This is a genomic window from Nocardia pseudovaccinii NBRC 100343 (genome assembly GCF_001613225.1).
Classification (GTDB): domain Bacteria; phylum Actinomycetota; class Actinomycetes; order Mycobacteriales; family Mycobacteriaceae; genus Nocardia; species Nocardia pseudovaccinii.
Map to the genome: position 1 here is coordinate 1 of NZ_BDBY01000169.1, position 56,101 is coordinate 56,101.

58 protein-coding genes and 2 pseudogenes (1 of these 60 cut by a window edge) are annotated in these 56,101 nt (G+C 65.2%); 23 read left to right on the plus strand and 37 right to left on the minus strand.

All coding sequences use genetic code 11. The annotated features are described in order from the left end of the window. Positions 1-73 precede the first annotated feature (73 nt). From NP3_RS19905 to NP3_RS19920, 4 genes are read right to left on the minus strand one after another with little or no spacing between them, the layout of a single operon-like run. Positions 74-1,165 carry an ABC transporter ATP-binding protein gene (locus NP3_RS19905; RefSeq protein ID WP_063043102.1) on the minus strand — a complete coding sequence of 364 codons (1,092 nt, stop codon included), beginning with the start codon at positions 1,163-1,165 and terminating at the stop codon, positions 74-76. Positions 1,166-1,181: 16 nt separating this feature from the next. Further along, positions 1,182-2,036 carry a carbohydrate ABC transporter permease gene (locus NP3_RS19910; RefSeq protein ID WP_063043103.1) on the minus strand — a complete coding sequence of 285 codons (855 nt, stop codon included), beginning with the start codon at positions 2,034-2,036 and terminating at the stop codon, positions 1,182-1,184. Then, positions 2,033-2,878, minus strand: a complete 846-nt coding sequence (locus NP3_RS19915) for a carbohydrate ABC transporter permease (RefSeq protein ID WP_157124409.1) — start codon at positions 2,876-2,878, stop codon at positions 2,033-2,035. The genes NP3_RS19910 and NP3_RS19915 overlap by 4 nt, the downstream gene beginning before the upstream one ends. 2 nt (positions 2,879-2,880) lie before the next feature. Then, on the minus strand, positions 2,881-4,188 hold the full coding sequence (locus NP3_RS19920; RefSeq protein ID WP_063043104.1) for an ABC transporter substrate-binding protein: 1,308 nt from the start codon (positions 4,186-4,188) through the stop codon (positions 2,881-2,883). A 289-nt stretch (positions 4,189-4,477) separates the two neighbouring features. On the opposite strand from NP3_RS19920, the gene NP3_RS19925 reads away from it, so the two are divergent. From NP3_RS19925 to NP3_RS50485, 4 genes are all read left to right on the plus strand, one after another. After that, a complete protein-coding gene (locus tag NP3_RS19925) occupies positions 4,478-4,699 on the plus strand; it encodes a hypothetical protein (protein ID WP_063043105.1) in 222 nt (73 codons plus the stop codon). Then, a complete protein-coding gene (locus NP3_RS19930; RefSeq protein WP_063043106.1) occupies positions 4,699-5,985 on the plus strand; it encodes a hypothetical protein in 1,287 nt (428 codons plus the stop codon). The genes NP3_RS19925 and NP3_RS19930 overlap by 1 nt, the downstream gene beginning before the upstream one ends. A gap of 278 nt (positions 5,986-6,263) precedes the next feature. After that, entirely contained in the window at positions 6,264-6,899 is a 636-nt protein-coding gene (locus tag NP3_RS19935; protein WP_245721036.1) for an RNA-guided endonuclease InsQ/TnpB family protein, read from the plus strand. Beyond that, positions 6,847-7,119 carry a zinc ribbon domain-containing protein gene (locus NP3_RS50485; protein ID WP_245721032.1) on the plus strand — a complete coding sequence of 91 codons (273 nt, stop codon included), beginning with the start codon at positions 6,847-6,849 and terminating at the stop codon, positions 7,117-7,119. The genes NP3_RS19935 and NP3_RS50485 overlap by 53 nt, the downstream gene beginning before the upstream one ends. A 33-nt stretch (positions 7,120-7,152) precedes the next feature. Here the strand turns inward: NP3_RS50485 and NP3_RS19940 are convergent, their stop codons facing one another. After that, positions 7,153-8,400 (minus strand): lipase family protein, encoded by a 1,248-nt coding sequence (locus tag NP3_RS19940; protein ID WP_063043151.1) that lies wholly within the window; start codon positions 8,398-8,400, stop codon positions 7,153-7,155. 335 nt (positions 8,401-8,735) lie between these two features. Between NP3_RS19940 and NP3_RS19945 the strand changes: the two genes are divergently transcribed. The 3 genes from NP3_RS19945 (at position 8,736) to NP3_RS19955 (ending at position 13,239) form a co-directional block, all read left to right on the plus strand. Beyond that, positions 8,736-10,292, plus strand: a complete 1,557-nt coding sequence (locus tag NP3_RS19945; RefSeq protein WP_245721033.1) for an amino acid permease — start codon at positions 8,736-8,738, stop codon at positions 10,290-10,292. 644 nt (positions 10,293-10,936) lie between these two features. Beyond that, a complete protein-coding gene (locus tag NP3_RS19950; protein ID WP_157124410.1) occupies positions 10,937-11,206 on the plus strand; it encodes a hypothetical protein in 270 nt (89 codons plus the stop codon). Then, positions 11,203-13,239: a hypothetical protein gene (locus NP3_RS19955; RefSeq protein WP_063043109.1), complete on the plus strand. Its 2,037-nt coding sequence runs from the start codon at positions 11,203-11,205 to the stop codon at positions 13,237-13,239. Before NP3_RS19950 ends, NP3_RS19955 begins: the two co-directional genes overlap by 4 nt. A gap of 9 nt (positions 13,240-13,248) precedes the next feature. Here NP3_RS19955 and NP3_RS49665 read toward each other — a convergent pair. After that, positions 13,249-13,425 (minus strand): annotated as a pseudogene (locus NP3_RS49665) (esterase family protein); the annotation flags it as partial. 909 nt (positions 13,426-14,334) lie between these two features. Between NP3_RS49665 and NP3_RS19960 the strand changes: the two are divergent. The 4 genes from NP3_RS19960 (at position 14,335) to NP3_RS48075 (ending at position 16,538) form a co-directional block, all read left to right on the plus strand. Next, positions 14,335-14,589, plus strand: a complete 255-nt coding sequence (locus NP3_RS19960; RefSeq protein ID WP_157124411.1) for a hypothetical protein — start codon at positions 14,335-14,337, stop codon at positions 14,587-14,589. Between the two features lie 352 nt (positions 14,590-14,941). Then, entirely contained in the window at positions 14,942-15,415 is a 474-nt protein-coding gene (locus NP3_RS19965) for a hypothetical protein (protein WP_063043111.1), read from the plus strand. A gap of 35 nt (positions 15,416-15,450) precedes the next feature. Further along, the gene (locus tag NP3_RS48070) at positions 15,451-16,182 is read left to right on the plus strand and encodes a hypothetical protein (RefSeq protein WP_157124412.1); all 732 of its coding nucleotides are present in this window, start codon (positions 15,451-15,453) and stop codon (positions 16,180-16,182) included. A gap of 20 nt (positions 16,183-16,202) precedes the next feature. Continuing rightward, positions 16,203-16,538 carry a hypothetical protein gene (locus NP3_RS48075; protein WP_157124413.1) on the plus strand — a complete coding sequence of 112 codons (336 nt, stop codon included), beginning with the start codon at positions 16,203-16,205 and terminating at the stop codon, positions 16,536-16,538. A gap of 104 nt (positions 16,539-16,642) precedes the next feature. Here NP3_RS48075 and NP3_RS19980 read toward each other — a convergent pair whose 3' ends face one another. From NP3_RS19980 to NP3_RS19995, 4 genes are read right to left on the minus strand one after another with little or no spacing between them, the layout of a single operon-like run. Then, the gene (locus NP3_RS19980) at positions 16,643-17,077 is read right to left on the minus strand and encodes a helix-turn-helix domain-containing protein (protein ID WP_063043114.1); all 435 of its coding nucleotides are present in this window, start codon (positions 17,075-17,077) and stop codon (positions 16,643-16,645) included. Between the two features lie 46 nt (positions 17,078-17,123). Continuing rightward, positions 17,124-19,463: an FtsX-like permease family protein gene (locus NP3_RS19985; RefSeq protein WP_063043115.1), complete on the minus strand. Its 2,340-nt coding sequence runs from the start codon at positions 19,461-19,463 to the stop codon at positions 17,124-17,126. A 5-nt stretch (positions 19,464-19,468) separates the two neighbouring features. After that, on the minus strand, positions 19,469-20,218 hold the full coding sequence (locus tag NP3_RS19990; RefSeq protein ID WP_245721034.1) for an ABC transporter ATP-binding protein: 750 nt from the start codon (positions 20,216-20,218) through the stop codon (positions 19,469-19,471). Then, positions 20,181-20,807 carry a TetR/AcrR family transcriptional regulator gene (locus NP3_RS19995; RefSeq protein WP_063043116.1) on the minus strand — a complete coding sequence of 209 codons (627 nt, stop codon included), beginning with the start codon at positions 20,805-20,807 and terminating at the stop codon, positions 20,181-20,183. Before NP3_RS19995 ends, NP3_RS19990 begins: the two co-directional genes overlap by 38 nt. Before the next feature lie 142 nt (positions 20,808-20,949). Here NP3_RS19995 and NP3_RS20000 point away from each other — a divergent pair, with 142 nt between their 5' ends. Next, complete coding sequence (locus NP3_RS20000; protein WP_373864771.1) at positions 20,950-21,444, plus strand: MarR family winged helix-turn-helix transcriptional regulator; 495 nt, start codon at positions 20,950-20,952, stop codon at positions 21,442-21,444. Here the strand turns inward: NP3_RS20000 and NP3_RS20005 are convergent, their stop codons facing one another. Together NP3_RS20005 and NP3_RS20010 are read right to left on the minus strand one after the other, a co-directional pair. Beyond that, positions 21,445-23,643, minus strand: a complete 2,199-nt coding sequence (locus NP3_RS20005; protein WP_063043117.1) for a hypothetical protein — start codon at positions 23,641-23,643, stop codon at positions 21,445-21,447. A 107-nt stretch (positions 23,644-23,750) separates the two neighbouring features. Next, complete coding sequence (locus NP3_RS20010; protein WP_063043118.1) at positions 23,751-24,026, minus strand: response regulator transcription factor; 276 nt, start codon at positions 24,024-24,026, stop codon at positions 23,751-23,753. Positions 24,027-24,754: 728 nt separating this feature from the next. Between NP3_RS20010 and NP3_RS20020 the strand changes: the two genes are divergently transcribed. Then, positions 24,755-25,084: a cupin domain-containing protein gene (locus NP3_RS20020; protein WP_063043120.1), complete on the plus strand. Its 330-nt coding sequence runs from the start codon at positions 24,755-24,757 to the stop codon at positions 25,082-25,084. Positions 25,085-25,094: 10 nt separating this feature from the next. Here the strand turns inward: NP3_RS20020 and NP3_RS20025 are convergent, their stop codons facing one another. The 5 genes from NP3_RS20025 to NP3_RS51890 all read right to left on the minus strand — a co-directional run bounded on the left by NP3_RS20025 (position 25,095) and on the right by NP3_RS51890 (position 27,165). Then, positions 25,095-25,424 carry an SH3-like domain-containing protein gene (locus NP3_RS20025; protein ID WP_063043121.1) on the minus strand — a complete coding sequence of 110 codons (330 nt, stop codon included), beginning with the start codon at positions 25,422-25,424 and terminating at the stop codon, positions 25,095-25,097. Continuing rightward, the gene (scnC, locus tag NP3_RS20030; protein ID WP_063043122.1) at positions 25,421-26,128 is read right to left on the minus strand and encodes a thiocyanate hydrolase subunit gamma; all 708 of its coding nucleotides are present in this window, start codon (positions 26,126-26,128) and stop codon (positions 25,421-25,423) included. Before scnC ends, NP3_RS20025 begins: the two co-directional genes overlap by 4 nt. Then, positions 26,125-26,424, minus strand: coding sequence for an SH3-like domain-containing protein (locus NP3_RS51520; protein WP_063043123.1), 300 nt, complete (start codon positions 26,422-26,424; stop codon positions 26,125-26,127). The genes scnC and NP3_RS51520 overlap by 4 nt, the downstream gene beginning before the upstream one ends. After that, on the minus strand, positions 26,421-26,846 hold the full coding sequence (locus tag NP3_RS51525; protein WP_040699665.1) for an SH3-like domain-containing protein: 426 nt from the start codon (positions 26,844-26,846) through the stop codon (positions 26,421-26,423). The genes NP3_RS51520 and NP3_RS51525 overlap by 4 nt, the downstream gene beginning before the upstream one ends. 160 nt (positions 26,847-27,006) lie before the next feature. Further along, positions 27,007-27,165 carry a DUF8730 family Cys-rich protein gene (locus NP3_RS51890; RefSeq protein WP_507762166.1) on the minus strand — a complete coding sequence of 53 codons (159 nt, stop codon included), beginning with the start codon at positions 27,163-27,165 and terminating at the stop codon, positions 27,007-27,009. Between the two features lie 141 nt (positions 27,166-27,306). On the opposite strand from NP3_RS51890, the gene NP3_RS20045 reads away from it, so the two are divergent. The 4 genes and pseudogenes from NP3_RS20045 (at position 27,307) to NP3_RS20060 (ending at position 32,675) form a co-directional block, all read left to right on the plus strand. Continuing rightward, the gene (locus tag NP3_RS20045) at positions 27,307-29,445 is read left to right on the plus strand and encodes an MMPL family transporter (RefSeq protein ID WP_084508716.1); all 2,139 of its coding nucleotides are present in this window, start codon (positions 27,307-27,309) and stop codon (positions 29,443-29,445) included. Between the two features lie 63 nt (positions 29,446-29,508). Beyond that, positions 29,509-29,778: a metal-sensitive transcriptional regulator gene (locus NP3_RS20050; protein ID WP_063043125.1), complete on the plus strand. Its 270-nt coding sequence runs from the start codon at positions 29,509-29,511 to the stop codon at positions 29,776-29,778. Positions 29,779-29,982: 204 nt separating this feature from the next. Next, positions 29,983-30,159: pseudogene (locus NP3_RS50495) on the plus strand (hypothetical protein); the annotation flags it as partial. A gap of 296 nt (positions 30,160-30,455) precedes the next feature. Next, positions 30,456-32,675, plus strand: a complete 2,220-nt coding sequence (locus NP3_RS20060; RefSeq protein WP_063043127.1) for an MMPL family transporter — start codon at positions 30,456-30,458, stop codon at positions 32,673-32,675. Here the strand turns inward: NP3_RS20060 and pgfA are convergent. Then, entirely contained in the window at positions 32,659-33,711 is a 1,053-nt protein-coding gene (gene pgfA / locus NP3_RS20065) for a cell envelope lipid trafficking protein PgfA (protein ID WP_063043128.1), read from the minus strand. The genes NP3_RS20060 and pgfA overlap by 17 nt on opposite strands. 214 nt (positions 33,712-33,925) lie before the next feature. Here pgfA and NP3_RS20070 point away from each other — a divergent pair, with 214 nt between their 5' ends. Genes NP3_RS20070 through NP3_RS20080 form a run of 3 tightly spaced genes read left to right on the plus strand, consistent with a single transcriptional unit; the run spans position 33,926 to position 35,690 of the window. Next, positions 33,926-34,282: a DoxX family protein gene (locus NP3_RS20070; RefSeq protein WP_063043129.1), complete on the plus strand. Its 357-nt coding sequence runs from the start codon at positions 33,926-33,928 to the stop codon at positions 34,280-34,282. A 50-nt stretch (positions 34,283-34,332) separates the two neighbouring features. Further along, positions 34,333-35,478, plus strand: coding sequence for a cytochrome P450 (locus NP3_RS20075; protein ID WP_245721035.1), 1,146 nt, complete (start codon positions 34,333-34,335; stop codon positions 35,476-35,478). A gap of 14 nt (positions 35,479-35,492) precedes the next feature. Further along, positions 35,493-35,690, plus strand: a complete 198-nt coding sequence (locus tag NP3_RS20080; RefSeq protein ID WP_063043131.1) for a ferredoxin — start codon at positions 35,493-35,495, stop codon at positions 35,688-35,690. 208 nt (positions 35,691-35,898) lie between these two features. Here NP3_RS20080 and NP3_RS20085 read toward each other — a convergent pair whose 3' ends face one another. Further along, positions 35,899-36,468 carry a hypothetical protein gene (locus tag NP3_RS20085; RefSeq protein ID WP_157124414.1) on the minus strand — a complete coding sequence of 190 codons (570 nt, stop codon included), beginning with the start codon at positions 36,466-36,468 and terminating at the stop codon, positions 35,899-35,901. Between the two features lie 314 nt (positions 36,469-36,782). Between NP3_RS20085 and NP3_RS20090 the strand changes: the two genes are divergently transcribed. Then, entirely contained in the window at positions 36,783-37,466 is a 684-nt protein-coding gene (locus tag NP3_RS20090; protein ID WP_063043155.1) for a TetR/AcrR family transcriptional regulator, read from the plus strand. A gap of 44 nt (positions 37,467-37,510) precedes the next feature. Here the strand turns inward: NP3_RS20090 and NP3_RS20095 are convergent, their stop codons facing one another. From NP3_RS20095 to NP3_RS20175, 18 genes are all read right to left on the minus strand, one after another. After that, on the minus strand, positions 37,511-38,245 hold the full coding sequence (locus NP3_RS20095; protein ID WP_157124415.1) for a DUF6390 family protein: 735 nt from the start codon (positions 38,243-38,245) through the stop codon (positions 37,511-37,513). After that, positions 38,245-39,351 (minus strand): Nickel transporter NicT, encoded by a 1,107-nt coding sequence (nicT, locus tag NP3_RS20100; protein ID WP_218024883.1) that lies wholly within the window; start codon positions 39,349-39,351, stop codon positions 38,245-38,247. Before nicT ends, NP3_RS20095 begins: the two co-directional genes overlap by 1 nt. A gap of 48 nt (positions 39,352-39,399) precedes the next feature. Further along, complete coding sequence (hypE, locus tag NP3_RS20105; protein WP_063043133.1) at positions 39,400-40,488, minus strand: hydrogenase expression/formation protein HypE; 1,089 nt, start codon at positions 40,486-40,488, stop codon at positions 39,400-39,402. Beyond that, positions 40,481-41,593 (minus strand): hydrogenase formation protein HypD, encoded by a 1,113-nt coding sequence (hypD, locus tag NP3_RS20110; protein ID WP_063043134.1) that lies wholly within the window; start codon positions 41,591-41,593, stop codon positions 40,481-40,483. Before hypD ends, hypE begins: the two co-directional genes overlap by 8 nt. Beyond that, positions 41,590-41,955: a HypC/HybG/HupF family hydrogenase formation chaperone gene (locus NP3_RS20115; protein ID WP_084508717.1), complete on the minus strand. Its 366-nt coding sequence runs from the start codon at positions 41,953-41,955 to the stop codon at positions 41,590-41,592. Before NP3_RS20115 ends, hypD begins: the two co-directional genes overlap by 4 nt. 16 nt (positions 41,956-41,971) lie before the next feature. After that, positions 41,972-44,245, minus strand: a complete 2,274-nt coding sequence (gene hypF, locus NP3_RS20120; protein ID WP_063043135.1) for a carbamoyltransferase HypF — start codon at positions 44,243-44,245, stop codon at positions 41,972-41,974. Then, positions 44,242-44,487, minus strand: a complete 246-nt coding sequence (locus NP3_RS20125; protein ID WP_063043136.1) for a HypC/HybG/HupF family hydrogenase formation chaperone — start codon at positions 44,485-44,487, stop codon at positions 44,242-44,244. The genes hypF and NP3_RS20125 overlap by 4 nt, the downstream gene beginning before the upstream one ends. A gap of 2 nt (positions 44,488-44,489) precedes the next feature. Continuing rightward, positions 44,490-44,963, minus strand: coding sequence for a hydrogenase maturation protease (locus NP3_RS20130; protein ID WP_063043137.1), 474 nt, complete (start codon positions 44,961-44,963; stop codon positions 44,490-44,492). Between the two features lies 1 nt (position 44,964). After that, the gene (locus NP3_RS51530; RefSeq protein WP_373864772.1) at positions 44,965-45,084 is read right to left on the minus strand and encodes a DUF6893 family small protein; all 120 of its coding nucleotides are present in this window, start codon (positions 45,082-45,084) and stop codon (positions 44,965-44,967) included. 13 nt (positions 45,085-45,097) lie between these two features. Further along, the gene (locus NP3_RS20135; protein WP_084508718.1) at positions 45,098-46,399 is read right to left on the minus strand and encodes a hypothetical protein; all 1,302 of its coding nucleotides are present in this window, start codon (positions 46,397-46,399) and stop codon (positions 45,098-45,100) included. Then, complete coding sequence (locus NP3_RS20140) at positions 46,396-47,040, minus strand: DUF6084 family protein (protein ID WP_063043138.1); 645 nt, start codon at positions 47,038-47,040, stop codon at positions 46,396-46,398. Before NP3_RS20140 ends, NP3_RS20135 begins: the two co-directional genes overlap by 4 nt. Then, positions 47,040-47,669, minus strand: coding sequence for a DUF5947 family protein (locus NP3_RS20145; protein ID WP_063043139.1), 630 nt, complete (start codon positions 47,667-47,669; stop codon positions 47,040-47,042). Before NP3_RS20145 ends, NP3_RS20140 begins: the two co-directional genes overlap by 1 nt. Continuing rightward, positions 47,666-48,580, minus strand: a complete 915-nt coding sequence (locus NP3_RS20150) for a NifU family protein (RefSeq protein ID WP_063043140.1) — start codon at positions 48,578-48,580, stop codon at positions 47,666-47,668. The genes NP3_RS20145 and NP3_RS20150 overlap by 4 nt, the downstream gene beginning before the upstream one ends. Positions 48,581-48,609: 29 nt before the next feature. Further along, a complete protein-coding gene (locus NP3_RS20155; RefSeq protein WP_063043141.1) occupies positions 48,610-50,406 on the minus strand; it encodes a nickel-dependent hydrogenase large subunit in 1,797 nt (598 codons plus the stop codon). A gap of 12 nt (positions 50,407-50,418) precedes the next feature. After that, a complete protein-coding gene (locus NP3_RS20160) occupies positions 50,419-51,474 on the minus strand; it encodes an NADH-quinone oxidoreductase subunit B family protein (protein WP_063043142.1) in 1,056 nt (351 codons plus the stop codon). Positions 51,475-51,586: 112 nt separating this feature from the next. Continuing rightward, complete coding sequence (gene hypB / locus NP3_RS20165; protein WP_063043143.1) at positions 51,587-52,387, minus strand: hydrogenase nickel incorporation protein HypB; 801 nt, start codon at positions 52,385-52,387, stop codon at positions 51,587-51,589. Beyond that, complete coding sequence (locus NP3_RS20170; RefSeq protein WP_063043144.1) at positions 52,345-52,719, minus strand: hydrogenase maturation nickel metallochaperone HypA/HybF; 375 nt, start codon at positions 52,717-52,719, stop codon at positions 52,345-52,347. Before NP3_RS20170 ends, hypB begins: the two co-directional genes overlap by 43 nt. Positions 52,720-52,845: 126 nt before the next feature. Then, positions 52,846-55,077, minus strand: coding sequence for a serine/threonine-protein kinase (locus NP3_RS20175; RefSeq protein WP_063043145.1), 2,232 nt, complete (start codon positions 55,075-55,077; stop codon positions 52,846-52,848). Positions 55,078-55,310: 233 nt separating this feature from the next. Between NP3_RS20175 and NP3_RS20180 the strand changes: the two genes are divergently transcribed. Both NP3_RS20180 and NP3_RS20185 read left to right on the plus strand, forming a co-directional pair. Next, positions 55,311-55,580, plus strand: coding sequence for a DUF1876 domain-containing protein (locus NP3_RS20180; RefSeq protein WP_063043146.1), 270 nt, complete (start codon positions 55,311-55,313; stop codon positions 55,578-55,580). A 157-nt stretch (positions 55,581-55,737) separates the two neighbouring features. Beyond that, a protein-coding gene (locus tag NP3_RS20185) for a class I adenylate-forming enzyme family protein (protein ID WP_063043147.1) crosses the window boundary here: on the plus strand, positions 55,738-56,101 show its 5' end (the start). Its footprint extends 575 nt past the window's final position; 364 of the gene's 939 nt are visible here — the first part of the coding sequence; its start codon is at positions 55,738-55,740; the stop codon falls past the right edge of the window.

Consider the following 56,101-nt stretch of genomic DNA (forward strand, 5'->3'; position numbering starts at 1 on the left):
GGAGGGTTTCGGCGAGGCTTCAGAATATTCGGCCGTCGAATTGATCGGATACGACGAACTCTCCACCGGATATCTACACTGAGTCCTCCAGCAATAATCCGGTTTCCGGGTCGTACCAGCGGCAGGCCCGCGGTGGCACATGCAGGTTCAGCGCATCGCCCTGGTCGGCCCGGAAGCCGGGCTGCGTCTGAATCTTGACGGTCTGTCCGCTGACATCGGTGGTCAACAGGGTGGACGAGCCGAGCGGCTCCAGCACCTGGAGTTGGGCGCGCACCGAATCGGTGCCCGCCTCGTCGCCGACGGCGATGGCCTCGGGCCGGATGCCGAGGTTGAGCTTCTTGCCGTTGAACGACGCGAGCGCGGTGGGAATCGGCAGCGACTGTCCGCCGAGATCGATATGCGGTCCGGCCTCGCCTATGTCGACGATCCCGGTGAGGAAGTTCATCGGTGGGCTGCCGAGGAAGCCGCCGACGAATTCGGTCGCCGGACCGTCGTATACCGCTGTCGGCGAACCGCATTGAACGATCACCCCGTCGCGCATGACCGCGACGCGATCGCCGAGCGACAGCGCCTCGACCTGGTCATGGGTGACATAGATCGTGGTCGTGCCGAGCTCGCCGACCAGCTTCTTCAACTCGGCGCGGAACGAAAGTCGCAGCAGCGCATCCAGATTGGACAGCGGCTCGTCCATGAGCAGCACATCGGCGTCCATGACGATCGCGCGCGCCACCGCGACACGCTGTCGTTGGCCGCCGGACAACTTCGCCGGATACCGATCCAGGTACGGCGTGAGTTGGAGCAGATCCGCGGCCCACGCGACCTTGCGCCGGATCTCCGCGGCGGGCACACCGTGCACCCGCAGGCCGAAGCCGATATTGTCGGCGACCTTCTTATTGGGGAAGACGGCATAGGACTGGAACACCATCGACAGATTGCGCCGCCGCGGTTCGAGGTAGGTCACATCCTTGCCGCCGATCACGATCTGCCCCGCGTCGGGCAGTTCCAGCCCGGCGATCATGCGCAGCAGCGTCGTCTTACCGCAGCCGGAGGGCCCGAGCAGCACCATGAATTCACCGTCGGCGACCTCGAGCGAGACCTGGTCGGTGGCGCGCGTCGTGCTGCCGGGGTAGGTCTTCGCCAGGTCCCGCAGAATCACTTCGGCCATATGCCCTGCACCTCTGTCATCTCAGCGTCGTCCCCCACATATTCACCAGATAGCGCCGCATCACGAAGATGAAGACCAGCGCCGGAATGATCAGCGCGAACCCGCCCGCGAACCGGTACGGCGTCGACGCCTCACCGAGCGTGGTGAGCACCTGCGCGGGCAACGTGCGATGTCCGAGCGTCACGATGGTCGCGCCGAGGATCTCGTTCCACGACAGCACGAACGTGAAGATCGACGATGCGGCCAGACCGGGAAGTGCCAGCGGCACAACGACTGTGCGAGCCGCCTGCCAGCGCGTGCAGCCGAAGACGCGCGCCGCCTCCTCGAGATCGGCGGGCACCGCGACGAAAATGCTCGCCGTGATGAGCACGGTGGTGGGCAGCGCGAGCGTGGTGTGCACGAGCGTCACGGCGAAGACGGTGTCGTAGACGTCGAGCCGCAGGAACATCGTGGCCAGCGGCACCGAGAGCACCACGATCGGCAGCGCCCGCACGAACAGGATGAATACCTGGTAGCTGTCCTTACCGCGGAAGGCATTGCGAGCCAGGGCATATCCGGCGGGCGCGCCGATGAGCAGCGACCAGAACACCGTGTATAGCCCAACCAGCACCGAGTTGCCCAGTGCCGGAACGGTTCCGGTCGCGTGGAAGAACGACCGCAGCGTCTCGGTGGAGAATTCGCTGGACAGCAATGGCTTCGGGAACTCGTTCAGCGCCTCGCGCGAGGACACCGCCGCGAGTCCGATCAGCACGATCGGGAGCGCCATGAACAGCGTCACCGCGATACAGGCCACCTGCACTCCGACGGCCCGCCACCGACGTCGGCGCAGCGGTGCGCGATCGATCGGTGGCAGCGCCGTGGCCTCACTCATCGCGACTCCTCCGGCGCCCGGACCGTCCGCAGATAGAACACCGCGGTACCGAGCGAGATGGTCAGCACCACAAGCGAAACCGCGCTCGCAACCGCCGGATTCTGCAGATTCGAGTACCACTCGTAGGTCTCGCCGACCAGCAGCGGAAAGTCGCGACCGGTCAGTGCCTGTGCCACGGCGAAGGTCTGCAGCGCGAGGATGGTGCGCAGGATCAGCGCGACCTGCAGGCTCGGCCCGAGTTGCGGCAGCGTCACGTGCCGGAGCCGCTGCCAGAAGTTCGCCCCGAACACCTGCGCGGCCTCGTCGTAATCCCGTGGAATCAGCTGTACGCCCGCCACCACGATGACGAAGACCAGTGAGGTCGCCCGCCAGATCTCGGCGATCACCACCGCGAGCAGCATGGTTCCGGTGTGCTGATAGTTCAACCACTGCACACCGTCCTCGGACAGGCCGAGCCAGACCAGCAGTGAGTTCAGGTAGCCGCGATTGCCGAAGATCGACAACCACACCAGTCCGGCGGCCAGTTCGGAGATCGCCAATGGCACGCACCACAGGTAGAAGTGGCCACTGGCGAACCGCGGCCGCGCCTGCATCAGCAGCGCCATGCCGATCGCGAGCACCAGTTGGATCGGGACCACGATGACGATCAACAACAGGGTATTGCGCAGCGAGGTAAGGAAATACGGGTCGTCGAACAAGCGCCGCCAGTGCGCGAGCGTGAAGCCGTGATCGTCGCTGAACGCATCGAAGATCGCCCGCACCAATGGCCAGCCGAACAGCGCGGCCAGCAGCACGATCGAGGGCAGCAGCAGAATCCACGGTGAACCGAGTCGCGCGCGCACGGCTACCCCACCCCGCAGATGTCGGCGACCGGATCGGGCGCCCAGCACGGCACCTTCAGCTCGTCGAGAATGCCTTGCAGCACCCGCGCCTGTTGATCGAGTGTGGTCCGAATATCGGCTCCGTCCAACACGATCGAGCGGAAGCTGTCCTTGAACACCTTGCTCACCTCACCCTCGCGCTGGCCGAGACCGACCGGTGGCAGCGACAGGATCGCGCCCGGTGCCTGCTGCTGCCGTTCCACGGCATCGGCCTCGAGTCCGACCGCGGGCGGCAGATCGTCGGGGATGGCGGTGTGGACCGACGGGAAGAAGCCATTGGAGCGCAGCAGTTCGATCTGGGCTTCCGGCTTGGTCAGTGCGCCGATCGTGCGCTGGGCGAGCTCGGCATCGGTGCTGCCCTTGGGAATTGCGAGCCCGGCGACCACGGCCATGTAGCCCAGTCCGTGCTTGCCGCGCGGCGCGGGCAGCATGCGCCAGTCCTGCGAGTCGTGCTCGGACGCGTGCACCAGGCGGACGACGTGATCCCAGGCCATGCGCACCTCGCCGCTGGCAAGGGGCTCCTGCATGAAGTCGAAATTCGTACTCGACTGTGCGCAGTTGGCCCACAGTTCGCGGAAGTACTGCCAGGCCGTCACGGCCTCGGCTGAGCGGAAGGTGGTGATCTGACCGCCCGTGAACGACGGCAGCAGATAACCCTGGGTGAATCTATGCAGCAGGCCCTTCGGGCCTGCGGGCAGCCCGAGCATCGGTCGGTTGCCGTTGGCGCGGCGCGCCGCGATCGCCCAGTCGAGGAACTGGTCGTAGGTCAGTGCCGTGGCGTCCACGCCGGACGGCAGATGCTGGAGCGCGTCGGCATGTGCGGCGAGTACGTAACTGGCTGTGGCCCAGGGGATATACCACGTCCGGTCGGTACCGGCCCGCGCCAGTCGCAGATAGACGGCGGGCCAGCCGCGGTTGCCGAGATCGGCGAGCAGCCCGGTGAGATCCTCGAGATAGCCGTCGGCCAGCGGTGCGATATCGCCGTGCAGGCCGCCGAGCAGACCGACCTGCGTCGAGCCCGCCCCGACCTGGCTGCGCACCTGACTCGCGAACGGACTCTCCTCGATGGTCACATAGCTGACGCCCGGCGCTGTCTTCCCGAGCAGGCCGCGGAAACGCTCGGCCTCGTCGGCGGGGCGGAATTGCGTGGACAGAAAGAGCATGCCGCCGCTTCCCGTGGTGGCGAAGCCGGTACACGCGGCGGTGAGCGCGAGGGTTCCGAGGCCCGCCGCGCCGAGGAACGTCCGGCGCGTCAGGCCGGATGGCCGCATGCGTGGCTCCTGAGGCAGGAATGGACCCGGGTGCGCCGACACCAATCCATCATGCCCAGATACAAACAGATGTGCGTGCACCGCCGAACACGCAACTTCCCGTGACTGAGAATAAAATCCGAGTTGCCTTGCGGCACAAATAAAAAGGAAGTCAACCCTCTCAAAAAAGTTATGAAGATCTTTGGATAACGAATTCTTTACGCACTGCCCCGCCGGGTCGCCGAGACACCTATGCTCGGGGCTTTCACGAGTGATCGACGTTGCGATAGATGAAGAAACAGGTAGCCGTATGACCGCCAGGACCGACCTAGAACACGAGCTACGCGGGCCGCTGGCGGCAACCGGGCTGATCACCGAACAGGAGGCCGCCGAACTGCTCGAGATGTTCCGCGCGGCCAAACAACTCGAGACGGCCGCGCTCATCGAGGCCATCGACGAGATGGTCGGCGCGCTGCCCAGGCCATTCCGGGCGGTGACGAAGAAGATCATGTTCGGGAGTCGGCTCGGCTGATGAGTGATCTGGTAACCGGCGCCCAGATCGTGCTGCTGTCACGGACTTTGCACGCTCCCGTGGAGCGGCTGGCGCATCTGGAGCGGTTGGGCAGTGAGAATCTGCACGAACTCCAGGATCGGCTGGCGGGCCTGATCTTCGACCAGCACAACGAGACATTCGAGCGGATCAGCAAGCTGGTGCCGATCATTCCGCTGCGCATCTCGATGCCGCTGGTGCAGCGCCTGGTGCCGCCGATGATGACGGGCCGGGCCGCGGGTGCGGTCGGTGTCGATCACCCGAAGAAGGCGGCCGAGACGGTTGCCATGCTCGCGCCCGCGTATGTGGCCGACTGTGCGCCGTACATGGATCCGCGCACCGTCGGACAACTCGCCGAGGTGGCGCCGCCGGAACCCATCGTGCGCATCCTCAACGAAATGCTGGCCCGCAAGGACTACATCACCGCCGGGCCGTTCCTCGACGCCTTCGCCACACCCACACTGGTCGCGGCCTTCGAACAGGGCGTGCTCGATGACGAGGGTCTGATCTTCTCCGCCGCCTATGCGTATTCCGTCGCGGGCGTGAGCGCCATTTTTCGTCAACTGCTGGCCGGACCGCGGCAGCGGTTCCCGCGCATGCTGCATACCGTGCTCATCGGGTCTACGGGGCTGCAGTTGGCAGCGCTGTCGACATTCGCGCGCTGTGAAGCCGAGCTGACCGCGTCGATCGGTGATGTCCTGTTCAGCATCGGCTCCACCGAAATGATCGGCAATCTCATCGCCGGTTATCTCCGGGCCGGTGCGGCACCGGAGCTGTTGACCTTTATCGGACGGCTGAGCAAGTGGGCACTGGGGGCGTTGGCCGCGAATCCGATCATCGCGAACGACGCGGCGCTGGCCGGACTCGTCGGCAGCCTGGAGGGCCGCATCGAATCCGACCTGTGGCGTGGACTTTTCAGCCTGATGGCACATGCCGAAGCCGGGATTCAGCGCCGGATAATAACCCTGCTCGCGCAGATGAACGATGCGATGGTGTCCGCATTGCCCGGCATCGCCACCGATGCCCATGACTGGCCGCTGCTGCTGGACCTGATCGCCGGCGCCGACGCCCCGGTCCGCGGCCGCTTCGAAACGATGTGGTCCAACCTGCCGCCGGAGCGCCGCATCGATCTGGAGCACCGCATCAGGGAACTCGGTCTGAACATCCGCCTGGCGCCCGTGACCACCACGACGCTGTCGGTGGACGAGGTGTTCTACCGGCGCCGCCAGATGCGCCGCCGCTACGACGCGGTGCAGAGTTGGGACTGATTGCTCTAGCTGCAAGATAGCCCGCGCGGAGGCGGCTGGGAGCCGGTTGGGTCAGGCACTGACGAAACCTGCTGTCTATCTGACCGATCCGGTCGGGGCTACCGACAACCGCGCAATTCCGGCGTTCAATTCGAGCACATCGCGCGCCACTCCGCGCTTTGAAAACACCTGCAAGGTAAGGTGAATGACCGCGTTGGCGGGGCTACCTCGCCGACGGGCAGCTGTCCAAGCGGCCGACAGCTGTGCAGAAGACCCCGGAACGAGCCTGGTTGGGCGAGGTGTCGGCGGTGGTACTGCAACAGGCCCTCGCGGACCTGAACACCGCCTACCGCAACTTCTTCGCCAGCGTTACCGGGAAGCGTAAGGGTGCCCGGGTCGCCCCGCCGCGGTACCGGTCGCGCAAGGACAACCGGCAGGCAATTCGGTTCACCCGCAACGCACGCTTCGCCCTCACGCCCGGCGGAAAGCTACGGTTGCCGAAGATCGGTGACGTGGCGGTGCGCTGGTCACGTGAGTTGCCAGCAGATCCATCGAGCGTGACCATAATCCGCGATGCCGTCGGACGATATTTCGCGTCGTTCGTGGTAGCGATCACCGATCAGCCGCTGCCGCAGGTGGGCGGCGAAGTCGGGATCGATCTGGGGCTAACCACGTTCGCCGTGCTCAGTGACGGCACGATGATCGACAGCCCGCGGTTCTTGCGGCGGGCCGAACGGCGGCTACGTAAAGCTCAGAAAGCGTTGCATCGCAAGCAGAAAGGCGGCAACGACCGGGCGAAGGCCCGCAGGAGAGTCGCAAACGCGCACGCGAAAGTGGCCGACGCAGGAGAAAGCCAGCCGGTACGGGAGGCACTTCTCTCGGGTGAACCGCTGGTTCCCGTCGTCGCAGTTGTGTTCGATATGCGGCGTGATTGACGGGCGGAAGCCGTTGTCGGTGCGACTTTGGGCGTGCCGGTGCGGTGCCGTTCACGATCGGGATCGCAACGCCGCCAACAACATTCTCGCCGCAGGGCGTGCGGAGAGACTAAACGCCTGTGGAGACGGGGTGAGTCCAGGACTCGTTCTGGCACCGGGCAGTGAAGCAGGAACCCACCGAGAGGACCGTGAGGTCCTGGTAGGAATCCTCGACCCTTAGGCCGAGGAGGACGTCAACGGGAAAGCCGGGCGGTTAGAAATCCGCCTTGAACTTCGGCCCCGGCGGCAGACCACGCAGCACCGCGCTGGTCCAGGCCACCGCGGGCGGCCACCCGGTGACGGCATTGACGATGTGCTCGGGGACCGGAACGGTGTAGAAGCGCAGGTCAGCGCCACGCTCCCAATAGCTTTGGACGGTAGGCAGCACCACCGACGGCGGAATCAGTTCGTCCCACAGTCCATGCCACCACAGGATCGGCGTATCCGGAAGGTATTTGCCCAAGCTGTTGTCCTGCAGGACCCGAAGGATCTCCGGGGACGATGCGAGCGACTTTCCGGGCTGGTAGTAGGCGCTGATGGGCCGGTAGACGCCGGTGAGCGCAATGGTCGCGTAGCAACGACTTCGGATGTCCCTGATGATCTGCTGCCCCTCGGCGGTCAGCAGATCGGCCGGATCGAAGACGTCCGGATATTCCCGGGCCAGACTCGCGAAGCCGAGCCACATGGTGAAGTTGCTGGTGCCGGTGAGTCCGGGTTCCGTGTGGGTCGCATACCTGGCCTCTGCCACCAGGTCTCCGGGCGTCCCGCCGATGGTGGTGCCGAGCAGCCGCACATCGGGTGCGTAGCTCGCGCGCAGCTCCGCCGCGCGAATGGAACCCGAACCGCCGCCGGAATATCCGTAGAGCGCGATGCCGGAATCGGTGAGGCCGAGGGTGGGATCGTTCTTCATCGCGCGCAGGCTGTCGAGGACCATCTTGCCCTCGGCATAGGTGTTGAAGGTATTGAACTTTCCGTCGAAGTCGGGCACGTTGATCGCGAAACCCTGTGCCAGCCAATAGATCACCAGCGCCGACTCCTTCATCGTGCCGGTCTGCAGGGTGTGCGAGGGATTGCACGCCGAATCGGTGGAGTCGATCGCCTCCTGGAACGACAGCACCGGCCGGGGGCTGCCCTGCCACGGAATGCCCGGCACCACAACGGTTGTCGCGGTGACGATCGGATTGTCGTGCACATCGTTCGAGCGGAACAGCAGCTGCTCGGTATACACCGGGAAGGGAATTCCGAGCACCCGCGTCTGCACTTCGCGGCTGCGCACGATCTGCCCCGGCTGATACGACGCGAGATCCGCGGGATCGTCGTACCACGGGTCCTGATCCGGCGACGGGATCGGCAGCAGATCGTAGATCTGCGGCTCGGTCGGCAACTGCGGCAGCTGATTCTGATCCGGTGGGAAATTCGGCGGGAAGGCCGGATCGGCGATCGCCACCCCGGCACTGCCCATCGCCAGACCTGCCGCCACCACCAGCACCGCGAGCCGCCGCCGAGATCGCTTCACCGCATCCTCCGAATCTCCATTGATCCGCCAGCCGATCATGGGTTCGGCTAACCGGATTCAGCTCACCGCAATTGACGGCGCCGGGCTATCGGCATGATGCAGAGCCTGGACCTCGGGTTTTGTGCATATGAACGAACCCGCTCGGCCGGGCGTCCGGCTCGGACATCGCCCGTGGGGCCGCCAGAATACCCGTTGAACCTTCAAACAAAACACATTGAATGTACCGCTAAATAACGGTACATTCTTCCGCGACATGACTTCCCTTACTGGAAGGCCTGGTCGTGATCGCAGTTCGGGGACCAGTTGAGTTATCGGCGCTCGCAGATGCGCTGCATGCCGAGGACGTCGGCTATCGCAGATCGCTGCGCGCACGCCAAGTGCAGATGATCGCGATCGGCGGGGTGATCGGCACCGGGCTATTTCTCGGTGCCGGTGGGCGGCTCGCCAGCGCCGGACCGGGACTGTTCCTGGTCTATGCGGTGTGCGGCGTATTCGTCTTCTTCATCCTGCGCGCGCTCGGCGAACTGGTGCTGCATCGTCCCTCCGCCGGATCGTTCGTGTCCTATGCGCGCGAGTTCTACGGTGAGAAGCTGGCTTTCGCGGTCGGGTGGACCTACTTCTTCCACTGGTGCCTGACCGGGATCGTCGATATCACCGCAATCGCCACCTATGTGCACTACTGGGGCGCGTTCGAGGTTGTCCCGCACTGGGTGATCGCGCTCATCGCCCTGATCGCGGTGGTGAGTACCAATCTGATCTCGGTGCGCTGGTTCGGCGAACTGGAGTTCTGGGTCGCACTGGTCAAAGTCGTTGCGCTGGTGGGCTTTCTGATCGTCGGCACGATTTTCCTGGCCGGTCGCTTCACGATTCAGGGTGCGCAGACCGGTGTCGGGGTGATCAGTCAGCACGGCGGGTTGTTCCCGACCGGTTTGCTGCCGCTGGTCACGGTGACGACCGGTGTCGTATTCGCCTACGCCGCAGTCGAACTGGTCGGCATCGCGGCCGGTGAGGCGGAGCATCCGGAGACGATCATGCCGCGGTCGATCAACTCCGTCATCGCCCGCATCGGACTGTTCTACGTCGGTTCGCTGGTGCTGCTCGGACTGCTGTTGCCCTATACGGTCTTTCGGGCCGGTGAGAGCCCGTTCGTCACGTTCTTCGCGAAAATCGGTGTACCGGCCGCCGGTTCGGTCATGAACCTGATCGTGCTCACTGCCGCGTTTTCGAGCCTCAATGCCGGGCTGTACTCGACCGGCCGGATTCTGCGTTCGATGTCGATGAACGGCAGCGCGCCCGGTGTAGCGGCGCGCATGTCGCGGACAGGCGTACCCTACGTCGGTATTCTCGCCACCGGTGCGATCGCCCTGGTCGGCGTCGGGCTCGATGCGGTGGTGCCGGACAAGGCATTCGAGATCGTGCTGAACGCGTCGGCACTCGGCACCATTGTGTCGTGGACTGCGGTTGTGCTGTGTCACCTCCGGCTCTGGCGCGAGTGGCGCCGCGGTTTGGCCTGGCGCCCGGCCTCGCGCCTACCCGGCGCCCCGTACACCGATGTGGCGACCCTGCTCTTCCTGGCCACCGTGGTAATCCTGATGGTCACCAGCGGCGATATGGTCCAGCGCGCAGCCGTACTCGCCATGCTCGTCATCCTGGGGCCCGCCTTGGTCGGCGGCTGGTTCCTCGCGCGCCGAAAAGTACTGCGAATAGCCAATATCCGCCAACATCACACCGGCCAATTCGAGGTAGTTGCCGAGCGTCCGCCGCTGGGGCCCTCGGCCGAACCGGAAGTGATCATCGAGGCTCCGAAGTCCCGCTACGCCAACCCGGATCCGCGCTAAGGGTCTGTATACATCGGGAGATCCGATGATTCTCGCGATGGCGCGTACTCGCTCTAGCAGCGATGGGCGGGCAATCGTCGCGCTTCCTCGATCGGGCTAGCGGTCAGCGTTGGGACAGACCGGTATGTCTGGTCGAAAATTCTGGAAAAGGCTGGGCTCCAGCCATTTTCGTGATCACTTGGCACTCGATCGAGCATGGCCATAGGCAAGGTTGCGGCGGCATCCGCGCCCGATGATGCGTCGGGCAGCGCGAATGTCCGGCGACCGCGCAGGGCGAACAAACGGTGAACAGCCGCGGTCGTGCTGGAGACGAAAAGCCAACGGGCTCCGAAGGTTTCGCAGTACTCCGTTCACTGATCGGAGGGGGGTCGTTCACGGCGCGTGGTTAGCGTTTGAAGCTGTCGTTTCCGGAGACTGTTGAGCAGCTCCGAGGGTTTGTCCGCTTCGATGCCCGTCTTGCCATGCCGTGCCTGCGTTCGGGGTGCGCGGAAACGAATCAGGTAGTGGTAGTGAACAACTGGAGATCGGACTGCTGGGATCCGGATCGATGGCAGTTGCCCGCGGTGCTGCGGCGGTGTCGTGCTTGGATACGCGCGACGCGAAGGCGGCGCTGGACGGTCGGTCTCCTGCTCACAGTCTTCGTTTTGGTCGTTTTCCCAGGTCTACTGGGCGCCACCGCCTCGGCCACCGCCGAAAGCGGCACCCACACCGCCGGTTCGTCGGTGGGCAGTGCCGTCGGCTGGACCCATGTCGCCGATTCGTCGGGGGTCGAGGCCGCCAGCTATGTGTTCGCCACCGACCACGGCAGTGTATTGAAACCGTGGGATACCGGGATCGCCATGGTGATCGGTCTGGAGTTCGCGGGCTGGAAAATCATTGTGATCACGGCGATCTGGCTGATCGGCTCGCCTTGAGTTTCGAGTGGCTGAACATATTCTCCAAGGCACTGCTCGGTGTTGCGCACAACCTGACCGGCCAGATCGCGACCCCGATCATGTTGGTGACCGCGGCGACGCTCGGCGCGCTCTTCGTCGCCTGGTTCGTCGTGCGCGGCCTGTACTCCAAGGCCACGCTGCAAATGGGGACCATGCTCATGGTCGCGGTGCTGGGGCCGATATTCCTCGCCGAGCCACTGGCCGATGTGCTGTCCTCGGACGGTCTGTTGGCGCAGGGGCGGGATCTCGGCATTTCGGTGGCGGCCGGGTTGAACGGCGATAGCAATGTCGATCCGTCCCGGATGGTGGCGACCATGCAGGGCACGCTGACCGACAACTTCGCCCGTCGTCCGCTGCAGGTTTGGAACTTCGGACACGTAGTAGACGATCAACCGGCCTGCCGTGCCGCGTGGTCTGCCGGTGTCACGGCGCAAAGCGAAGACCGGGTGAAGCGTGGCATCGGTGGTTGTGGCGACAGCGCGGCCAAGGAATCAATGGACAATCCGAATTTCGAGCAGATCGGTACCGGCCTCTTGCTGTTGGTGGCCGGGGCTATCCTGCTCGCTTTCGGTGCCGTGCTCGCGATCAAGGTGATCCGAGCGGCACTCGACACGATCTACCACGGCTTGATGTCGATCTTCGGTTTCGCCGCGGGCGGATTCGTATACGGGCCCACGCAGACGTTCCTGATTCGCAATGTCGTCGACGGCTTCGTCGCCGCAGCGCGCATGACGGCCTACACCATCTTTCTCGGCGTCTACGTACTGATCCTGCGAGACCTGTTCACGCTGGCCCGCGATCAGGTCATGGTGGTGTTCATCATCGGCGCGATCGTCGAAGTCGTCGCGATCCTCCAGCTCAAGAGGCTCAGCGCCGGTCTGGACCGCGGCAACGAATGGATCGCCAATCGGTTCGCGCTCGCCGCGCAGGGCAGCGGCTCCCGCGGTTCGGGCGGCAGCGCGACTGCTCTCGGTATGGGCGCGGTCGGGGCGGGACATTCCATGCGTGCGGGGATGCTGCCCGTGCTTGCCGCTTTCAGCACGGTCAGCAATTCGCCTGCGACCGAATGGCTCTGGGGCCGGACCCGTTCACCGCTGCGGCCGTTCTCCCGTATGGAGCGTGAGGCGCAATTGGGCCAATGGGGATTCTGGGGCGCGCCAGGTGTGGGTGGCCCCGACGGCTCCTATGCCCAGGCATACGTGCACCGGCCCGTATTCGCGCGGGCTGCCCGGGAGGCCGCCCTTGCCGCGCCCAATGGCGGCATCAATACCGTTCGCGGCGCGGCCGCGGCGATACAGGGTCTGGTGGATATCGGCGGGAAGATCACCGATGCACCGGCGGCATTGATGGCCGCCGGATTCACCGACGAGGACATCATGTTCAATGCCATTCGCTCGTCGTCGATCGTCGATGACAACGCCAAGGGCTGGACGCTCGGCAATAACCATCTCGGCCGCGTGGTGGCCGCGGTCCAACGTGTCCAGGACTCGTCGCTTCGACTCCTCGAGGGCGGCAGTTCTACCGGCGAAGTCGCGGCGGATCTCGCCACCTTGCAGGCCGCCGCATTCCGGTATCGGCGCTCGGCGCCCGCAGGCGTCACCCTTACCGCGGACGAGGACCGATTCGTCGCCTCATACCTGCGCACACCTACGGAGGACGTGGCCCGGGATCTCCAAACAGTCGCTGGTGGCGGCACCCTCGGGTCGGGACGCCCATTGCATGGTGGTCCATTCGCAAACGACGCCCTCGCCGCCCAGCGCATACTGGGGGAGATCGGAAGCAGACAGGCGGACCGTATCTTGGGCAGCGTCAACGATGTACTGCGTAATCCGGCGGACCAAGAGTTGCTCCGCGTGGCTCGTGGCCACATCTCCGAAACGGTGCTCACCGACCAAGCGTTGAGCGGGGCCAAACGAACAGCGACGAACACGCCGACACCGCCGAGGCAGGGCAGTCCGCAGCGACCCGGCTGGGCTCCGCCGATGGCCAGGGTCGGCGCTCGGCTGAATTGAGATGGTGCGCTACCCGTTCAGCGCGTCGCGGATCATCGGCCACGACTTGTGCAGGTCTTCCTGCCAATAGCCCCACGAGTGGGTGCCGGTCGGGCGCAGGTCGAAGGTGGCGGGGATGTTCAGTTGCTGGAGGCGGTCGCGCAGAGCGTGCGCGCACTGGTCGGTGATGGACTCCAGCACGGCGCCGCTGCCGTTGAAGGCCGAGTCGATGATCGGCGGTAGTTCCTGGGTGAGGAAGGTGGTCCAGCGTTGGCGGCCGAGGATCGGATCGTCGTCGCGCCAAAGGCACTCAGGGCGACGACTGGGCGATCACACCGCGCGGCCGAGCCCACCGCACAGGAAAGGAAGTGTAACCGTGGCGGAGGTAACCGAATCCGGGCCGGACGGCAGTGCCAGCCCCGAATGCTCCACCGACCCTGGCGTATTGACCGCTGACAACGCCATTTCGCCATGAGCACTCATCGTAACTGCCCACCGCAGTGTCTGACTCTCGGCCGAGCGATGGACACCCTGAGCACGGAGTTCGTGGAGGTCGACATCGAGCGAGATCCCCACCTCGAAGCCGACCTTACCGAGAACCTTCGAAGGCTCATCTCATGAGCCCCGTGGCCTGCGCCGACGTCCTGGCCCGATGGCAGGCCCGCGCCCTGGACTGCACCGCCACCCCTGCCAATCGAGGGCGTTGAACACGCCCGCTGTCTGCTGTCGTGTCATGCCGGGCACGGAGGATGCGAGCAGTACTTGACTGCCCTCGCGTATGGGGCGGTGGTGTGCACATGAATTCTCGGCCCCCAAAACCTGAGCGCCACAACGAGTTTTGAGAGGAGGTGACAACCAATGGAGCCTGGACCCAACGGCAACAACTGGAACACGGACCCTCGCGAGGATCGCGCGGACGACGTGATCCGCCTTTGGGGGCGGTAAACCCCAGGACCGAGCACGTCAGCTAGCCCCTCCTTATCGGAACACAAAACTCATCGAACCTCCATAGGCCCACATCGAGGAGCCCTTGTGATGAAACAACTTCCCGCGTGGATGGTTATCCCGCTCTCGTTCCACTTCGGATGCCCTGCTGGGCGTTCGGGAGGTGCGGGCATGGCCGAGGTAGTTCCCTCACGACCGAACGCGATAGCGCCATCGGTGCGGAAGTTGCTCGCGGAATTCCACGAAGAAACCCTCTTCAAGCTCGACCTTGCCCCCGCCGATAGCGCTCCCGTGTACCAGGGTGCAGACGGTTCACTCTCGCTCATGGACGAAGACGGGTGGGTGTCGGACTCGGACGCCGAGCTGGACAAGGCCGATGCAATCCCTATTACGCCGAGAAACGTTGTGGACCACGAGATGCCATGAGCGCGAACGTATCTGGCTTCAATCCCTGCCCAACGAGCGGCTGTATCTCGAACCTTGATCAGGAAGGCGAATCTGTTGCACTCAGCGGTACGGGTTCCGCGACAACCGACCATTGAAGCGGTACTCGCGGGGATGCTCGGGAACCGGGCGAAAGCCATGGCCAGAGGTGCTAAAGACTCCATAGTCCAGTTCTGGGGAATCGCGTCGGTAGACGAGCACACTGCCGCCGATCTCGCCTTTTTTCCGCGCTGAGGAGCCGACGGAAGTGCCCCATGAGATGAGACACTGACCTGCGGGTTGCGGATCGCAAGAGCGCCAACGGATTCTTGGACGAACCGAAAGGGAGAACGGCATGGGCAGTGGCGACCAGATCGGAATGGATTTCGGCGAGTTCGACCTGACACAGGTCAAAACACAGACGCCACCCGGTCCGCCGGAATGGGTTCGATGGTTCCGGCAGATGGACGCACAGCTGGAGAAATTCGCCACCGAGACGGTTCCCGGTCTGCCGGAGCCGATATGGTCGGACGCTGCGATAGATCGGGTTGCAGCGGTTTTCGGCGAGTTCTTCCCTTATGAGGATTCGGTGACCGATCCTGAAAAAGCTGATATCGCAGATCAATTCGTCCGTTGGATCGGTGAATGCTACGTACATCGTCGCGGTATGCAGTGGTATAACCACCCCCACGCCTCTGGGGGGCGGTATCAGGGATTCGGTCCGGCAGTGCGGGAACCCGGTAACGACGCTGAGACAACATTCGTGGTCGAAATATTGGAGTGGGCCGCTCATGATGACCTCACGTATGTGAGGCACGTGCTCGGCTGACCCCTGGGTCTCGGCATGTGGGGGTGGGTTGATTCGTGTCCGACTACGACGAGCAACGCCGGGAAAACGCCAGACTTTTCCATCATGGGATGGCGCATCAACGGGGCGAGACACCGGAACGGGGTTGGCGGCACGAGCGGGAAGTGCGGACGCCGGACGGCTATCGGCGTATGGATTCGTCGCGGGTAGTCGACAAGGATGATAGACGTTTCACCGAATACAAGTCTGGTCAGGTATCAGGCAAAACCAGTCGTGAACAGGTAGATAAAGACATCTACCTCGTTCGGGATGAAGGCTGGTCGGGACAATGGGTGACGGTCGCTGGAGAACGGTTCGATCGAGAAATCCGGGACCCGCTGGAAAAGTTGGCAAGGGAATTTCCGGAACGGTTCCAAATTGTCGAGGTCACGAAGACTCAGCGTTTGCAGGCGATAGAACTAGGCAGGCAGCTCGAACGGGACGCACCACAGCTGGAATTGTTCGATGTGACTCAGTTGCGGGAACAGCATAAGGTACGCGAACGGACGGCACGGAACGAGCGGATATGCGTGCAACGTGAGCGTGATCAGCGGGCACGCGATAAGGGTTTGGCGCGGAGTGTCGACTCGCGAGAGTTGAACGAGAAACGTGAACACTTCCGCGAACGTGTGGCGGAGCAGTCGCGCAAGTTTGCCGAACCGCGCGAAAAAGGTCAGGCGCTGGAAGTCGATAAGTTGCGGGAATCTCACGGGCGGTTACTGGGAGATCTCGCGGATATCGTGAAATAGAGCGTGCGAAGGCTCGGGAGATGGTTCGTGACGCCGGGTTGGGGCGCGAGCAGGCCCAAGCAACGGAACGGCTCATAGAACAGAATCATGAGGATAAGCGCAGAGATGTAACGCGTGATCTTGGAAGTATCGGCTCTGTCCTGGCGCGTGAGGATAAAGAGCGGATTGAGCGGGAAGCGATCGAGAAACAGCGCGAACAGGTGCGCGAGCTGGGTGAGCGGGCGGTGCGGGATGGGATGCCCCGGGAAGTGTGGCGTGTGTATGAGTTGGGTCGGCCTCAACCGGGCGAGGAAGCAAGACCAGCGCGAACCCACGCCGACATCGAACGGGAACGGTCGATAGAATCGCCGAATTGACCGGACTCGATCCCGAAAATGCCACCGACGCCTGGTATCTGAGATCGAGTCTGGTTGCCTGCACCTTTGCCGACTTTCCATCGAGACAATCGCCGGGCACGGCGTTATGCCTGGTCGGGTCCTGAGTCGCCGGTCTCCGACGGCGCGGCCGGTAGTCCTTCGCTCGCCCGCAGCTTCTCCGCCATGGTGGCGAGCAGATTCTGCGATTCCTCGGAAAGGTCGAAAGCCCGGCTCGATAGTCGGCGCAGGTGGTAGCCCTGCAGCTGAGAGAGCAGTTCCAGGTCGTGGTCGATCTTGGCGGCGTAGACATCGTTGAAGAAATAGTCCGGTTTGACCTTGAAGAACTTGGCGAGGGCGGCCATGGTCTCGCTGGACGGGTTGGCGCGCTGTCCCGAACGCAATTGGGACAGATAGGGTTTCGAAATCGGGTGTCCGGAGTTCGTCAACGCGTCGGCGACTTCCGCGTTGGTATGCGAGCGGCGACCCGGGGGATGTACGGTTTCGAATAGCTTGTTCAACCGCTCGGCGAAATCAGCCATCTGAGGTGCCCATCTTCTTCGCTGATCGAAACATCGGCCTCGCAGGTTACCGTGCCCGCTCGCGTACCACTCGGGCGACGTCGATGCGTTGCACGAGCTGGCCCGCGGGCAGCTGCGACAGCGCCGCGGCGGCGACCACCGCGGCGACCGCCAGCAGAGGCGGTATCGTGCCGATGACGAGGTCGATATCGAACATATCGCTGGTGAAGGTGCGCAGGAAGGCCCAGGCGGTGGCAATGCCCGCCGCCAGCCCGAGCGGCACCGCGAGCAGTGTGGCGGTGAGGTTTTCGATGGCCAGCGCCGCGGTGAGTCGACGCACCGGGACGCCCGCGGCTCGCAGGGTGGCCAGTTCGGTGGTCCGTTCGGCGAGGTTGACCGTCATGGTCACGTAGATGACGGTGAACGCGAGCGTCGCGCCCAGGATGAGCATCACGGCGATGAATATCCAGAGCAGTCCGAGGAATTCGTCGACTTGGCTTTCCAGCGCATGGGTGTCGGTATAGGCGATGACGCCTGGCAGCTCGGTTAACTTGGCGCGCAAGGCATTTCGATCGGCGTCAGGGGCGAACCGGAGCAGGTATCCGTCCGCGCCCAGGCCGCCGATCGCGCGGACGGTGGTGTCCGTCGCATAGAGGGCTGTGCCGAGCGGTTCGTCGACGAATCCGGCGAGGCGCTGTTGCTGCGGAGCGCCGAAAGCCGGTGTGACGGTGAGGATATCGCCGACATGGACGCCGAGCTTCGCCGCCAATGGCGCGCCCGCCAACACGCCGTCGACGGGCAGTTGCCGGGAGTCGCCGCCCGGATCGCGGAATCCGTGCATGGTGGTGTTCGAGGGCAGACCGGTCAGCGTCGTCGAGTACGACTCGCCGTCGGCGGCGACCGTGACGGGCGTCATCGTGCTCGGCTCCACCGCGGCCACGCCGGGTACAGCTCGTAGTTGCGCAAGTAGGTCACGGGTTCCCGGGGCGACCAGCACGGTCGCGTCTTCCTGTTGGATCTCACCGAATTGGACATTCAGCATGGCGCGCATGCTGGTGAGCATCCCTACGGAGGCGAGGATCAGCACCAGTGCGAGGACGGTTCCGGTCATGGTCGCGATGGTCCGTCGTCGGCCTCTGGTCAACGAGCGCAACGCCATTCGCGCTACCACGGGCAGCCGATGCCAGCGTGCGGTGCGGCGAGCGAACCGTCCGGCGGGTACCGGACGGTCACCGTCACCGCGCATCGCCGCGGCCGGTGCGATACGGGCCGCGGCGATCGCGGGGACCAGGGCGGCGATAACTCCGGTGAGCAGCCCGAGGGCGAAACCGACGGCAGCCGTGGCGATCCGGTGCTCGACAACGGTATCGGGGATGCCGATCTGCCGGGTGTAGGCGGCGGTCACCGCGGAGGTGACCACGAATCCACCGAGCACGCCGAGTAGCGCGCCGACTCCGGTGATGGCGACGCCGTAGCCGACATAGTGACCGATCACCGTCCGGCGACGAGCGCCCATGGCGAGCAGCGTGCCGATGATCGGGCGTTCGGCCTGCACCAGGCGGGTGATCAGCACGTATTCCGCGATAGCCGCCGCGATGAGAAATAGCGCGGGAAATCCGACGGCGATTTCCGAGAATCCGTCGAGGTCTTCGTGCAGCGCGGCATTGGACGGCTGTTCGCGCTGCGGTTCTACCGCGGCCGCACCGGCCGACCGCAACAGGTCGACGACCCGATCGCGTTCCGATGTCGTTGCGGTGGACGACATTACGACCAGGGTCTGATTCGGACCAGGCTGTCCGGCCAGCCGCGACGCCACAGCCTGCGGTGCGAAGACGACCGCGAACGCGTGTGGATCACCGATGATGTCCTGGCGGCTGCGCGCGGGCCACAGATATTCCGCGGATCTGGCCACACCGCTGACAGTCACCTGCCGCCAGTCCGTCCCGTCGAAGATCCGCAGGCGGCTGCCGACGGTGAGGTCGAAGGTCTGGGCGGCATGGTGTTCGACGACCACCTGCTCGGAGTGCGCCGGATCGGGCAAACTGCCTGCGGTCAGGTCGATTTCGTCGATACCAGCGGTCTCGGAGCCGGTGATCCGGCCGACCAGCTTGGTCGCGCCGATCGTCATCGGCACATCGGCCTGGGTGCGCGTCGCGACTCGCGCCACACCATCGGCGTCCCGGACAGCGGCGGCGATGGCCGCCGGATCACCACCACGGGCGGTGAAGTCGGCCAGTCGCAACCGTTCGTAGGTTTGCCGATAGGAGGTTTCGAGATTGCGGAACGAGTCGTAGCTCGCGACGAACAGCAGCACCCCGAGTAATACGGTAACCGCGATCGCGGCCACCTGTGCCACGCGTCCTCTCAGGTCGCGGCCTACCTTGCGGACCAGTACCCGATTCGGCATCGCCCTCACCACCGAATGGTCGCCGCGTCGGCGGGCTCGGCATTGATATCGCTGGCGACGATCCGGCCGTCGCGCATCCGCACGACTCGGTCCGCGATCGCGGCGGCCACCTCGTTGTGCGTGACCATGACGACACCGCGCCCGGCCCGGCTGGTCCGTTGCAGCAATTCGAGTACCCCACGGCCGGTGGCGACATCCAGTGCGCCCGTCGGCTCGTCGGCCAGCAGCAGGTCCGGGTCGGTCGCCAGGGCTCGCGCGATCGACACGCGCTGCTGCTGGCCGCCGGACAGCTGGGCCGGGAAATGCTCGGCGCGATCGGACAAGCCGACCGCCGCAAGTAGTTTCGGCACCTCGTGGCGATCGCCGCGGCCGGTCAATTCCATGATGACTTCGATGTTCTCGCGAGCGGTGAGGCTGGGGATCAGATTGAAGAACTGGAATACGAATCCGACATGTGCCCGCCGGAAGCCACCGAGCGCGGCCGGATGAGTTCGCGAAATATCCTGATCGGCAACGACTATCGAGCCGCGATCGATGCTTTCGATGCCGCCGATCACGTTCAGCAGAGTCGTCTTGCCCGACCCGCTGGCACCGAGTACCGCTACCAACTCGCCGGGTTCGATATCGAGGTCGATATCGGTGAGGGCATGCACGGCCGCTTCGCCCGCGCCGTAGGTCTTGTGCACTCCGCGCAGGGTGGCCCCGCCGCGGGGCCGGTCAGTCCTGGTTTCGCTCGCCTTCGTGTGCATGGTCATCGGAGTTCCCTTCGCTCGCAATGGGTTCGGTCAGCCCGGCCGCGCGCAGCAGCGGGCCGGTCGGATCGATCGATCCCAGCGTGGGGTCGATCAGTCGGTGCAGGATGAGGCCATCGATCAGGGCAAGTACCACGGCCGCGGTCGCTGCCGGATCGGCCACGACCTGTTGATCGCGGAACCATTCGGCGAGTGCGGCCCTGGCCTCGGCGACGAACCGGCCGAGTTCGCGACGCAGGCGTTCGTGCCGGGTCGCGGCGAGCATCATCTCGCTCATGGCGACCGTTGCCGGATCGGTCGAGGTGTAGGAACTGATCGCGGTGAGGATCTGGCGCATCGCGGCCGGCCCGGATGCCGCGAGCACTCCGGTCATGACGTTCTCGTATTCGGTGCGCGCTGTCTGTAGCGAAGCATCGATCAACAGGTCGGTCACCGATGTGAAGTGGTAGTGCACCAGTCCGGGGCGCAGCCCGGCACGCTCGGCCACCATCCGGGTGGTCACCGCGCCCCAACCGTGTTCGGCGATCAGTTCGGTGGCCGCCGCCATCAATCGGGCTCGGGTTTCCCGGCCCTGCTCAGCCGCTGTGACCACCGGAAGACCCCTTCGTCGAGTCGATTGGACAATCGCCTTGGGCGTACGTCCAAACTAACTCGGACAATGGCACTATGCAATAGTTGTCATAGGCAAGATTGTGCTAGCGGGTAAAGTCCTTACGTCGCACCGACGGAGGAGGATGATGGCGACGTCAGCCCGCTCGACACCATCGGACTCGGTCGACGCGGTCACCGATGCATTGCTGACCGCGTCCCGCCTGCTCATGGCCATCTCGGCCCGCTCGATCGCGCACGTCGACGACACGATCACGCTGCCGCAGTTCCGTACCCTGGTGATCCTCGCGACGCAAGGCCCGAGCAATCTGGCCACCTTGGCGCAGCAACTGGATGTGCAGCCCTCGACCGCGACCAGGATGGTCGAGCGACTCGTATCCGCGGAATTGCTTACCCGGCAACCCAACCCGCAGTCCCGTCGCGAGCAGATCGTCGATCTCACCGAGCACGGGCGCCACGTCGTCGCCGAGGTGACCGCGCGCCGTCGCGCCGAAATCGCCCGCGTCGTACAGACCATGCCCGCCGCTCAGCGGCAGGGGCTGGTGCGAGCGCTGACGGGGTTCACCGCGGCGGGGGAGGAGTGCGGAGCCGCCAAGGGACTGCAGGCATATCCGCTCTAGCTAGCCGCGCGCGGCAACCAGTTCCGGCTCGCGCTCGGGCTTATCGGGCACTTCGTCGTCCGGGAATCGACGCCTGGGCCGGATATGAGCCCACTGCAGGGCGGCCAGCCCGGCAAGTCCGGCAAGTGCCGCCGCACTGCTGATCTTCCACCCGGGTGGCCGCCAGGACAGGAGCAATTCCGCGTTGTCGGTGTTCGGCGGGATGTCGACGGCGATGAAGGTGCCTGCCGCCGTCGTGAAAGGAATATCGTTGCCGTTGAGGGTAACTCGATAACCCGGCCAGCCGAGGCGAGCGAAGACGACACGTCCGCCGCCGGGTGAGGTGACCCGGATCCGGCTGGTGACACTATCGCGTGACACCGAACTCGCTTCCACGCCTTCGGCATCGGCGATCAGTCCATTACGGGTCGAGAGCGGGCCGTCGACGCGTTCGAGTACCCAGATGTAGCGTTCGTGGCCCGGGTAGTCGACCCACTTCCAGCCCGGTGGTGCGGGGTGGTCGCGGGCATCGGGGAATTGGGCCCGCTGCAGGACGACCCGATCGACCTTCATCAGATCGACAATCGTTCTGCCAGTGGAGGATTCGGTCGAGAATGCGCGACGGTAGGCGTCCGGACAGGTGCTGCCGTCCCAACCCATGCACAGCAGCGCGCTGAAGGCGGCATATCCGATCGGGGTGTACGCGTTGACGTAGTCCAAGGGCAGGTTCTTGGCGTAATTGCCGAAGGCGAGGGACCCGTATGCGCCCGCGAGGCTCTTATCGCTCGGCTGCACGAGCGCGCGATCGGCGAGTTGCAGTGTGACACCGGGGAAATCAGGGAGGGTCGCCTGCATCTGCGAGCGCCGTTCCGGAAAGTTGTACGACATCGGCGTCGGCGGTGCGCCGCGCACCTGCGAGTAGGCGATCGGGAACATCGCCACGATGGTCAGCAGGCAGGCCAGCGCGACCCCTCGGGTGCGGATCACCCACAGCACCGCGGCCCCGAGCGCGGTCACCGCGACGACCGCGACGAAATGCCACACCAGCAGTGCCGGCGCGGCCGAGAACGACCGCAGGAACAGCAGTCCGATCAATACCCCCGCGGCCGTCCCGCGACGTCGCCACTGCTCGAAAGTGCCGTGGCGACTGAGTAGTACGCACACCAGCACGAGCAAGCCGAGCGCGAGCATCGGCAACACCCTGGCGGGCCACCGCAGCGGGCCGATACGACCCGGCCCCGCGGTCCACATCAACATCCCCGCCGCGAAGATCGCGATCGAACCGAGGTCCCGTGCCGACTTCAGCGCCGCCCGCCAATCGATGAATGCCAGCGCGGGCATCAGGAACCACGCGATGTACACCATGGGCAGCGGCTGTATATAGCCCCACCATCCGGTGAATGCGGGCACGGTGCTCGGCAGGCTGGCATTGAGCGATTCCGACCACGGCACCGTCAGGAACGGGTCGTTGAGCACCCGCTCGTTTCCGCGCCAGGTCACCGCCGAGGACAGCACACCGGGCAGATAGGTCGCCAACCCCGCGAGACCCGCGCATCCCGCCGCGAGCAGCAGCCGGATCGAGGGTCGCCATCCGCGGTGGTAGAAGAATTCGCCGACGGCGACCGCACCGATCATCAATGCCGATTCGACCGCGGGAAAGACATATTGGACCGAGATCGCCAGATACAGGAATACGAAGACCGGGATCGGTCCGCCCCGGCCACGCGAATAACGTACCGCCGCGGCCCAGGCGTGCACCATCCACGCGGTGCCGGTCAGTGAAGTCGCCCAGCTGGCCTCGTCGAAGAACAGGAACCACCCGCTCAGCGTGAACGCGACCCCGGCGACCGCCGCCCAAGGCGCACGCGCGCCGTATGCCAGACAGATCCGGAACACGCCCAGCGCGGCGATGATCGAGAAGATCAGCTTCACCACCGTGACGAACAATGCGAGATTGTCGACCGACGGCGCGATCAGGTCGACCAGCAGCTGTGGCGGATTGTAGATTCCGGCTTCTTCCAGCGCATAGTTGCCCGACATCCACTCCCACGGCACCAGTGCGGGAAATCGCCCCTCCCGCAGCTGGCGACCGAGCATGACCCACATCGGCCCGTACTGGGATTCGGTGTCATCGGTATAGAAGTGCCGTCCGTTCGCCAGCAGCACCGCCGCATAGCCAAGGACCACGCCGACCCCGGTGATCGTCCCCCATCGATACACATCCCTCGGTGATCCAACCGCCGCACTCGATGCCACGAGTCCGAGACACTACCGGACCAGGGCAGTATGCAACAGTTGCTATCTGCATCGGTCTCACTGTCCGCTGCTCAGAGCTCGTTCAGGCCGATATGCCCGTCCTGCAGTGCGCGCGCCAGCAATGCGGCCTTGGTCGACGCCGGTCGGCCTGCGGCATGGTACTTGTCGCGGATGCGTGCGAGGTGGGTGTTGACCGTGCCCGCGGAGATGTAGAGCTGTTGGCACACTTCGGTTTTGGAATCACTGAGGATCCAGGCTCGCAGCACTTCGCGCTCGCGCGGGCTGAGCGACGGAACGAAGTTGTGCGCTGCTCGCGGCACGGACGTATGACCAGTGAAGGTGAGCACGGATGCTTCCTCTCGCCGAACTCGGGTGGGGACAGGATGTTCGGTCCCCGACCGTTGCCTGCGGCGCAATCACCTTGTCCTGCATATGTTCTCCCACCCATCGAAACACGGTTGCTGCGTAGTTACGACGCGACTCGAGGCGATCAGCACAGAATGGCTCGGGCTAGATCTTTCCGGCAAAATCAGCCAAACCGAACGGTGTGCTGGGCAAGATTTTGCTGCGCGGATGGGGCGCGTCGATTGGTTGCAGCGTTGCGTCTGCGGCGGTGCGGACTGGCCGCCGCCACTGCTGCCGCTGCTTCCACTACCGCCACCGCTACTGCCCCCGTCGCTGCTCCCCGCACTGCCTGTTCCCGGATTCGCGGACACACCCGCCGAACCCGCGAGCACGACCGCCGCCGCCAGCACCACGGCCGCGGCCGCGCTACGCGCACCCGAATGTCGAATTCCCGCCTTGCCCAACACTTTTCCTCCCACAGTTCGTTGTCGAACATCCGGTGTCAACGATGCCGAGCGGACAGTTCGCCGAATATCCGTCGTTCGCGCGACACCCCCGTCGGGAGCTGTTGTCGACGGCGAAACTGTTGCGTGGCTACCGAATCCGGTGTGGGAAGTGCGGCTACTGTGGAGTTGTGTTGACGGCGGCGCGGACCGTGGATTCCTGGTTGCCGAGGAATTTCGGGTCCGCTCAGCGGAATAGTGCCGCCGAACCCGGCGGTTGTAGAGATATGGAGATCACCGAGTTCCCCGGATACGAGTGGACAACCGTCGCGGATTCGCCTGTGCGAGAGCTGTTTCCGGGCATTCGCTCGCGGGCGCTGTGGCGCGGGGCGAACGGCGCGAAAGCGTACGTGCTGGAAATGGATCCGGGCACCGCATGGGAGGGCATCGATCTGCACGAACCCGGGCCGGAGGAGGTCTTCGTAGTATCCGGCACGTTCAACGACGGATTCCGTGACTATCCGGCCGGATCGTTCATCCACGCTCCGGCCGGATCGTCACACATCCCGCAGTCGAGCACCGGCTGCACACTGTTCGTCTTCTACCCCGAGGGCTGAAGTCGTCGAGTTACTCGCGGTTGAACCGCTCCCGGACCGCGTCCATTCGGGCGCGCAACTCGTCCGGGACTATTACTCCACGATCCATCAGCGTGTGGGCCGTCACGACGACCGATCGGGTGTGTACGGGAAAGTCGTGGTAGATCGTCTCACCGAGCGCATCCTCGGCATGACGGCGTTCCAGATTGTCCAATGCGCCACGCCAGGACAGGCATTCGCATGTCGCCTGCATGCTCGACTCCCATGGGTCGGGCTTGCGATCGAGTTCGGGCAGCGCGTTCTCCCGCCGCGACTCCGGATCCAGGGTGCGCAGGAGCACGTCGTACGGGCTGCTTGTCACCGACCGCCCCTTTCCGAGGCGGCCTCGACCTGGTCCGGCGGCGCCTGCGCGGTCCAGTCGACCTGCGGCACGGCCACGCCGATCATCGTGTCCCGGGTAACGATGGCGGCCAGCTGTTCCTCCGTCCAGCCCTCGGTGCCCGCCGGGCGCATCGGCATCACCATGAACCGGGACTTCTGATTCGAATCGTGCACCCGTACCTCGACCTCGGGTGGGATATGCAGGCCGAATTCGGCGAGCACCTGACGGGGCCAACGCACTAGGCGCCGACGGTAATTGGGGGTGCGGTACCAGTCCGGCGACATACCGAGAACCGGCCGCGGATAGCACGAGCACAGCGTGCAGACGATCACGTTGTGCACCTCGGGCGTGTTCTCCAGCACGTAGAAGTAGGTGTAGTCGCTCGGCGTTCCGGATCCGGTCGGGTCGCGCCAGTCGATGCCGACCTCCTTGCACGTCTCGGTGCCGTCGGCGAGCAGGCGCGCCTTGAACTCGGGATCCGTCCACGCCTTCGCGACCAGTTTCGATCCGCCGTGCGGCCCCACCGATTCCGCCCATTCGGAGAACCGTCGGTGGTCTTCTTGCGAAAAGAGGCCCTTCTCGATGGCGAGCTCGCGAACCGCGGTCTCCAGGATCTCGAACTCGCTGATCTGCGAGCTCGTCTGGATCGGCGTGTGCGCCCCGTGATCGTGGGTCTGACTCACTTGGCATCCTCCTCTGCGGGCTCGAGCCAGCGCTCGGAGACCTCCGTCTCCAGGGTGTCGACGTCGAAGCCGGTGTATTTGGGCCAAAGATCTGTCTGGCGGAATCGCACGACGTAGAACGGTTCGAAGCGACCGTCCTCACGTCCCCACGCCTCGTCTTCCGGAATCACCCATTCGGGCCGGTATTCGACGACGACACCCGTTCGACCACGGGTGTAGGCCTGGGTGCGAGTGTGGAACATCGACGTCGCGTTTCGAACCCGGACGCGATCGCCGATTGCATATTTCCTGGTCATTGCCGCGCCTCCAGCCGTGCGCGTACCTCGTCCAATTTCGCGGACAGTTCGTCGGGGGTGATCAAACCCTTGTTGATCAGAACCTTCGCCGCGACGGTCGCCCAGCGCGCGTAATAGGGCAGGCCGAAGTACAGCGTCGCGCCGAGGTCGTTCTCGGCTCGTCGGCGCTCCTCGGAATTCCACACCCCACGCCAGCCGAGGCATTCGCAGGTGACGTAGGTGTTCATCTCCCAGGGTTCTTCATCTTTTTCGCGGTACTCGACCGGCACATCCGGCTGTCCGCCCACGTCGTGCAGGACGTGCCGGAGTGCGGTGAACAATTCGTTCGAGATCTCGTACGGCGAGTCCAGCGGTTTGCGGAAAACGGGAGCGAGATCTGCTACGCGAGTTTGAACTTCGTCGAATCGATTCGGTGAACTCATGAGGTCTCCGTAGTGACGGATCCGATGTTCCCCCGGCCGAGTGATCGCATACGGCGCACACCCGGCTGCGGGGCCGCGAGCCCCTATTCAAATTGCATTGATCCGACTGACAAGGCTACACGTCAAGATCGTTCGATTGAAGCCGCCGCCGCCCGCCGTGTCACCCGAAAGGCCACCATGACCTGCTCGGACGCGGATTCGGGGCGGCGCATGAGCACCGCAGCTCTGGCGGCACGTCGAACAGCACCTGTTCGACGTGTTCACCGCACCCTCGATAGGTGGGCTTACCGCATTTCGGGCAAACGGCACGTTGACACATTGGGTCTCCTTCAGGGTTGACACCCACAGTGGTATGGCGGAGTTGGATCTTTCACTCGACCCGAGCTTGGCATGTCATATACCCCATGGGGTATTGTCCTCACAGGATCACATACCCCCGGGGGTATAGAGAGGTTCAAGCATGCGAGTGACAGAGCAAGGCATGACCGCCACCGGAACGACCGGTGGTCTGGGCCGATTGGGTGCGGCGATGACAGATCGGGCGCGATGGGTGTTCGGCGTGTGGTTGCTGACGCTGGTCGCGTTGGGTGCGGCCGCGCCGACGGTGTTCGACTCGCTGGCCGGTGCGGGCTGGCAGGCGAACGGATCGGAGTCGGTGCAGGTTCGGGAACTCGCCGAACAGCACTTCGGCGGTAACTCGGCGGCTGCGGTTCAGGTCGTCGTCCACTCGGATACGGCCGCTGTCGACAGTGGGCGGATGCGCCAGGTGATCGGAGAGATCACCGACGTGCTGGGGCGGGACTCGCGCTTCGGCGCGGTGATACCGCCGCAGCCGCGGACGACGATCAGTGCCGACGGGCACACCGGCATTCTCATCGCGGGCGCGAATGCGAACACCGACGACATGGTCGCCGCGGTCGACGATCGGAAGGCGGAGTTGACCGCGCTGTCCGGCAATGGGGTCGAGGTCTATCCGACCGGGTCCTCGGCGCTGTGGAGTGACTTCAACAAGGCCAATCACGACGCCATGATGAAGGCCGAAATGTTTTCCTGGCCGGTCACTTTGGGCATTATGGTGATCGCCTTCGGTTCGCTGGTGGCCGCCGGTCTGCCACTGTTGCTGACGCTGGCCGGGCTGGTTGCCTCGGCTGGTGGTCTGGTGCTGCTCAACCAGATGACGCCGATCTCGGTGTGGGCGATGAACTTCGCCATGATGTTCGCACTCGCCCTCGGTATCGACTACGCGCTGTTCATCGTGTCCCGCTTCCGTGACGCCATTCGGAAGACAGGCGATGCGCGGGCCGCGGTCACCGAGACCATGGACACCGCGGGCAAGGCGGTTCTGCTGTCCGGATCGACTGTGCTGGTGAGTCTTTCGGCCGTACTGATCGTGCCCGCCCCGGCGGTGCGGACGATGGCGGTCGGCATCATGTTCGCGGTGTCGTTCGTCCTGCTCGCCACGCTGACCCTGCTGCCCGCGACATTGGGCAAATTGGGGCGCAAGGTGAATGCCGTTTCGCTGCCGCATGTGCAGCGGCAGCCGCACCGATCGCCACGCTTCGCGGCCTGGGCCGAACTGCAGCACCGGCGGCCATGGCCGTTCGCCATCGGCGCGCTGGCGGTGCTCATCGGCTTGGCGATTCCGGTCTTCGGCCTGAAGGTGGCAATGCCCTCGATCGCGGTGGTGCCCGAGGATGCTCCGGTGCACCGCGGCTACGAATTGGTGCAGCAGCAGTTCGGGGCGGGCGCTCCCGGGATGCTGCAGATAATCGCTGCCCAAGATGTCGGCGCGCGGGCGGCCGAGATTGCGTCGGCGACCGACGGCATCGCCATGGTCACCCCGCCGCAGCCAGCCTCCGACGGCAGTGGTCTCGTCATGCTGCAGGCCATGCCGGAGGTCGATCCGTCGGATGCGTCCATGGGCGCGACTCTTGACACGCTGCGTGATCGGCTGCCCGACGGCGCGTTGGTCGGTGGCGCGGCGGCGGAGAATCTCGATCTGCAACAGGCGCTCGACGACTACTTGCCGATCATCGTGGGCGTCATCTTGGTACTCGGCTTCGGGTTGCTGCTGATCGCTTTGCGGGCTCCGCTGATCGCGCTGCTCGGCACCGTGGTGAGCCTGCTGTCCACGGCGGCGGCCTTCGGTGTGGCGAAACTGGTGTTCCAGGATGGGCACGGCGCGAGCCTGCTCGGCTTCACCCCGCAGGGATTCCTGGACGGCTGGGGACCGGTGTTCTTCTTCGCCATGATCTTCGCCATCGCGATGGACTACACGGTGTTCCTGCTGGCCACGGCGAAGGAGCACTACGAGCTGTCGAATGATCCGAAGGTCGCGCACGTGGACGGTGTCGCGCATTCGGGCCGGGTCATCTTCGCCGCGGCGGCGGTCATGGTTGCGGTGTTCTTCACCTTCGCGCTGGCGGATCCATTGCCGCCCAAGGAGATGGGCATCATCCTCGGTGTCGCGGTGCTGCTGGACGCGGTGCTGATCCGGCTGGTGTTGTTGCCGGTGCTACTGCGCCTGGCCGGTCATGCGGCCTGGTGGTCACCGGCCTGGCTGCGGAAGGTGCTGCCCGACATCAGCTTCTCGCACTGACCCGGAAGCCCACAAATACCCCGGCGGGTATACTGGGTAATTCGATCGAAGGAGACGATTCTCATGGTTGGTGACGAGGAAAGCATCGCCCAGGTGCTCAACCGCCTGCGCCGCGCACATGGACAACTCGCGGGCGTGATCTCGATGATCGAACAGGGCCGCGACTGCAAAGATGTCGTCACCCAACTCGCCGCGGTATCCCGTGCCCTCGACCGCGCGGGCTTCAAGATAGTCGCCAGCGGCCTGCGCGAATGCCTGACCCGGGAAACGCCCGAAGGTTCGGAACCCATGACCGTCGACGAACTCGAAAAGCTGTTCCTGGCCCTGGCCTGACCCGAAGAATAGATACCGGTGAGGGCGCGCGAAAGTAACTCGGGCGGAAGGTGATCGGAGAAGACGCCGAGGTGCTGGCCCTGGCGCAGCGTTGCTGTGCCGTGTTCGTGCACGGGGGCCCGTCGTTCCTCGATTCGCGCGCCGAGGTTCGTTTCCGTGAGTTTCAGCAGTAGGCGGTACTTGCCGCCGACTCGCCAGAGCGCGATGGTGCACCGAGCCGAGGCGATCGCGTCGGTTCGTCTGTGTCCAGTGCGCGCAGGGTGTGGGCGATGTCGTCCGAGGCCAGGTCGAGAATGCCGTCGATCAGCGCACGTGCGGTTCCTGCTCGCGGTCGGCGACCTGCTGGTTGCCTGGCGACTGCTCGTCGCCGCCGAAATCGCGCTCGCCGCTCTCGACTCCGGCACCGGCGATCGAACCTTTTATGCGGGCAAGGTCGTCATTCTTCGCCAAGACCGTCCTGCCCGGTCTCGGCGCCGATTGGGCGGTCATTTCCGATATCGACGCCACCGCAATGGAACTCGACGACGCGGCGCTCTGACGTCTCTCCCGATGGTCTACCAGGGTTGCTGACCATTGCTGCGTTTATGAGGAAATCATCAGTTGCCGTGTTATCGTACCGGTGTTGTGCGTGATCGCTTTGCTGATGTGTCAATCGGTGGCTCGGTGAGAGGACCCGTATGTCCCGGTATCTGTTCGCCCTCGGCCAGGTCGTAGCGCGTCGCCGCTGGTGGGTGCTGGCACTGTGGATCGTCGCGCTGGTCGGCGCGATCGGTTTCGCCGTCGGCGCCGGTGGCAAGACCAACGACAACTTCACCGTTCCCGGCACCGAGTCGCAGGATGCGGTGTCATTGCTGCAGCAGCGGATGCCCGCGTTCAGTGGCGCGCAGATGCAGGTGGTTTTCCAAACCCCCGCCGTGGCCAAGGTGACCGACCAGCAGGTGACCGCCGAGATCGAACGGGTAATGGCCGGGTTGAAGGGACTGCCGCAGGTCGCGGCGGTCGTCGATCCGTTCCAAGCGCAGGCGGTGTCGCCGAATCAGCGTGTGGCACTGGGCAGTGTGCAGTTCGCGGTGTCGGCGGGCGAGGTCGGCGAGGGCACCCTCGACGAGGTGGATCGCATCGCCGACTCGGCTCGCGATGCCGGTCTCACGGTGGAATTCTCCGGTGCGGTGTATCCGGGCTTCACGGCTGAGATCCCGCATACCCCGGAGATTCTCGGCATCGTCGCGGCATTCATCATTCTGCTGATCACCTTCGGCGCGGTGGTCGCCGCCGGACTGCCCATCATTACCGCGCTGGTGGGCGTGGGTATCGGGCTCACCGGGATTCTGGGCGTGGCCGCCTTCGTCGACGTGGCCTCGGCGGCGACGTCGCTGGCGCTGATGCTCGGTCTGTCCTGTGGAATCGACTACGCGCTGTTCATCCTGTCGCGGCATCGGCACCAGATCGTGCTGGGCATGGCTGCGGCCGAGTCGATTCCGCTCGCGGTCGGAACCGCGGGCAGCTCGGTCGTATTCGCGGCGATAACCGTGATCATCGCACTGTGCGGCCTGGCGGTCGCGGGCATTCCCTTCCTCACCGTCATGGGGCTGACCGCGGCGGGAGCGGTGCTGGTCGCCATGCTGGTCGCGTTGACGCTGTTGCCCGCGCTGCTGGGCTTCGCAGGGGATATGGTCGCCAAGTTCATCTCGCCGCCGCTGCATCCGGGCAAGCCGCAGGAGGTCGCGCGCATCGCCGCCTACGAGCCCGAACGCACATTCGGGCACGCATGGGGCCGATTCGTCACCCGATTCCGGATCCCGATGCTGGTTCTCGGTATCGCCGTTCTCGCCGCACTGGCCATCCCGGCCACGCGCATGGATCTCGGATTGCCCAGCGGTGAAACGCAATCGGAGTCGAGCACCGCGCGGAAGGCGTACAACATCGTCAGCGGGTCGTTCGGCCCCGGTTTCAACGGACCACTGCTGGTTGTCACCGACCTGTCGGCCGCTACCAGTCCGGATGCCGCACAAACACTGATGGGCCGACTGCGGCAGGTGCCCGGCGTCGCCGCCGTCCAGCCCGCGGGCTCCGACAACGGGTTGCTGCTGGTGCAGGTCATCCCGAAGACCGGTCCCAACGACTCCGCGACCGCCGATCTGGTGCACGGGCTGCGTGACGATCGCGACAACATCGAAAGTGGCACCGGCGCAAAGTATCTCGTCGGTGGCACGACGGCAGCGAACATCGACACCTCGAACCAGTTGGCCAAGGCTCTGCCCATCTTCCTGGCGGTCGTCGTGGGTCTGGCGCTGGTATTGCTCACGATCGCGTTCCGCACGATTCTGGTCCCGCTGTCCTCGATCGCCGGATTCATCCTGTCGGTCTTCGCCGCCCTCGGCGCACAGGTAGCCGTATTCCAATGGGGCTGGGGTGCAAGCCTTTTCGACGTGACCAAGGCGCAGACGCTGAGCTTCCTGCCGATCATCACGCTGGCCATCATCTTCGGCCTGTCCAGCGACTATCAGATCTTCGTCGTATCCCGGATCAAGGAGGAGCACACGCGCACCGGCGAGGCGATCAACTCGGTGCAGAACGGCGTCGCGCACTCCGCGCGCGTCGTCACCGCGGCGGCGCTGATCATGTGCGCGGTATTCGTCGCCTTCACCACTACCGACAATCCGATCGTCAAACCCTTGGCGTTCACCCTGGCGGTCGGTGTCCTGCTCGATGCCTTCATCGTCCGGCTGACCCTGGTGCCCGCGGTCATGGCCATCATCGGAAACCGCATGTGGTACCACCCGCGCTGGTTCGCGCGCTACGTCCCCGACCTCGACATCGAGGGTGTCGAACTCGAACGCCGATTCGGTCACCACGCCGAAGCCGAAGTGCCGCAGGACATTACCGGTGTGTCGTGACCGTTCTCAGTCGCGTGATGCCGAAGGTCAGCGCCGCCATGGCGGCTATCGCGGCGGCGATGGGGCCGTAGACGTGCAGTGCGGCGATTTGCCTGCGGGCGTCGCGAGCCTGGCCGGTCATCTCGTGGACGGACTGCTCGTCGAACTGCAGTGTGCCGTCGAAGACGGTGATGGCGGCGGGGTCGTCGGACGCCGTCGCCAGATATCGGTGCTGATATTCGCTCACCGTGATGACCGCGCCGGTCACCGGCTCGACCCAGATGTCGCGGGTGGCGGTGTAGTACAGAGACATCGCCACCTCCTGGTCTCCGGCTCGTCCCACCGACTCCGCTGGCAGTGTGATCTCGCCTCGCATCGGCAGCAGGGGAGCGAGGTCGACCGGCGGTACCTGCGAGCGGAAATGCAATAGCCTCAGGCCATCTCGCACGGTGGTGTCGTCGACGTACCGCAGGCGGGTCTCCTGTTGGGAGATGACGTCGAAGTACGGATAGTCGTGTCTGCCGGTGTCGAAAGGAAACTTGTACTGGAATCCGCTGCGGACCGTCTCGAGTGGACGCTGACCGGGCTCGAAAACCGTCTGCGCCGGGGTGTGCCGAGGCGTCCCGCTCGTCCGGCTGATACTCACCTGATCGACCAGTGCGTCGAGTAACCCGGCCTGCCCCTGGCGATCCAGCCGCGATGTCTGCTGCGCGACCCGCAGCGTGATGCTGTCGGAATCAGTCGGTTCGACGCTGGTCACCAAAGACGACACCTGGACAGGGACCTTCGACTGGATCTGCACCTTGCCCCGCATCAGGAGGTCGAGGTCCAAGACCGCGCCGGTGCCGACCGCCATCGTCACCTGCCGAATCGGCGCGGGAACCTTGATCACCGCATCCGCGGTATGGATCGGCAGCAGTGCCGCGACCACCGCGAACACCGCGGCGACGGCTATCGCGACGAATCCGAGGACGCCCCGCCCCGCCCGCGCCTCGTCCCTGCGTTCTGCGCCGCGCTCGCACGGTAGGTCGGTATCCGGGTGGCGATAGCCGAGCATCGGCCACTCCTTTCAGCTAACTGACGATATCGGCACTCATGATGACAGAGTCATTCGAAAGGAGTTGACGAATTCGTCACATTCGATCGACGGGACTCGGGATCGACGCCGCTCAATTCCGGTCGTACTGACGAAATATGCAGAAGTCTTGACTGACTGTATCTTCGTGAGTGACGATATCGTCAGATACTCTCTGGAAAGTAGGTGTGCGCCGATGACAGCCGCATCCATTGTGTTGGCCGTGCTGTTGGCGATCGGGTTTCTGCCGCTCGGCGCGGTCAAGGTGCTGGCCGTGGCGGCCATGCGTCAGCGTGCCGAACACTTCGGCTACTCGGTGACCGTCTTCCGCGGCATCGGCGTGCTCGAGATTGCCGGGGCCCTGGGCCTATTGGTCGGCATGGTGTGGTGGCCGCTCGGGGCGGCGGCCGGAATCGGGTTGGTGCTGTTGATGATCGGCGCTGTCATCACCCATGTGAAGGTCGGTGACGGTGTGGGTGAGTACGCGCCGTCGATCGGCGTTTGTGTGCTGGCCCTCGCCTATGTCGTGACTGTATTCGGGGCGCACCTATGACTGCTCGAAGGGGAGTTCCTCCAGCCCGCGTCCCGGTCTACCGCCCCGACATGTATTCGCGCGAGGGCATTCTCGACCCTTATCCGCACTATGCGCGGTTGCGCGAGCTCGGGCCGGTGGTGTGGCTGGCCGAGCAACGCGCCTATGCGCTGCCGCGCTACGCCGAATGCAAGGCCGTCCTGCTCGACGATCGGACATTCGTCTCCGGAGCCGGTGTCGGGTTGAACCCGGTGGCCAACCAGCTCTCGAAGGGCACCACCCTCAACAGCGACGGCGAGGATCACAACCGCCGCCGCGCGATTCTGGCCCGCCGGTTGTCCCCACGGGCACTGCGAGCGATGCGCGAATCGATCGACCAGCAGGCGGCCGCGGCCGTCGAGCATGCGATCGCGCAGGGAGGTATCGATGGTGTCGAATTGGCGGCCGCGCTGCCGATGTCGGTCGTGCCGGATCTGATCGGGTGGCCCCAGCGCGGTCGAGAACACTTGCTGCGGTGGGCTGGAGCCACATTCGACGCGCTCGGGCCACTCAACCGGCAGTCCATGTGCACCGCACCGTCGGCGATCGGGATGATGCATTTCACGCGACGGCTCGCCCGCGAGCGGGACCTGCTGCCGGGCAGCGTCGGGGAGGACGTGCTGCAGGCCACCGACGACGGCAAGCTTTCCCGCGCCGAATGCCCCGCTCTGCTGATCGATTACCTGGCCCCTTCGTTGGATACCACGATCAGCGCGATCGCCAGCGCCATGTACCTTTTCGCGCGCCACCCCGAACAGTGGCGGCTGCTGAAGGATGAGCCCACACGGATTCCGAATGCGGTGAACGAGGTCGTACGATTCGAATCACCGCTGCGTGCGTTCTCCCGCAAGACGATTCATGATGCCGACATCGCCGGAACCGGCATCCCCGCGGGCTCCCGCGTGGTCGTGATCTACTCCTCGGCCAATCGTGACCCGCTGGAATGGGACGACCCCGACACCTTCGACATCCGCCGCGACGCCACCCGCCAACTCGGCTTCGGTCACGGCATACACGGTTGCGCCGGTCAAGGTCTCGCGCGGCTGGAAACGCAGGCCATGCTCGCCGCACTCGTCGAGCAGGTCGACCGCATCGAGATCGCAGGTGCACCCGAATGGGCGATCAACAACATCATCCACCGCTTCGAACGCCTTCCGCTGCAACTCATTCCAGCCTGACAGAGGAATCCACCATGAAGATCTCCGTCGACTACCCCCGGTGCGAGGGACACGGCCTGTGCGCCGCACAGGCACCCGAGGTGTTCAGCCTCGATGACAACGCCGAGCTCATCTACCGTTTCGACGGCGCCGAGGTGCCCGGCGATCTAGTGACCGCTGCCCGCACGGCCGTGGACTCCTGCCCGGTCGCGGCGCTACGGGAGATCTCCTGAGCCAAGTCCGGCTCGTGCCGCTGTCGAAATGCATTACCGGGTTCGCGGCCAATGCGAGAGGCTTGACCAGACAACCGGAGGCAGATATCCCTCTCTGTGCACGCCAGCGCTTCGGACCGTGCTGTCGGCGTCGTGTTGCTCGGGGCAGTGGTGATCTGGCGGCACGCTGCCGCGATTCCCGCACGCTGCGCCGATGTTCGGCCGCCTGCTACTGCTCGGCCTGGACCGCCACGTCGGCGTCGGTTTCCGTGCAGTCGGTTTGTCGGGTGTGCCGGATGCCGCGCCAGCCCAGTGGGAGTTGGACGCGGCCTGCCCGGATATCGCCGATGAGGTGCTCGTAGCCGTCGCGGACCTCGCTGAGATGGACCCACGCGGAGTGCCGAAGCTCCTCGCAGTCGGCGTGCAGCACCGTCCACCATGCCTCGGCATAGGTCTTCGCGACATGACTGATCACCTCACCGAAGGTGTGCGTGTGGCGGCGGGCGCACCGGCTGTGACGGACGTAGGACGCGGCCCAAGAGTTGATCTTGTCGATGACCTTCGCGATATCCGCATGCAGGGCCGTCTCGGTGACTTCGGGCGCATGCCGTTGCGGATTCAAAACCGCTGAAATCAGGGCAGCGTGCAGATCGCCGAGTTCTCTCGCCCACGCGATCATCGGGAACGGCTCGGTGAGGCGGCCCGCGATCGCGGCCAGCAGTTGATCTGGCGAAAGCACCGATGCCGCATCGATCGCACTATCCCCCGGTGCCGCTACGTCCGCGTCCATAGTGCTCACGGCGCTGCTGACCACCATCTGCGGCAGATGCTGACGTAGTGGTCGCGGCCTCGCGCGATGCGTGCGGCGCTATCGCGGAGGCTGGTCATGGGAACTGTTCGGAGGCTCGTCGTTCGATGACGGCCTCGGCGGGGTGGGCATGCTGGATCATAGGTTGTTGCTCGACTATTTCGAGATGAATGGCTGATGCGGCGAGTGCGGCGCTGCGTCTCGGCGCATAATGCTAATACTGACTGCGTACTCAGTCAACGACTGGTCGAGCAGTCGGCGGGTGCTAGAGTTTCCGGAAATTTGGCCGAGGAGGGGTGGGATCCGTGGGTGAGCGTGCGACAGGACCGGGTAAGTCGGGCGCGATTCTCGATATTTTCACGCGCCATGTCGCCGAGAAGGGCTACGACGGAACCAGCTTCAGTGGTGTCGCAAGCGAATTGGGCATCTCTCAGGGCCTGATCGTGCATCACTACGGCACGAAGGCGCGGTTGTTGGAAGCTCTGCATGTTTCCTACATGCGGCAGCGGATCGACGAGGCCGAGCGGATCGTGTCGAAGTTCGCCACGCCGACCGAGCAGCTTGCCGGGCTGTTGCACGCGGCCATGCTCTATCAGGTGCACGATCGGAATCGGACCGTCGCATTCCAACGCGAGGTCGCGCGGTTCGCGCAGCAGGATGAAGCTTCTGAGGGGCGCAAGCTGCGCAGGGCTTACATCGGAATCCTGCATAACGTGGTCGATGCGGGCATTGCCTCGGGTGAGTTCCGTGCTGTCGATACCAGCATCCGGAGCCTGCTCATCTTCGGTTCCGCGCAGTGGGCGTGGACGTGGTTCGAGCCGGAAGGGCGCAGATCCGCCGCGCAGGTCGGTGCCGAACTGGTAGACCTCACTCTCGGATCTCTCCTGTTGAATCGCGGATCGCTGCCGCGCCTCTGCGACCCCGACGGCCCACTGGTCGCAGCGGTACTCGAAATCATCACCGCCACCCCGAAGGCCGCCTCGGAGTGATGACCGTCCTTCGGAAGCGTCCTCAGCCGAACTGACCCGCTGTTCTACGGGCCGTCGATGGCCGCCAAACGTTGATTCGTCACGTGCAGTTGACGTTCTGTGCTTTTGGTGAGGTCGTCGACTTGCTCGGCGGTCAACCGCCCGCACGGTTGTCCCCAGTGCAGTGCGATTTCGTCCCCGGGCGCCGCGTCAGGGAGTGCGGCGTAGCCGTCGGTCCACACCGGGATGGTTCCCCGTGTCGTCGCCGACAGTGATAGGCGTGCGCCGTCCCAGCGCAACCGGCTGATCCCGACCGTGAGGTCGTCGCGGTGGCGATCCAGTACCGTCGCGGCGGTGATGCGGCAGTTGTCGAGGATTTCCAGGGGTTGGTCGCCGCCCGCGACGGGCAGCAGCCTGGTCCACGGGTAGACACCGAAGACGTGGAAGCTGTGGTTCGCGGCCGCCTCCGGAGCGAGATCGGGCCCCAGATGGGACCAGTACACACCCGCGATCGGAGCGATGAGGCGCAGCAGCTCGGCAAGGAATTCGGGACCGTCGAGTTCGTCGCCGATGCCCCCACCCAGCCAGTAGGACGCCACCAGCCGCTCGTCGAGCGGGTCGGTGACGCCGGTCAGGCGCGACATCGCCCGCAGGTACGGCCATGCGCCGGAGAAGCCGCGCGCCAGCACCCGCACGCGTTCGCCATCGCGGTCACGTAGCGCCGCGGTGTGCTCTGGCCCGCAGTATCCGAGGTGGTTGGGCGCGTACGCGTAGCGTGCGAACATCTCCACACCGTCCATCAGGTCGGTTCCTCCGATAGCGTTGCGCTCCAGCGGCTTTCGATGTCGCCGTAATGCCAGATCGCGAGTGCGCCTGCCCAGGTGAAGGCGAAGAGACCGACGATGATGAAGCCCATCGTGGCCAGGTCGAGGCCCCCGATCCAGGCGAGCACCCCGCCGGTCACCTCGAGTTTCTCGGTGAGGATGGAGATGAGCTCCTGGACACCGATCAGCAGGGCCACCGCGACCGAGAGCCCGGTGACCACCATGTTGTAGTAGATCTTGCGGATCGGTCCGGCGAAGGCCCACCCGTAGGCGTAGTTCATGAACGAACCGTCCAGCGCGTCGAACAGCGACATGCCCGCCGAGAACAGCACGGGCAGAACGAGAATCGCGTACCAGGGCAGCCCGGTGGCGGCCGCGCCGCCTGCGATCACCAGCAGACCCACTTCGGTGACGGTGTCGAAACCGAGGCCGAACAACAGCCCCACCGGATACATCTGCCACGGCTTGCGCACCGTGCGCATGACCGGCGCCAAGATCCGGTTGAGCACGCCGCGCGAGTCCAGTGCGCGCTCGAGTTGCGCTTCACTGTAGCCGCCGCGCCGCATGGCGCGTAAGACCTGCCAGATCCCGATCAGCGCGGCCAGGTTCAGCAGTCCGATGAGGATCAGGAAGGTGCCCGAGACCGATGTGCCGAAAATCCCGGTCCACCGCTGCAACCGCGAGTCCTCGTCTTCCAGGTTTCGCGCCAGCGCCGTAATCCCCGAGGCCAGCAGCCCGACGAGCACGAAGACGATGGTGGAGTGCCCCAAGGAGAACCAGAAGCCGACCGTGATCGGTTTCTGCTTGTCCGCCACCAGTTTTCGGGTGGTGTTGTCGATCGCCGCGATATGGTCGGCGTCGAATGCGTGTCGCATGCCCAGCGTATAGGCGGTGACACCGAGCCCGACGCCGAATATCGCGCCGTCCACCAGGTACTCGTCGGGCACGACCAGCAACAGCAGCGTTCCCCATCCCACGATGTGCAGGATGACGATTGTCGCTGCCATGCCGAGGATGCCGCGACGCTGCCCGCGGTCGAATCCGGCCCAGGCATCTCGCAGCCTCGTGGTGATCGTCGCCATCGCCACGGTCCCATCTTTCCCACTCGTCCGGCGGAGCCACCGCCGTGTTCAACAGATTCGCGGTAGCTGTTCTCCTGCGGGCAGGTCGACGACACGGGTGCCGCCGAGGGCGGTGCGGGCCACCACCATCCCCGGATGCTCGGCAACGCAGTGACCCACGATTGCCGCGTGAGCGCCGAGGGGATGCGCGTGCATGGCATCGAGGACCCGGTCGGCGTCGGCGGGTGGTACGAATGCGACGAGTTTGCCTTCGTTGGCGACATACAGCGGGTCGAGACCGAGCAACCCGCAAGCGTCGCGCACCCCGACAGGCACCGGTATCGTCCGTTCGTCGAGTTCGACGCCGACGCCCGCCGCCCGGGCGATCTCGTTGAGGGAGGCGCCCATGCCACCGCGTGTGGGATCGCGCAGCACGTGCACATCGGCGCCGGTGGCGAGCATGGCCGCGACCAATCCGTGCAGTGGCGCGGTATCGCTGCACAGTGTCGTGCCGAACTCGAGTCCTTCCCGGCAGCTCAGCACCGCGATACCGTGCAGTCCGATCTCACCGCTGACCAGCACCATATCGCCGGGCCTTGCCCGCTTGGGCCGGATGTCCACGCCTTCGGGCACCAGTCCGATGCCCGCGGTGTTGATGAAGATGCCATCGCCGTGCCCGGCGTCGACGACCTTGGTGTCGCCGGTGACCAGCCGGACCTCGGCCGCGAGCGCGGCGGTGCCGACGGCTTCGGCGATGCGGGCGATCTCGGCCAGCGCGGTGCCCTCTTCGAGGATGAACGCGGTCGAGAGCACCATCGGCTTGGCGCCGGACATCGCCAGATCGTTCACGGTGCCGTTCACGGCGAGGTCACCGATCGAGCCGCCCGGGAACACCAGCGGCTTGACCACGAACGAGTCGGTGGAGAACGCCAGCCGCGCATCGCCGAGGGGGAGCACCGCCGAATCGCCGAGCTCGGTGTCGGCGGCCGCGCCGAATGCGGGCAGAAACAGGTGCTCGATCAGCTCGCCCGACATCGCACCGCCGCCACCGTGTCCCATCACGATATTGGGCGCGTCGCGCAGCGGCATGGGGCAGACCCAACCATCGATGTCGAGCGGGGGAGATGCGGCTGCCCGACTGCCGTTGGTGTCAGGCATGGGCGACCTCCGCGGGAAGATCGAGACGCCGGTACAGGTAGTACGCGGCACAGGCGCCTTCGGAGGAGACCATTGTCGCGCCCAACGGGTTTCGCGGGGTGCATTCCTTGCCGAATGCGGCGCATTCGTGAGGTTTGATCAAGCCTTGGAGCACTTCACCGGACCGGCACACCGAAGACTCGGCGGTGTGCAGATCGCCGACAGAGAAACGCTGTTCGGCGTCGTAGTCGCGGTAGCGCGACGACAGCCGCCAGCCGCTGAGGGGGATCACGCCGATGCCGCGCCACGCCCGGTCGGTGACCTCGAAGACGTCCTCGAGCATCGCCTTGGCCGCGGGATTCCCGGCCGCGGCTACCGCGCGGGGATAGGCGTTCTCGACCTCGTGCCGTCCTTCCTCGAGCTGGAGCACGGTGCGGCGGATGCCTTCGAGGATGTCCAGCGGTTCGAATCCGGTGACCACCATCGGAACCTTGTATTTCTCGGCCAGCGGCGGATATTCGCCGGTGCCCATTACCGTGCAGACGTGCCCGGCGGCGAGGAATCCCTGCACCCGGCAGCTGGGCGACTCCATGATCGCCGCGATGGCGGGCGGGACGAGCACGTGCGAGACCAGCAGCGAGAAATTCTCGATGCCGAGCCGCTGGGCCTGGTACACCGTCATCGCGTTGGCGGGCGCGGTGGTCTCGAATCCGATGCCGAAGAACACCACCTGCCGATCCGGGTTGTTCTTGGCCAGTTCCAGCGCGTCCAGCGGCGAGTAGACCACCCGCACGTCGCCGCCTTCGCTCTTGACCCGGAACAGATCCTTGTGACTGCCGGGTACCCGCAGCATGTCGCCGAAGGAGCAGAAGATCACCCCCGGCCGTGCGGCGATCTCCAGTGCCTTGTCGATCACCTCGAGCGGGGTGACGCACACCGGACAACCGGGCCCGTGGATCATCTCGATCTGATCCGGCAACAGCTGGTCGATCCCGTGGCGGATGATCGAATGTGTCTGTCCGCCACACACTTCCATGATCGACCAGCGCTTGCTGGTGGTGGCGCGGATACGGTCGAGCAGGTGCCGCGCCAGCTCGGGATTGCTGAATTCGTCCAGGTATTTCATGACTTCGCCTCCTGGTCGTCGACGGTTGCGCCCGGCGCGGTCGCGTCGGAATTGTTCGCCCCGGGTGGTGGGGCTTCGGGGTTGTCGACACCGGCCTGCTTCGCCGCGAGCGCGAAACCGTCGCCGAACTCCTCCTTCAGTACGCCGAGATGTTCGAACTCGGCCAGCGTCCGCAATGCGGATGCTTCATCCAGGCGTTGGATCGCGAACCCGACGTGCACCACGACGTAATCGCCGACCGCCACGTCCGGGATGTATTGCAGGCACACGTCTTTGTGCACGCCGCCGAAGTCGACCTCCGACATCAGCGTGCCGTCGCGTTCGTTGACGCTGAGCACCTTTCCGGGAACCGCAAGACACATCGCTCGTCTCCTTCACTCACACCGCACCGGCTACCAGGAGCTGACCGAACGCGATCCCGCCGTCGTTCGGTGGCAGTCTGCGATGACTGATGACACGGAATCCGTCTTGCCGCAGCAGACGGGTACAGCTCGACAACAGCAGCGCGTTCTGGAACACACCGCCCGACAGCGCGATCACCGACGCGGGCGCGGCGAATCGCCGTGCGGTGTCGTGCACGAGGTCGGCGACGGCGGCGTGGAATCGGGCGCCGATGACCGCGGGCGGTACGCCGCCTGCGGCGTCGGCGACGACCTCGGCGAGTACCGGGGCAGGATCGATCCGGGCGGGATCGCCGTTGTGCCAAGTGAATCGGTACCGGCCCGCCGCCGCGCCTGCCCCGCGGGCCAAACCCTCGAGTTCGATCGCGGCCTGCGCCTCATAGTCGACGATGTGCCGCACCCCGGCCAGGGAGGCGACCGCGTCGAACAGCCTGCCCATGCTCGAGGTCGGCGCGCAGCCGAGCCCGGTGTCGAATTGGTGTGCGAGCACGGCCCGCTCGGCTTCGGGGCAGGCGTCGACCGAGGCGATGCCGGGGAACCACTCGATGCCCGCGGTGCGCAGATGCGACAGGGCCATCCGATAGGGCTTGCGGACGCTGAGGTCGCCGCCCGCCAAGGGCACGTAGGACAGGTGCGCTATGCGGCGGTAGCCCTTGTATCCCGCGACGAGCACCTCACCGCCCCAGACCGCGCCATCGGGTCCGTACCCGGTGCCGTCGAAGGCGATGCCGAGGACCGTCTCATTCGCATCGATACCGTGCTCGCCCATCACCGCGGCCAGATGCGCGTGATGGTGTTGCACCGTGTGCACCGGTCGGTCGGCCGCGTTCGCCCGGGCCCACGCGGTCGAACGGTAGCCGGGGTGTGCATCGGCGGCGAGCTGGGTCGGGTGCACGCAAGTGAGTTCCTCCAGGTGGGATCGCGCCGTGTCGAATGCCTGCAAGGTGGCCAGATCGTCCATGTCGCCGATGTGCTGACTGAGCCAGGCGTACCGTCCGTCGGCGACGGCGCAGGTGTTCTTCAGGTCGGCGCCGACCGCCAGGGTCGGCGGCACCGGGATGGGCAGCGCCAGCGGGAGCGGCGCGTAGCCGCGGGAGCGGCGCACCGGCAGCTCGGCGCCGTCCACGACACGCACCACCGAGTCGTCGCACGGGACGAGAATGCGCCGGTTGTGGCCGAGCCAGGCGTCGGCGAGCCCGGCCAGACGGGTGCGGGCGTCGGCGTCGTCGTAGCAGATCGGTTCGCCGCCGAGATTGCCGGAGGTCATGACCAGCACGTCGGGGCCGGGTGGGTCGCCGGGCAGGCCGAACAACAGCAGATGTAGTGGGGTGTAGGCGAGCATGACGCCGAGGTCGGGATTGCCCGGCGCGACCGCGTCGGCGACGGGCCGTTGGCCACGCGGCAGCAGGACGATAGGCCGCTGCGGACCGCTCAGCAGGGCCGCACCGGTGGGATCGATGCTCACGACGCGCGCCGCGGCGTCCAGGTCGGCGACCATGACGGCGAACGGCTTGTTGCCGCGCCGCTTGCGGCGACGCAATTCGGCCACGGCCGTGTCGTTGTCGGCATCGCAGGCGAGGTGGTAGCCGCCGATGCCTTTGACCGCGAGAATGCCTCCGGCGCAAAGTAATTCGCGCGCCGCGGCGAGTGGTCGGGACGGATCGCCGGGTCCGGCGTAGGACAGGGTGGGCCCGCAGTCCGGGCAGGCGATGGGCTGGGCGTGAAACCTGCGATCGGCGGGGTCGGCGTATTCGCGGGCGCAGCGCGGGCACATGGCGAAATCGGCCATGGACGTGCGCTCGCGGTCGTAGGGCAGTCCGGCGATGATGGTGAATCGCGGGCCGCAGTTGGTGCAGTTGACGAAGGGGTGGCGGTAGCGGCGATCGGCGGGGTCGCGCAGTTCCCGCGCGCAGTCCGTACAGATCGCCACATCGGGTGAGGCCAGGGTGCGTCCGGCGCCGCCGCGCCGGGTGTCCCCGATCCGGAATCCGGTACCGCCGCGGATATCGACCGCGGTCTGCTCGACCGAGGCGACGGCGGCCAGCGGCGGTGGAGAGTCGTGCACCCGGCGAATGAACTCCCGCACCGACGCCTCGGCGCCCTCGATCTCGATGACGACGCCGTCCGTGTCATTGGCGACACTGCCGGTCAGCGCGAGCTCGACGGCCGTGGTGTAGACGAATGGCCGGAACCCGACGCCCTGCACTACGCCGCGCACGAGCAGGCGGCGGCGAACGCGGTCGGCTGTCACGGCTGTTCTCCGCTGCCGAGCAGGCGCAGCCCGGCCATCGCCCGCTCCGCGCCATCGGCGTCGGTCTTCTCGACGACGAATCCCATGTGGATGATCACCCAATCACCTGGTGCGGCGGACTGATCCGCGTCGAGCAGACCGATATTGACCTTGCGCTTCTCCCCGGATACCTCGACCACGGCGATCTGCCCGTGGTAGCCGTCCGGAATCTCCACGACCCGCCCCGGAATGCCAAGGCACATCCTCACACCTCCTGTCCAGCGCGCAATTGCGCCGCGATGCGCGTGACCTCGGCCGCCGCCGGGTCGACGGCCGCGGCGACGGCAGGGCTGAGACCGATTCCCTCGGCCACCGAGTCGACCTGGCAACCGACGACGACGGTCGGCGGCACGACACCGCCGAGCGCGCGCACCGCGGCGAAGACCGCCTCGGGATTCATCGCGTGCGCGTCCATTGCCGTCGTCGCCCCCGACTCGTGTTCGGCGCGCAGTATCTGCACGCGTCCGGGTTCGCCGGTATTCGGCAGGGCGTCCACCAGCACCACCGCATCCCACCCGTCGAGCAGGTCGTAGGCCAAGTGCAACCCGCGGATGCCGTAGTCGACGATCCGCTGGTTCTCCTCCCACGCCGTGGGCAGCCGACTGACCACCTCGGGGCCGAATCCGTCGTCGCCGAGGAAGATATTGCCGATCCCGGCAATGAGCACACGGGCGCTCATCTCACATGTGGCGAATCTTCATATAACGCCTGAGGTCGGGGATCGACCGTATGCCGACATACGCGCCGCCCACGACGATGACTGCCACCACCGCGATGGCGACCACACCGACTACTTCCATGACCGTATTCCTTTCACTCGTCGCCGTTGACAATCGGTTCGAGCTCATCTGGAGCGAAATACAGGTAGCGGCCATACCATTCGTGCAGATCGGCCGCCGGATCGTCGTCGATGACCACACCGACGTGCGTTTCGCCGTCGACGTCGGCGTGCACCGAGGTGACGCGCGCCGCCCTGCCCTCGTAGAACAGGTCGTGTGCGTCGGCGCGCCGCGTCGGGCGCAGCCGAACCCGGCTGCCCTTGCGTACCAGCACCCCGGCGATCGGGACCGCGTCGGATTCCGGGCGCACCGCGCCGTCGGCTGCGGGATCCCACCAGCTCATGCCCTCGGGTACCTCGGGCACCAGGTGCGGCGCCGGTTCGCGCCACAGCCCGTGCAGGTCGTGCATGGCCTCGGGCGTCATCCCTTCGCAGCGGTCGATGATCTCGGCCGCTCTCGGGTCGGTGGCGCGGGCCCGTTCCTTTTCGTCGTCGGTGAGCGTCATCACGCGCAGGGTGAGGATTTCGTCGATCTCGGTGGAGTCGAACAGCTGGCCCGCGCTCTGCTCGGCGATCTCGGGATGGTCGTAGAGGATGATCGGCGACACCAGGACAACGCCGTGGTGGCCGGGCGGCCCGGCCAGCACCGGGAAACAGCGGTGCTGGGCGCAGTGCCCGACGGCCGTCTCGGCGCCCGGTTCGGGGTCGAGGAGCGAGACGAACTCACCGTCGTCGAGTTCGGCGATTACGTGGGCGCCAAGCATGGAGCGGGCTGTGGCGTCGGCTGAACTGGTGGCCGCGCCGCCGCTGTTGCGCAGCCGTATTCCGATCCGTCGATAGTCGCCCTCGGGGGCGATGGTCAATTCGAGTGTGCCCTCGATCGGTGCTCGAGTGCGCACCACCGTGCCCGCCGTCGATCCCGGAATCGGTTCGACCGCCTGCCAGCCCGGTACCTCGATCGGCCTCGTAGTGTCAACCAAAGTCAAAGGGCCGCAGGTTATTTCGCATTCGGTAGCCTCGTCCCAGCTGACCCATCGGCGGCCGTCGACGATCAGTTCGGCGCGCTCGGTCCCGTCCAGTTCGACAGTTCGGCGCTGCAGTTGCAGGAACCGCGCGGTGAGCGTGATCTGCGTGGCATCGGACGCGCGGACGAGGCATTCGGCGGCCAGCGAATCGTCCTCACCGACTCCGGCCGCGGCCGCGCCGCGCGGGCCGAGCACGCCGAACTGCCAGCGGGACTGGTTCTTTCGGGCATCCGACCGGTAGGGGTACAGCAGATACCCCTCGTACAGTACGGCGTCGGCGACGGCGCGGGCACGGGTCATGGCGGCGTTCACGGCGCGGACTCCTCGGTGAGAAGTTTCGCGACAGCGTCGTCGAATCCGAGCAATCCGTGCGAAGACTTGTAGGCGGCCAGCGCTTCGACATTCTCCCTGCGCAACCGCACCCAGCCGGAGTTCGGATAGTGGGCGTCCATGAGATCGCGCCATACCGTGACCGGCATGTCGAATTTGTCCTCGCGGTCCCATGGCACCTGCTGAACCGCGAAACCCGTTTCCCCCCTGATGAATACGGTGCCGCTGAACAGGAAGATCAGGGGCACGGTGCCCTCGCGCAGGGCGTGCAGGTACTTCGATCCGGTGACCTCGAAGTCGTAGGTGCACGGCATCGGCAGTTCCACCTCGGCGCCGCCGGAGAAGCCGGGCACCATGGTGGCACAGTGCATCCAGGTGAACGACTTCTGTGTTTCGTGCCAGCGTTCGCGCGGGCCGAAAAGGTCGAGCAGCCCCGCGCCTTCGGCGTCGGAGTAGCCGCGCCGGAAGGGTTCGATGCGCACCTGGGCGCGCAGCGCGATCGCGTGCACCGGCTCCTCGGCCAGCGCGGCGATGCCGATGCGCGCCGACAGATTCGGGGCGACCGCGTATGGTTCCGGTCGCACCTCGAGCACCGCGAAGGTCATCGCATAGGCCGGGCTCATCACGCCACCTCCGGCCGGGCCCGAGCCGACATCGTGGTGAAGAATTCCGCGATGTAGTCCCTGGCCTCCTTGCCGCCGTCGAATCCGCGCCACAGCATCCGCATCCGTCCGACGAACTCGTAACAGGCATCGATCGGAAGCAGCAGGACCGCACCGGGACCGCCGCGCTCGGGCATCCGGATCAGCAGGGCCTCGACATCCGGTGCGAGCCGGTCGAGTTCGGGATGGCGATCCAGCATCGCCTGCCAATCCCGCAGTGGCAGTTCGGATTCGGTGGCCCCGGCCGGTCCCGGATAGAACGCGACAGTGCGGCCGAGCGCCGAATTGACGAAGAAGAACGCCAGGCCGACCGGGATTTCGAGGGTGTCCCATTCACCCTGACCGATCGCGCAGTCGGGGAACGAGACGTAGTGGTCGGGCACCGCCCGGTAGCGCAGCGCGGCGTGCTGATCGGTGAACAGCAGATAGCAGCCCACGCATACGCACATCAGCTGCCTGCCTTCGATATCCACCACATGCCGGTGCTGCGCACCGACCGGTTCGGCGCACATTTCGCACCGCTCTCCGGCCGCTGCGGGCGGAGTCGGATCGGTCGCGATGCGACGCAGTGCGCGCAGACCCTGGTTCATCCTCGGACCTCCGCGGGCACCGCGACCGAGATCTCGCCGGAACGCACCAGCACGGGCAGCGGCTCGAGATGCCCCTCGCCGTCCAACCGCGTTCCGGCGTGCACCACGTCGAAATGGGCCAGGCACCCCGGACAGCGCAGCACCGCCGCGTTGGCCGGAGCTCCCATCTTTCGGTGCAGCGCGGCACCCGCCATCGAACGCCCACAGGCCGCGCAGCGGTCGCGATAGACGAACAGGTCCGCGCCGACCCGGCAGGCCAGCACCGGCACATCGGCCACTGTGAACCCGCCGACCTCGCCTGCCGCCAGGTCCGCGAGCTCCGGGACCGAGATCCAGCTGCCCGCGGGCGGATCAGCGGTGTGTACCCGCGCGAACAACGCTTCGGCCGGTATCACCCCCGCCTGCGGCTCTGTCGTCGCGGCGACCACCTCGATGGCCTCGATTTCCGGTGCGGCCGCACGCACCGCATCCTCCACCGCCAGTTCCAGCGTCACCGACGATGAAGGGCAGGTGCGACAGCTGCCGGACAGCTCGAGCCGCACGACACCGTCGGCGACGTCGATGAGCGCCACATCGCCGCCGTGCGAGCCGAGGTAGGGACGGACGCTGTCCAGCGCCGTCGCCACCCTCGTTCGCACGTCGTGCGGGTGCAGGCCGTGCACCAACAGCAGGCTCGCGACCAGATCGTCGCGAGTCAGCTGCTCGACGATCCGGTCGTCGAGCCCGGCCGTGATCCGGCCCAGTGCCGCGCCGTAGAGGTCGACGACCTCACGCACGAGACGCTCGGCGCGCTCGCGCGCCACCGGCCCGCCTGCCGAACAGGCATCCAGCAGGGTGTCGATCCGATCACCCGCGCCCCGCCACTGGTTGTCGTCGATCGGTCTGGCTCGCTGCTGCGGGCCACCATCCACGCTGTGCCTCCCGTCGTCGGCCCGACCTGTCATTCCGCGGTGAGCGCCTGCGTCGGTGAATGGAGCTTGTCCAGGGTGACGCCGTTGCCCAGATACATGTGCACCCCGCAGGGCAGGCATGGATCGAAGCTGCGCACCGTGCGCATGATGTCGATGCCCTTGAAGTGCTCCCGGTCGTTCTCCTCGAAGATCGGCTGGCCCTGGACCGCGTCCTCGTAAGGCCCCGGCGTACCGAAGGAGTCACGCGGACTGGCGTTCCACGGCGTCGGCGGATACGGGTGGTAGTTGGCGATCTTGCCGTCCCGGATGACCATGTGGTGCGACAGCACACCGCGCACCGCCTCGGTGAAACCACAGCCGATGCTCTCGTCGGGCACCTCGAAGTGTTCCCAGGTCTTGGTATGGCCCGCCCGGATCTCAGCGAGCGCCTGCTCGGCGAAGTGCACCGCACATGCCGCCGCGTAGGCCTGGAAGTAGGTTCGCGCCCGGTCGCGTTCGATCGTGTTGCTGCCGTGCGCCGGAATCTTCCATTCCAAGGTGACCGGGCCCTTCAACGCGGTCTTGGGCAGGTTGATCTGCACACTGGATCCGGTGGATTTGACGTAACCGATGTCCACCAGCCCGGCCAGCGCCGTCGCCCACAGGCGAGCCAGGGGCCCACCTCCGGTGTCGAGTGCGAGATGGTCCTTGCCATCGAACCAGCGGGGGGACATCACCCAGCTGTACTTGTCGTCCAGGTCGCGCTTCTGCGGTCTCGGGTTGGTGTGCTGATTCCACGGATGGCGCCGGTCGACCGGATTGCCGAGCGGATCGGTCGTGACGAACATTTCCTGATCGGTCCAGTCCTCGTAATACGAACTGCCCAACAGGATCCGGAGGCCGAGATTGATGTCCACCAGCGAGGTGGTGATCAGCTTCCCGTCCACGACGACGCCAGGGGTGACGAACATCCCCCGGCCCCACTGCTCCATGTCCTTGTAGTCGAAATTGCATACCGCTGGATCCTGGAACGATCCCCAGCAGCCGAGCAGTGTGCGGCGCAGACCCACCTGCTCGTAGCCCGGTAGCGCCTCGTAGAAGAAGTCGAATAGGTCGTCGTGCATCGGCACGACCTTCTTCATGAACTCCACGTACCGCATCAACCGCGACATGTAGTCGGTCATCAGCTGAATCGTCGCGACCGTGCCGACCCCACCGGGATACAGCGTCGACGGGTGCACGTGCCTGCCCTCCATCAGGGAGAACATTTCGCGCGTGTACCGACTGACCTGCAGCGCCTCCCGATAGAACTCGCCGGTGAACGGATTGAGCGCCCGCATGATGTCGGCGACGGTGCGATAGCCGTGGTCACCGGCGCGCGGCGCCTCGGTGCGCTCGGCGCGTTCGAGCACGCCCGGGTTGGTCTCGGCGACCATCTTCTCGCAGAAGTCCACCCCGACCAGGTTCTCCTGGAAAATGTTGTGGTCGAACATGTACTCGGCGGCCTCGCCGAGGTTGACGATCCACTCGCCGATGGGCGGTGGTTTGACCCCGTAAGCCATGTTCTGGCAGTAACACGAACAGGTCGCGTGGTTGTCACCGCAGATGCCGCAGATGCGGCTGGTGATGAAGTGCGCGTCGCGCGGGTCCTTGCCCTTCATGAAAATCGAATAGCCACGGAAGATCGACGAGGTGCTGTGGCACTCGACCACCTCGCGACTGTTGAAGTCGATCTTGGTGTAGATGCCGAGGCTGCCGACGATGCGGGTGATCGGATCCCAGGCCATCTCTACCAGGGCGTCGGGTTCGATCTTGCGAAGTGACGGATCGGGAATGATCTCTGTCATCGAAATATCTCCCTACCAGGTGCGTGTCGCGCCGGATTCGAGCTTCCCGCCCTTGTGCCGCCAGCGCGGTTCCTTGTCGACGGTGCGGCCGGTGATGTGGCGCAGACTGCGTATCACCGACCCGTACAGCCCGGAAGCGGTCGAGGAGATCTTGCCGCCCGGCGGTTCGTCCATGAACGGCATGAACTTGTCCGGGAATCCCGGCATCGTGCAGCCGATGCAGATGCCACCCACATTCGGGCAGCCGCCTACGCCGTTGACCCAGCCGCGCTTGGGCACGTTGCACTTGACGACCGGGCCCCAACAGCCCAGCTTCACAATGCATTTCGGTGATCCGTACTCTTCGGCGAAATCACCCTGCTCGTAGTAGCCCGCTCGGTCGCAACCTTCGTGCACGGTGGCGCCGAACAACCACTTCGGGCGCAGCGCGTCGTCGAGCGGGATCATCGGCGCCTGGCCCGTGGCCATATAGAGAAGGTATGTAAGGGTTTCGGACAGATTGTCGGGCTGGATCGGGCAGCCGGGCACGCAGACGATCGGAATGCCCGCTTTGCTCTTCCATTCCCAGCCGAGATAGTCCGGGACACCCATCGCGCCGGTCGGATTTCCCGCCATCGCGTGGATACCGCCGTACGTCGCGCAAGTGCCCGCGGCGACCACCGCGGTCGCCTTCGGCGCCAGCCGATCGAGCCATTCGCTCGTCGTCATCGGCTGACCGGTCGCAGGATTGTTGCCGAAGCCGCACCAGTAACCCTCTTCGTGCAACTGCTCATTGGGGATCGACCCCTCGACGACCAGAACGAACGGATCGAGTTCGCCCCGATCTCCCTTGAAGAACCACTCCAGGAAATCGTCCGCGCCGCCGGTCGGACCGCATTCGAAATCGATGAGCGGCCAATGCACGGCAATCTTCGGCAATCCGGGGAGTGATCCGAGTGCGATCTCTTCGATGCTCGGCTGGGTGGCGGCGGTGAGGGCCACCGAATCGCCGTCACAGCTGAGTCCCGCATTGATCCAGAGGACGTGGATCAAGGTGTCTTCGGCTTTTACTGCTTCCTGAGTTGGCATCGGACTGCCACCTTCCGCAGCGGGGGCACGCGGATAAATCTCTGGTCAGCTACGCCGACAGATCCGCGTGTGACTCTGATCACATGAGTCTAGGTCTGAGAGCTGACGGCTTTCAAGGTATCGGTATGCCGACGGTTAGCCGGGCCTCGAGCCAGTCGTACCAGAGGGCCAGTCCATCGCCGGTGGCCGCCGATACCGGAAGGATCTTTACGCCGGGATTCACCGACTGCGCGTATTCCACGCATCGCCCTGAATCGAAATCCACATATGGCAGCAGGTCGGTTTTGTTGATCAGCACCAGCTCCGCCGCGGCAAACATGTGCGGATATTTCAACGGCTTGTCGGTGCCCTCGGTGACCGAGATGATCACGACCTTGCCCGCCTCGCCGAGATCGAACAATGCCGGACAGACCAGATTGCCCACATTCTCGACGAACAGCAGGCTGCCCGGCGCCGGATCCAGCGCGTCGAGAGCGCGTCGCATCATGTCCGCATCGAGATGGCAGCCCGCGCCGGTATTCACCTGCACGACCTTGCAGCCGGTTGCCTCGATGCGCTGCGCGTCCAGCAGGGTCGCCTGATCGCCCTCGATGACGGCCACCGGAACCGAGTCGAGTTCGCGGATCGTCCGCTCGATCAGGGTCGTTTTCCCCGCGCCGGGCGAACTGGTCATATTCAGCGCCAAGATCCCACGTTCACGCAATCGCGCACGGTTGGCCGCGGCGAGCTCGTCGTTCTTGGCGAGCACCTTCTGTTCGAGGGTCAGCGTGGTCAGAGCGTGTTCGTGGGGGTGTTCGTGTTCATGCCCGGGACCATGCTCATGGTGGCCATGATCGTGCGGGTGATCGTGGTCCTGATGTCCGACGGTGATCACAGCGACCCCGTCGCCCTCGCATCCGCAGGTTGCGCACATCGCTCACTCACCTCCATCGATACGATTCGAAGTTCCCGCCCCGCGGTTATCTCGACATCGGCGCTGCCGCAACGGCACAGCACGATGAGGTCGGGCAGGAGGAATTCCGCCCCGCAGTTCCGGCAATGCGCCGTCCCTTCGACAATGCGCAGGTCCAGCTTTGCTCCCTCGGCGATCGTTGCCTCGGTGGCAAGCTCGAAACAGAACTGCATGGACTCGGGCACAACAGCGCACAGCGCGCCGACCTCGACCGTCACGTCGTGCACAAGGCGCCCTTGCGCATGCTCGCAGACGGCGTCGACAAGGTACTGGGTTATAGCCATTTCATGCATCCCGACCTCGCCTTTCGACAAGCCCCGAGGTGAATCCTACGCTGCGGAGTTCTGCGATTGCTCCGATATTCCGTACGTGGTTTTCCATACAACGCAAGGGCGCAATCCGGCCACCGAATAATGCCGTCAGCGAGAATCAGGCTTTTGCAAGACCACTCGCTCGAGTGCGCGCAGGTCGGCATCCAGCTTGCGGAACAACCAATAAGCGGCGACGAACGCGAGCCCGGAGGCCGCGCACAACCCCAACACCGAATCGCGCACGAGCGGAAGCTCCTCGGGTTCGAGGGCGGTGAATCCGGCCAGCACCCCGACCAGCGGCACCGACGCCGTCACCGCGAGATAGGCCGTGAGTCTGCGACGCAGCGCACGCAGATAGGCGGCGTCGTGCGCCGATGTGCGGCCGTGGCGCAGGTAGATGGGATAGACGCAGCGGACGACGTAGAACGTGGAAAGGAAGAATGTGTACGCAACAGAGATGGTGCCCGCCACCAGAACGGTTGCCGCGGCATGGACTATCAGCCGCGCCGGTAGATCGGTGAACCAGCGAAGCAACATCACTCCCGTCACCGTTGCGCAAACCGCGAACAGCAGGGTGTTCATCGCACACAGGTCGCCCCAGAACAGTGTTCTCGACCGCACCCGCGCGAGCTTTGCCTCGTCGTAGCGTCTGCCAGCGCGCAAACCGCGAGGAACCGCGAGCAAATCACGCGACATGTATGCGTAGATGAGGATGGCAGGCGGCGAGGCGCAAAGGATGAAAACGATGACACCCTTGTTCAGCTGTGAGTTGGTGGCATCGGAGAGCTGCTCTCTGATCAGCTCCTGGACGTGCACAGCCATGTAGGCGGTAGCCAGGGTGACGCCGACAAGCGAAGACAACCACAGGATGGGGGTGGGCCAGCGCGAAAGCCGAGCCCGCCAGCTGTTCGGCGGCGGATAGACAAGGTCGCGGGCCAGTTCCTCGAGACACAAATCGAGCTGCTGGGCCAATTCCGAACCGCAGGAGTAGCGGTCTTCGCGGTCGGGCGACAGACACTTCAGCAGCACTTGGCGCAACGCCGCGGGGCAATCCGGCGGAAGCTCCGACAGGAACGTCGACTCGACGGGTCTGCGCCGCAGTTCGAGCATGCGGGCCAGCGATGTCTCCGACTCGCCCGCGCAGGTTTCATCCGCGAATGGCCGGTGTCCCGTGAGCAACTCCCACAGCATGACAGCCAGCGCGTAGATGTCGCTTCGAGTATCGAGGTCGGCGGCGGTCGCCGGGAGGTCCGGATGGCAGGCTTCGAGCTGTTCGGGCGACATGTACGCCAGTGATCCGCCGAAGTACGCGAGGGGACTCGTCCCCTTGAGGTGTTTGCTGGAGCTGACATTGAAGTCGGCCAGTTTCGGGATTCCCTCGGCGCTCAGCAGCACGTTCGCGGGTTTGATGTCTCGATGCAATACCCCGCGGTCGGACGCGTGCTGCAGTGCGTCCGCGAGTCGGCGGCCCAGCCAGGCGACGGTCTCCGGCCACGTCAGTGCGGCGGTCCGAGTCCGAACAGCTGATTCCGTCGGCCGAACCTCGCCCTTATCGGCAAGTACCTTGTCGATGGCATCGAGCAGCAGTTGCCCGCTGCGGTATTCCGGAGGCGTCGAGTGCTGCAGACGCAGCACGTCGAGCAGCGTTCCCCCGGGTAGGTACTGCATGTACAGCAGTTTCAGCTCGCCGTCGGCGATGAGGCGCTGATCGAAGATGCGCACGATGTATTCGTGGTCCAATTGCGCGAGGGTCTGCGGCTCGTTGCCGTGGTTATGGGAAATCTTGACCGCGACCAGTCGCTGCATTGATTGTTGTCGAGCGAGATACACCTGTGCGAAGGCACCGGCCCCGATCCTCATCAGGAGATCGAAATCGTCGATATGGTGGCCGACATCGATCGTGTCGAGAACCATTTGGGCACTCGGACGAGCAATCATCGTGCTGCGGTAGTCGCTCGTGAGCTGTGCGAGATCAGGACCGGCCGCCGTGGCGGTGGCCTCGGCGAGGGTAGCCGCATCGGCTGTGTGCGAACCGCGGCGCAGGGCGTGGAACTCCTCGTAGACCAGTTCGGCCGGAAGCGGACCATTTTGCAGCTCTGCGAATTCCGCGCGGTATTCGAACAGTCGTTTGGGAAAGTGATAGCGAAGCCAGCGGTATTCGAGATCGATCTTGATCAGTTCGATCAGTATCGTGCGCCGCTCGGCCGGTTCGCGGGGCAGGTACGCCGACAGGTCTGGTGGGGACCCGGACGCCCAAGCCTTGGAAAACCGTGCCACCACGGCGGCAAGCGCTGTGCGGGTTCGCTCAGCTGGATCGACCAGATCGGTCGGCTCGTACATCGGTCGCTCGGATCAGCGCCAGGCGCTCAGCCAGCGGCTACGCGCGATGCGGCCCAGGTCGCGTTGCCCCACATTATTTCCTTTCCGCCAAACCTCCCTGCCCAAGGGTATCGCCCCGATACGAGCGCATGGTCGGCAAAATCGCCGAACCGAGCATGGTGTGCGCGAGCCATGATGGTGCGATATTGGAGGTGAAGCGACACAGTCCCCGCTGAATCTGGAGGGCAGTGCGAATGCCGTCGAAAACTTGGAACATCTCCATCGCCATCGAAGAACTCGACCGCCTGACCAAAGTAAAAGCCCAGCTGATCGGCCGCGGAGATGAGCCATTGATCTCGGCCGGTTCCGCTCACACCAATCCCGCCGACGAGAACGTCCCCGCCATCGGCGATGAGCTTGCTTGTGCCCGTGCGCTGCAAGATCTGGCCCACCAACTGCTGCACGCGGCCATTACGGATATCGAAGCCCACACGCACAAGCCGGTTCAGGGCTTGCAGGGCTGACATCTGACCAGGCGATAGTTACTACGGTGGATTGCGAGGTGGGCATTGTCCTCCGGTGACAATGCCCGCGGCGAATTTCGTTCATGCACGACGGTGTCCAGCAGCGGCGTGATTTCTACCGTTGTCGTCATTCCCTGTACCCCTACCGAGGACACCGATGAATGTTTCGACTCTTCCGGACCGTCGTGCGGCCGCCGCGCCGGACGCGGCTGCCGTCGCCGACGACAGCACCGACCTGAACAACACAGGATTCCTCGACGCTGTGCGGCGTGCCGCCGCTACCCTGCGGGCCGCGGGAGTGTCGAGCGGCGACGTGGTGGCGATCATGCTGCCGAACACTGCCGCCTTTGTCGTATCGCTGTTCGCTACCTGGCGTGTCGGTGCCACGGTCACCCCGATCGACCCGTCGCTGACCGCCGCGGAAGCCGACTGCCAGCTGACCGACTCGGGCGCCAAGGTCCTGATCACCGCGCAGCGGCCCACTTCCGAGGCTCCGGTGCACGCGGTGATCCCCGCCGACG

What these genes read in the sequence shown, in the direction of transcription:
- NP3_RS20095 (WP_157124415.1), bottom strand. Translation starts at nt 38,245, where the DNA reads ATGGACGGTGTGGAGATGTTCGCACGCTACGCGTACGCGCCCAACCAC.
- NP3_RS19940 (WP_063043151.1), bottom strand. Translation starts at nt 8,400, where the DNA reads ATGGGCAGTGCCGGGGTGGCGATCGCCGATCCGGCCTTCCCGCCGAAT.
- nicT (WP_218024883.1), bottom strand. Translation starts at nt 39,351, where the DNA reads ATGGCGACGATCACCACGAGGCTGCGAGATGCCTGGGCCGGATTCGAC.
- NP3_RS20155 (WP_063043141.1), bottom strand. Translation starts at nt 50,406, where the DNA reads ATGACAGAGATCATTCCCGATCCGTCACTTCGCAAGATCGAACCCGAC.
- NP3_RS19925 (WP_063043105.1), top strand. Translation starts at nt 4,478, where the DNA reads ATGACCGCCAGGACCGACCTAGAACACGAGCTACGCGGGCCGCTGGCG.
- NP3_RS20060 (WP_063043127.1), top strand. Translation starts at nt 30,456, where the DNA reads ATGTCCCGGTATCTGTTCGCCCTCGGCCAGGTCGTAGCGCGTCGCCGC.
- NP3_RS20160 (WP_063043142.1), bottom strand. Translation starts at nt 51,474, where the DNA reads ATGCCAACTCAGGAAGCAGTAAAAGCCGAAGACACCTTGATCCACGTC.
- NP3_RS48075 (WP_157124413.1), top strand. Translation starts at nt 16,203, where the DNA reads ATGGTTCGTGACGCCGGGTTGGGGCGCGAGCAGGCCCAAGCAACGGAA.
- NP3_RS20000 (WP_373864771.1), top strand. Translation starts at nt 20,950, where the DNA reads ATGATGGCGACGTCAGCCCGCTCGACACCATCGGACTCGGTCGACGCG.
- NP3_RS20115 (WP_084508717.1), bottom strand. Translation starts at nt 41,955, where the DNA reads ATGTGTCTTGCGGTTCCCGGAAAGGTGCTCAGCGTCAACGAACGCGAC.
- NP3_RS19930 (WP_063043106.1), top strand. Translation starts at nt 4,699, where the DNA reads ATGAGTGATCTGGTAACCGGCGCCCAGATCGTGCTGCTGTCACGGACT.
- NP3_RS20080 (WP_063043131.1), top strand. Translation starts at nt 35,493, where the DNA reads ATGAAGATCTCCGTCGACTACCCCCGGTGCGAGGGACACGGCCTGTGC.
- NP3_RS19985 (WP_063043115.1), bottom strand. Translation starts at nt 19,463, where the DNA reads ATGCCGAATCGGGTACTGGTCCGCAAGGTAGGCCGCGACCTGAGAGGA.
- NP3_RS51520 (WP_063043123.1), bottom strand. Translation starts at nt 26,424, where the DNA reads ATGACCAGGAAATATGCAATCGGCGATCGCGTCCGGGTTCGAAACGCG.
- NP3_RS20145 (WP_063043139.1), bottom strand. Translation starts at nt 47,669, where the DNA reads ATGAACCAGGGTCTGCGCGCACTGCGTCGCATCGCGACCGATCCGACT.
- NP3_RS19910 (WP_063043103.1), bottom strand. Translation starts at nt 2,036, where the DNA reads ATGAGTGAGGCCACGGCGCTGCCACCGATCGATCGCGCACCGCTGCGC.
- NP3_RS51525 (WP_040699665.1), bottom strand. Translation starts at nt 26,846, where the DNA reads ATGAGTTCACCGAATCGATTCGACGAAGTTCAAACTCGCGTAGCAGAT.
- NP3_RS20130 (WP_063043137.1), bottom strand. Translation starts at nt 44,963, where the DNA reads ATGAGCGCCCGTGTGCTCATTGCCGGGATCGGCAATATCTTCCTCGGC.
- NP3_RS51530 (WP_373864772.1), bottom strand. Translation starts at nt 45,084, where the DNA reads ATGGAAGTAGTCGGTGTGGTCGCCATCGCGGTGGTGGCAGTCATCGTC.
- NP3_RS19965 (WP_063043111.1), top strand. Translation starts at nt 14,942, where the DNA reads ATGGGCAGTGGCGACCAGATCGGAATGGATTTCGGCGAGTTCGACCTG.
- NP3_RS19960 (WP_157124411.1), top strand. Translation starts at nt 14,335, where the DNA reads ATGGCCGAGGTAGTTCCCTCACGACCGAACGCGATAGCGCCATCGGTG.
- NP3_RS20020 (WP_063043120.1), top strand. Translation starts at nt 24,755, where the DNA reads ATGGAGATCACCGAGTTCCCCGGATACGAGTGGACAACCGTCGCGGAT.
- NP3_RS19920 (WP_063043104.1), bottom strand. Translation starts at nt 4,188, where the DNA reads ATGCGGCCATCCGGCCTGACGCGCCGGACGTTCCTCGGCGCGGCGGGC.
- NP3_RS20180 (WP_063043146.1), top strand. Translation starts at nt 55,311, where the DNA reads ATGCCGTCGAAAACTTGGAACATCTCCATCGCCATCGAAGAACTCGAC.
- NP3_RS20075 (WP_245721035.1), top strand. Translation starts at nt 34,333, where the DNA reads ATGTATTCGCGCGAGGGCATTCTCGACCCTTATCCGCACTATGCGCGG.
- NP3_RS20050 (WP_063043125.1), top strand. Translation starts at nt 29,509, where the DNA reads ATGGTTGGTGACGAGGAAAGCATCGCCCAGGTGCTCAACCGCCTGCGC.
- NP3_RS19905 (WP_063043102.1), bottom strand. Translation starts at nt 1,165, where the DNA reads ATGGCCGAAGTGATTCTGCGGGACCTGGCGAAGACCTACCCCGGCAGC.
- NP3_RS20070 (WP_063043129.1), top strand. Translation starts at nt 33,926, where the DNA reads ATGACAGCCGCATCCATTGTGTTGGCCGTGCTGTTGGCGATCGGGTTT.
- NP3_RS20175 (WP_063043145.1), bottom strand. Translation starts at nt 55,077, where the DNA reads ATGTACGAGCCGACCGATCTGGTCGATCCAGCTGAGCGAACCCGCACA.
- pgfA (WP_063043128.1), bottom strand. Translation starts at nt 33,711, where the DNA reads ATGCTCGGCTATCGCCACCCGGATACCGACCTACCGTGCGAGCGCGGC.
- NP3_RS20170 (WP_063043144.1), bottom strand. Translation starts at nt 52,719, where the DNA reads ATGCATGAAATGGCTATAACCCAGTACCTTGTCGACGCCGTCTGCGAG.
- NP3_RS20140 (WP_063043138.1), bottom strand. Translation starts at nt 47,040, where the DNA reads ATGAGCCCGGCCTATGCGATGACCTTCGCGGTGCTCGAGGTGCGACCG.
- NP3_RS20045 (WP_084508716.1), top strand. Translation starts at nt 27,307, where the DNA reads ATGCGAGTGACAGAGCAAGGCATGACCGCCACCGGAACGACCGGTGGT.
- hypD (WP_063043134.1), bottom strand. Translation starts at nt 41,593, where the DNA reads ATGAAATACCTGGACGAATTCAGCAATCCCGAGCTGGCGCGGCACCTG.
- hypB (WP_063043143.1), bottom strand. Translation starts at nt 52,387, where the DNA reads ATGTGCGCAACCTGCGGATGCGAGGGCGACGGGGTCGCTGTGATCACC.
- NP3_RS19990 (WP_245721034.1), bottom strand. Translation starts at nt 20,218, where the DNA reads ATGACCATGCACACGAAGGCGAGCGAAACCAGGACTGACCGGCCCCGC.
- NP3_RS20125 (WP_063043136.1), bottom strand. Translation starts at nt 44,487, where the DNA reads ATGTGCCTTGGCATTCCGGGGCGGGTCGTGGAGATTCCGGACGGCTAC.
- hypE (WP_063043133.1), bottom strand. Translation starts at nt 40,488, where the DNA reads ATGCCTGACACCAACGGCAGTCGGGCAGCCGCATCTCCCCCGCTCGAC.
- NP3_RS51890 (WP_507762166.1), bottom strand. Translation starts at nt 27,165, where the DNA reads ATGTGTCAACGTGCCGTTTGCCCGAAATGCGGTAAGCCCACCTATCGA.
- NP3_RS19980 (WP_063043114.1), bottom strand. Translation starts at nt 17,077, where the DNA reads ATGGCTGATTTCGCCGAGCGGTTGAACAAGCTATTCGAAACCGTACAT.